Annotated in this window: 52 protein-coding genes, 4 tRNA genes, 1 rRNA gene, 1 pseudogene and 1 other annotated feature (1 of these 59 only partly in view); of the genes and pseudogenes, 46 read left to right on the top strand and 12 right to left on the bottom strand. The window is 55.0% G+C overall.

Annotated elements, in window-relative coordinates; all coding sequences use genetic code 11:
• Positions 1 to 679, top strand: the 3' portion of a protein-coding gene (locus PAG01S_RS08770; protein ID WP_010248562.1) for a phosphoadenylyl-sulfate reductase. It extends 56 nt beyond the left edge of the window; 679 of the gene's 735 nt are visible here — the last part of the coding sequence; the start codon falls outside the window, past its left edge; its stop codon occupies positions 677 to 679.
• 60 nt (positions 680 to 739) lie between these two features.
• On the opposite strand, the gene PAG01S_RS08765 is transcribed toward PAG01S_RS08770, so the two are convergent.
• Entirely contained in the window at positions 740 to 1024 is a 285-nt protein-coding gene (locus tag PAG01S_RS08765) for a YciI family protein (RefSeq protein ID WP_010248560.1), read from the bottom strand.
• 9 nt (positions 1025 to 1033) lie between these two features.
• Positions 1034 to 2047: an aminopeptidase gene (locus PAG01S_RS08760; protein ID WP_010672132.1), complete on the bottom strand. Its 1014-nt coding sequence runs from the start codon at positions 2045 to 2047 to the stop codon at positions 1034 to 1036.
• Positions 2048 to 2410: 363 nt separating this feature from the next.
• Between PAG01S_RS08760 and cysG the strand changes: the two genes are divergently transcribed.
• From cysG to rpoS, 13 genes and pseudogenes are all read left to right on the top strand, one after another.
• Positions 2411 to 3826 (top strand): siroheme synthase CysG, encoded by a 1416-nt coding sequence (cysG, locus tag PAG01S_RS08755; protein ID WP_062758343.1) that lies wholly within the window; start codon positions 2411 to 2413, stop codon positions 3824 to 3826.
• 9 nt (positions 3827 to 3835) lie between these two features.
• Positions 3836 to 4744 (top strand): sulfate adenylyltransferase subunit CysD, encoded by a 909-nt coding sequence (cysD, locus tag PAG01S_RS08750; protein ID WP_010248554.1) that lies wholly within the window; start codon positions 3836 to 3838, stop codon positions 4742 to 4744.
• An 11-nt stretch (positions 4745 to 4755) separates the two neighbouring features.
• A complete protein-coding gene (gene cysN, locus PAG01S_RS08745) occupies positions 4756 to 6183 on the top strand; it encodes a sulfate adenylyltransferase subunit CysN (RefSeq protein WP_010248552.1) in 1428 nt (475 codons plus the stop codon).
• Positions 6183 to 6788 (top strand): adenylyl-sulfate kinase, encoded by a 606-nt coding sequence (gene cysC / locus PAG01S_RS08740; RefSeq protein ID WP_010672130.1) that lies wholly within the window; start codon positions 6183 to 6185, stop codon positions 6786 to 6788. Before cysN ends, cysC begins: the two co-directional genes overlap by 1 nt.
• Before the next feature lie 54 nt (positions 6789 to 6842).
• Positions 6843 to 7163: a DUF3561 family protein gene (locus tag PAG01S_RS08735; RefSeq protein WP_010248547.1), complete on the top strand. Its 321-nt coding sequence runs from the start codon at positions 6843 to 6845 to the stop codon at positions 7161 to 7163.
• A 177-nt stretch (positions 7164 to 7340) separates the two neighbouring features.
• Positions 7341 to 7658 carry a cell division protein FtsB gene (gene ftsB, locus PAG01S_RS08730; RefSeq protein ID WP_010248545.1) on the top strand — a complete coding sequence of 106 codons (318 nt, stop codon included), beginning with the start codon at positions 7341 to 7343 and terminating at the stop codon, positions 7656 to 7658.
• Between the two features lie 3 nt (positions 7659 to 7661).
• Positions 7662 to 8378 carry a 2-C-methyl-D-erythritol 4-phosphate cytidylyltransferase gene (gene ispD, locus PAG01S_RS08725; protein WP_010248543.1) on the top strand — a complete coding sequence of 239 codons (717 nt, stop codon included), beginning with the start codon at positions 7662 to 7664 and terminating at the stop codon, positions 8376 to 8378.
• The gene (gene ispF / locus PAG01S_RS08720) at positions 8378 to 8860 is read left to right on the top strand and encodes a 2-C-methyl-D-erythritol 2,4-cyclodiphosphate synthase (protein ID WP_010248541.1); all 483 of its coding nucleotides are present in this window, start codon (positions 8378 to 8380) and stop codon (positions 8858 to 8860) included. Before ispD ends, ispF begins: the two co-directional genes overlap by 1 nt.
• Positions 8857 to 9918, top strand: a complete 1062-nt coding sequence (gene truD / locus PAG01S_RS08715; RefSeq protein WP_062758341.1) for a tRNA pseudouridine(13) synthase TruD — start codon at positions 8857 to 8859, stop codon at positions 9916 to 9918. The genes ispF and truD overlap by 4 nt, the downstream gene beginning before the upstream one ends.
• Positions 9919 to 10109: 191 nt before the next feature.
• Positions 10110 to 10871 carry a 5'/3'-nucleotidase SurE gene (surE, locus tag PAG01S_RS08710; RefSeq protein WP_003849099.1) on the top strand — a complete coding sequence of 254 codons (762 nt, stop codon included), beginning with the start codon at positions 10110 to 10112 and terminating at the stop codon, positions 10869 to 10871.
• On the top strand, positions 10865 to 11491 hold the full coding sequence (locus PAG01S_RS08705) for a protein-L-isoaspartate(D-aspartate) O-methyltransferase (protein ID WP_010248537.1): 627 nt from the start codon (positions 10865 to 10867) through the stop codon (positions 11489 to 11491). Before surE ends, PAG01S_RS08705 begins: the two co-directional genes overlap by 7 nt.
• A gap of 162 nt (positions 11492 to 11653) precedes the next feature.
• Entirely contained in the window at positions 11654 to 12754 is a 1101-nt protein-coding gene (gene nlpD, locus PAG01S_RS22345) for a murein hydrolase activator NlpD (protein WP_010248535.1), read from the top strand.
• Between the two features lie 57 nt (positions 12755 to 12811).
• A pseudogene (gene rpoS / locus PAG01S_RS22340) lies at positions 12812 to 13804 on the top strand (RNA polymerase sigma factor RpoS).
• A 139-nt stretch (positions 13805 to 13943) separates the two neighbouring features.
• Here the strand turns inward: rpoS and mutS are convergent.
• Together mutS and narL are read right to left on the bottom strand one after the other, a co-directional pair.
• Positions 13944 to 16505: a DNA mismatch repair protein MutS gene (gene mutS / locus PAG01S_RS08690; protein WP_062758337.1), complete on the bottom strand. Its 2562-nt coding sequence runs from the start codon at positions 16503 to 16505 to the stop codon at positions 13944 to 13946.
• 306 nt (positions 16506 to 16811) lie between these two features.
• Positions 16812 to 17459, bottom strand: coding sequence for a two-component system response regulator NarL (narL, locus tag PAG01S_RS08685; protein WP_010248531.1), 648 nt, complete (start codon positions 17457 to 17459; stop codon positions 16812 to 16814).
• A gap of 316 nt (positions 17460 to 17775) precedes the next feature.
• Between narL and PAG01S_RS08680 the strand changes: the two genes are divergently transcribed.
• The 7 genes from PAG01S_RS08680 to PAG01S_RS08650 all read left to right on the top strand — a co-directional run bounded on the left by PAG01S_RS08680 (position 17776) and on the right by PAG01S_RS08650 (position 27618).
• On the top strand, positions 17776 to 19167 hold the full coding sequence (locus PAG01S_RS08680) for a NarK family nitrate/nitrite MFS transporter (RefSeq protein WP_010672126.1): 1392 nt from the start codon (positions 17776 to 17778) through the stop codon (positions 19165 to 19167).
• 101 nt (positions 19168 to 19268) lie between these two features.
• On the top strand, positions 19269 to 23030 hold the full coding sequence (locus PAG01S_RS08675) for a nitrate reductase subunit alpha (protein ID WP_010248527.1): 3762 nt from the start codon (positions 19269 to 19271) through the stop codon (positions 23028 to 23030).
• A complete protein-coding gene (gene narH, locus PAG01S_RS08670; protein ID WP_060680820.1) occupies positions 23027 to 24571 on the top strand; it encodes a nitrate reductase subunit beta in 1545 nt (514 codons plus the stop codon). The genes PAG01S_RS08675 and narH overlap by 4 nt, the downstream gene beginning before the upstream one ends.
• Positions 24568 to 25296, top strand: a complete 729-nt coding sequence (gene narJ, locus PAG01S_RS08665) for a nitrate reductase molybdenum cofactor assembly chaperone (RefSeq protein WP_010672124.1) — start codon at positions 24568 to 24570, stop codon at positions 25294 to 25296. The genes narH and narJ overlap by 4 nt, the downstream gene beginning before the upstream one ends.
• Positions 25293 to 25970 carry a respiratory nitrate reductase subunit gamma gene (narI, locus tag PAG01S_RS08660; protein ID WP_022623789.1) on the top strand — a complete coding sequence of 226 codons (678 nt, stop codon included), beginning with the start codon at positions 25293 to 25295 and terminating at the stop codon, positions 25968 to 25970. The genes narJ and narI overlap by 4 nt, the downstream gene beginning before the upstream one ends.
• A gap of 149 nt (positions 25971 to 26119) precedes the next feature.
• Complete coding sequence (gene mltB / locus PAG01S_RS08655) at positions 26120 to 27202, top strand: lytic murein transglycosylase B (RefSeq protein ID WP_010248519.1); 1083 nt, start codon at positions 26120 to 26122, stop codon at positions 27200 to 27202.
• A gap of 80 nt (positions 27203 to 27282) precedes the next feature.
• Positions 27283 to 27618 (top strand): zinc ribbon domain-containing protein YjdM, encoded by a 336-nt coding sequence (locus PAG01S_RS08650; protein ID WP_010248517.1) that lies wholly within the window; start codon positions 27283 to 27285, stop codon positions 27616 to 27618.
• Positions 27619 to 27652: 34 nt separating this feature from the next.
• On the opposite strand, the gene PAG01S_RS08645 is transcribed toward PAG01S_RS08650, so the two are convergent.
• Complete coding sequence (locus tag PAG01S_RS08645; protein WP_062758335.1) at positions 27653 to 28540, bottom strand: dihydrodipicolinate synthase family protein; 888 nt, start codon at positions 28538 to 28540, stop codon at positions 27653 to 27655.
• A gap of 167 nt (positions 28541 to 28707) precedes the next feature.
• On the opposite strand from PAG01S_RS08645, the gene tam reads away from it, so the two are divergent.
• From tam to luxS, 14 genes are all read left to right on the top strand, one after another.
• Positions 28708 to 29484, top strand: coding sequence for a trans-aconitate 2-methyltransferase (gene tam / locus PAG01S_RS08640; protein ID WP_062758333.1), 777 nt, complete (start codon positions 28708 to 28710; stop codon positions 29482 to 29484).
• 105 nt (positions 29485 to 29589) lie between these two features.
• Entirely contained in the window at positions 29590 to 30084 is a 495-nt protein-coding gene (gene pncC, locus PAG01S_RS08635) for a nicotinamide-nucleotide amidase (RefSeq protein WP_062758331.1), read from the top strand.
• Positions 30085 to 30179: 95 nt separating this feature from the next.
• Positions 30180 to 31247, top strand: a complete 1068-nt coding sequence (gene recA / locus PAG01S_RS08630) for a recombinase RecA (protein WP_010248510.1) — start codon at positions 30180 to 30182, stop codon at positions 31245 to 31247.
• A 123-nt stretch (positions 31248 to 31370) separates the two neighbouring features.
• The gene (locus tag PAG01S_RS08625; RefSeq protein ID WP_010248508.1) at positions 31371 to 31889 is read left to right on the top strand and encodes a regulatory protein RecX; all 519 of its coding nucleotides are present in this window, start codon (positions 31371 to 31373) and stop codon (positions 31887 to 31889) included.
• 133 nt (positions 31890 to 32022) lie between these two features.
• Positions 32023 to 34650 (top strand): alanine--tRNA ligase, encoded by a 2628-nt coding sequence (gene alaS / locus PAG01S_RS08620; protein ID WP_062758329.1) that lies wholly within the window; start codon positions 32023 to 32025, stop codon positions 34648 to 34650.
• Between the two features lie 250 nt (positions 34651 to 34900).
• Positions 34901 to 35086, top strand: coding sequence for a carbon storage regulator CsrA (gene csrA / locus PAG01S_RS08615; RefSeq protein WP_008927091.1), 186 nt, complete (start codon positions 34901 to 34903; stop codon positions 35084 to 35086).
• Between the two features lie 283 nt (positions 35087 to 35369).
• Positions 35370 to 35462: transfer RNA gene (locus PAG01S_RS08610), tRNA-Ser, on the top strand.
• 8 nt (positions 35463 to 35470) lie between these two features.
• A tRNA-Arg gene (locus tag PAG01S_RS08605) sits at positions 35471 to 35547 on the top strand.
• A 209-nt stretch (positions 35548 to 35756) separates the two neighbouring features.
• A tRNA-Arg gene (locus tag PAG01S_RS08600) sits at positions 35757 to 35833 on the top strand.
• 222 nt (positions 35834 to 36055) lie between these two features.
• Positions 36056 to 36132: transfer RNA gene (locus PAG01S_RS08595), tRNA-Arg, on the top strand.
• Positions 36133 to 36728: 596 nt separating this feature from the next.
• Positions 36729 to 37295, top strand: coding sequence for a fructose-1-phosphate/6-phosphogluconate phosphatase (yqaB, locus tag PAG01S_RS08590; RefSeq protein WP_022623783.1), 567 nt, complete (start codon positions 36729 to 36731; stop codon positions 37293 to 37295).
• Entirely contained in the window at positions 37292 to 37720 is a 429-nt protein-coding gene (locus PAG01S_RS08585) for a YqaA family protein (RefSeq protein WP_010248498.1), read from the top strand. The genes yqaB and PAG01S_RS08585 overlap by 4 nt, the downstream gene beginning before the upstream one ends.
• 31 nt (positions 37721 to 37751) lie before the next feature.
• Positions 37752 to 39359, top strand: a complete 1608-nt coding sequence (gshA, locus tag PAG01S_RS08580; protein ID WP_022623781.1) for a glutamate--cysteine ligase — start codon at positions 37752 to 37754, stop codon at positions 39357 to 39359.
• A 150-nt stretch (positions 39360 to 39509) separates the two neighbouring features.
• Complete coding sequence (luxS, locus tag PAG01S_RS08575; RefSeq protein WP_009086888.1) at positions 39510 to 40025, top strand: S-ribosylhomocysteine lyase; 516 nt, start codon at positions 39510 to 39512, stop codon at positions 40023 to 40025.
• A gap of 61 nt (positions 40026 to 40086) precedes the next feature.
• On the opposite strand, the gene PAG01S_RS08570 is transcribed toward luxS, so the two are convergent.
• On the bottom strand, positions 40087 to 41373 hold the full coding sequence (locus PAG01S_RS08570) for an HlyC/CorC family transporter (protein WP_022623780.1): 1287 nt from the start codon (positions 41371 to 41373) through the stop codon (positions 40087 to 40089).
• Positions 41374 to 41388: 15 nt separating this feature from the next.
• Complete coding sequence (locus PAG01S_RS08565) at positions 41389 to 42189, bottom strand: cytochrome C assembly family protein (RefSeq protein ID WP_010248489.1); 801 nt, start codon at positions 42187 to 42189, stop codon at positions 41389 to 41391.
• Between the two features lie 166 nt (positions 42190 to 42355).
• On the opposite strand from PAG01S_RS08565, the gene ffh reads away from it, so the two are divergent.
• From ffh to rplS, 5 genes are all read left to right on the top strand, one after another.
• A complete protein-coding gene (gene ffh / locus PAG01S_RS08560; RefSeq protein WP_010248486.1) occupies positions 42356 to 43717 on the top strand; it encodes a signal recognition particle protein in 1362 nt (453 codons plus the stop codon).
• A 142-nt stretch (positions 43718 to 43859) separates the two neighbouring features.
• Positions 43860 to 44108, top strand: a complete 249-nt coding sequence (gene rpsP, locus PAG01S_RS08555; RefSeq protein WP_003849041.1) for a 30S ribosomal protein S16 — start codon at positions 43860 to 43862, stop codon at positions 44106 to 44108.
• Between the two features lie 18 nt (positions 44109 to 44126).
• Positions 44127 to 44675 (top strand): ribosome maturation factor RimM, encoded by a 549-nt coding sequence (rimM, locus tag PAG01S_RS08550; RefSeq protein ID WP_010248480.1) that lies wholly within the window; start codon positions 44127 to 44129, stop codon positions 44673 to 44675.
• A 35-nt stretch (positions 44676 to 44710) separates the two neighbouring features.
• Complete coding sequence (trmD, locus tag PAG01S_RS08545; protein ID WP_062758327.1) at positions 44711 to 45475, top strand: tRNA (guanosine(37)-N1)-methyltransferase TrmD; 765 nt, start codon at positions 44711 to 44713, stop codon at positions 45473 to 45475.
• Positions 45476 to 45519: 44 nt separating this feature from the next.
• Positions 45520 to 45867 (top strand): 50S ribosomal protein L19, encoded by a 348-nt coding sequence (rplS, locus tag PAG01S_RS08540; protein WP_003849035.1) that lies wholly within the window; start codon positions 45520 to 45522, stop codon positions 45865 to 45867.
• 96 nt (positions 45868 to 45963) lie between these two features.
• Here the strand turns inward: rplS and PAG01S_RS08535 are convergent, their stop codons facing one another.
• Positions 45964 to 46500: a GNAT family N-acetyltransferase gene (locus PAG01S_RS08535; protein ID WP_010248470.1), complete on the bottom strand. Its 537-nt coding sequence runs from the start codon at positions 46498 to 46500 to the stop codon at positions 45964 to 45966.
• A gap of 288 nt (positions 46501 to 46788) precedes the next feature.
• Between PAG01S_RS08535 and PAG01S_RS08530 the strand changes: the two genes are divergently transcribed.
• Both PAG01S_RS08530 and tyrA read left to right on the top strand, forming a co-directional pair.
• On the top strand, positions 46789 to 47868 hold the full coding sequence (locus PAG01S_RS08530; RefSeq protein WP_010248468.1) for a 3-deoxy-7-phosphoheptulonate synthase: 1080 nt from the start codon (positions 46789 to 46791) through the stop codon (positions 47866 to 47868).
• A 5-nt stretch (positions 47869 to 47873) separates the two neighbouring features.
• Complete coding sequence (gene tyrA / locus PAG01S_RS08525) at positions 47874 to 48995, top strand: bifunctional chorismate mutase/prephenate dehydrogenase (protein ID WP_010248465.1); 1122 nt, start codon at positions 47874 to 47876, stop codon at positions 48993 to 48995.
• Positions 48996 to 49051: 56 nt separating this feature from the next.
• Here tyrA and pheA read toward each other — a convergent pair whose 3' ends face one another.
• The 4 genes from pheA to bamD all read right to left on the bottom strand — a co-directional run bounded on the left by pheA (position 49052) and on the right by bamD (position 51812).
• Entirely contained in the window at positions 49052 to 50215 is a 1164-nt protein-coding gene (gene pheA / locus PAG01S_RS08520) for a bifunctional chorismate mutase/prephenate dehydratase (protein WP_010248448.1), read from the bottom strand.
• A gap of 22 nt (positions 50216 to 50237) precedes the next feature.
• Positions 50238 to 50362 (bottom strand) — a sequence feature (Phe leader region).
• Positions 50314 to 50361, bottom strand: coding sequence for a pheA operon leader peptide PheL (gene pheL / locus PAG01S_RS22505; protein WP_193555295.1), 48 nt, complete (start codon positions 50359 to 50361; stop codon positions 50314 to 50316). Its footprint overlaps the feature before it by 48 nt.
• Before the next feature lie 101 nt (positions 50363 to 50463).
• Complete coding sequence (gene raiA / locus PAG01S_RS08515; RefSeq protein WP_003849030.1) at positions 50464 to 50799, bottom strand: ribosome-associated translation inhibitor RaiA; 336 nt, start codon at positions 50797 to 50799, stop codon at positions 50464 to 50466.
• Positions 50800 to 51080: 281 nt separating this feature from the next.
• Positions 51081 to 51812: an outer membrane protein assembly factor BamD gene (gene bamD / locus PAG01S_RS08510; RefSeq protein ID WP_010248444.1), complete on the bottom strand. Its 732-nt coding sequence runs from the start codon at positions 51810 to 51812 to the stop codon at positions 51081 to 51083.
• 129 nt (positions 51813 to 51941) lie between these two features.
• Here bamD and rluD point away from each other — a divergent pair, with 129 nt between their 5' ends.
• From rluD to PAG01S_RS08490, 4 genes are all read left to right on the top strand, one after another.
• Positions 51942 to 52919, top strand: coding sequence for a 23S rRNA pseudouridine(1911/1915/1917) synthase RluD (rluD, locus tag PAG01S_RS08505; RefSeq protein ID WP_010248442.1), 978 nt, complete (start codon positions 51942 to 51944; stop codon positions 52917 to 52919).
• Positions 52919 to 53647: a purine nucleoside phosphorylase YfiH gene (gene yfiH, locus PAG01S_RS08500; RefSeq protein ID WP_062758325.1), complete on the top strand. Its 729-nt coding sequence runs from the start codon at positions 52919 to 52921 to the stop codon at positions 53645 to 53647. Before rluD ends, yfiH begins: the two co-directional genes overlap by 1 nt.
• 113 nt (positions 53648 to 53760) lie before the next feature.
• The gene (gene clpB, locus PAG01S_RS08495) at positions 53761 to 56346 is read left to right on the top strand and encodes an ATP-dependent chaperone ClpB (protein WP_029519628.1); all 2586 of its coding nucleotides are present in this window, start codon (positions 53761 to 53763) and stop codon (positions 56344 to 56346) included.
• Positions 56347 to 56817: 471 nt separating this feature from the next.
• Positions 56818 to 57288, top strand: a 16S ribosomal RNA gene (locus tag PAG01S_RS08490); the annotation flags it as partial.

Raw genomic sequence — 57288 nt, 5'->3', positions numbered from 1 at the left:
GGCGCTGGCCGCGACCAATGCGCAGCTGGAGAAGTCATCTGCGGAAGAGCGGGTCAGCTGGGCACTGGAGAATCTGCCGGGTGCCTACGTGCTCTCCTCCAGTTTCGGTATTCAGGCCGCGGTGTCGCTGCATCTGGTGACGCGTCAGCAGCCCGATATTCCGGTGATCCTGACCGACACCGGCTATCTGTTCCCGGAGACCTATCGTTTTATTGATGAGCTGGCGGACCAGCTCAATCTCAACCTTAAAGTGTTCCGCGCCGAAACCTCACCGGCCTGGCAGGAAGCGCGCTACGGCAAACTGTGGGAGCAGGGCGTCGAGGGGATTGAGAAATATAACGAGATCAACAAAGTTGAGCCGATGAATCGCGCCATTGAAACCCTGGGCGCGCAGACCTGGTTTGCCGGATTGCGCCGCGACCAGTCGGGCAGTCGGGCGAATCTGCCGGTGCTGGGCGTCCAGCGTGGCGTCTTTAAGCTGCTGCCGATTATCGACTGGGATAACCGCCAGATTCATCAGTATCTGGAGCAGCATAAGCTGAAGTACCATCCGCTGTGGGATGAAGGCTATCTCTCGGTGGGCGATACCCATACCACCCGCAAGTGGGAGCCGGGTATGGCAGAAGAAGAGACGCGCTTCTTCGGCCTCAAGCGCGAGTGTGGTCTGCACGAAGGCTGACGCAGGACTTCTCTCCCCGCACACAGGGAGAGAAGTTTTTGGCTGCAGTCAGGCGGAAAGCTAAGCGCCTTTTAATCCGGCAAACGCCTCTGCTGCACGGGTCACATTCACTTTCGTCACCTCATACTCTGCCACCGTGACAAACGGATCTTCCGCTAAAATTGCATCCAGCTCTTCTCGTTCCATCTCCCTGACCAGTAACATGCCGCCCGTGCGCGGATCTTTACGTCCCGCTGCAATAAAAAAGCCCGCGTCAAAATAGCGATCCAGCCATTCGATATGGGCTGCCAGCAGCGCTTCAACTTCTTCTACCGGACGAACGTAATTCAGAAAGACCACGTACATGTCAGATCCTTACACTTTGGGGTTGGTCAGTTCACTGAGCAGCGGCAGTAGCACGCGAACGCTGTCGCGGGTTCGCAAGGTTATCTGCCCCGGCAGCCAGCGGTCGAGATAGCTCAGATTATCCAGGTCAGTCTGATGGCGGGTAACGCCATCAGGAAAGTGGGGACTACGATGACGCTGCAGCGCACCATCTTTATTACCCAGCGTCCAGTTGCTGGCGGTCACATCCAGCAGCGGAAAGCCCGCCTTGTCGAAGGCATTAAGAGCGTCAAAATCTTTACGGTTCAGCTGATGACTGGCGGCGGGAATGCCCTGCTGGCGTGCCAGTAACAGGGCTCGTTCGCTGGTCTGCTTGCGCACCGCCCGGGGCGTATTCATGCCGCTGTTAAAATAGAGATGATCGCCGGTGATCAGGCTATTCAGATCGATGACCAGCAGGGTATTCTTCTTCTCACGCGTGCTCATCCGCTCAACATAATCATCCATGCCGTGCAGATCTGCCTCTCCGGCGCTCAGCGCCACAAAGCGTATGCCGTAGTGCAGCGGTTTGCGGCTCAGCTGCTGCGCCAGCTCCAGCATCACGCCAAGACCCGATGCATTATCATCGACGCCCTGCAGGCGTAAGCCGCCCAGGTTGTGCTGGGCCTGGCTGCTATTTTGCGGCGTCCAGGTATCCAGATGTGCCACGATCAGAATCTCCTGCGGCACGCTGCCTGCACGCGCGGCAATCACCGAGGTTGCCGTGAGCTTATGCCAGCGCTGCGTGCCGTCCTCTTCCTGCCACTTATAGCCGGTCCTGAACTGGCGGGTATTGGTCTTATACCCCAGCGCGGTAAATTGCTGTTGCAGGTAGTCGGCTGCCATCAGCTCAGCCGGGCTGCCGCTCATCCGGCCAGGAAACAAGGTGGCGATGTGCCGGACCTGCTGTTCGGCAAACTGGCCAGGCGGAGTGGCCAGAGCCAGCGGGGAAATGAGTGCGCCAAATAAAATTGTCGCTACCCTCAAGCGGAGGGAATAAAACATAGTGCATCCTTTTTCATTATTCGGGAGCCGTTCCGCATGGGGACCAGGGCCAGCCATGCCGCGCGCATTATATCCTTTTTGTCCCGTGACTTTGTTAGTGGAATCGGGCGCTGTCACTACCGAAAGGCGTAACGGACCATTATCGCTGGCACTTATCTGCTTTTGCTGCCGCAGGTGTGGCTTTCAATATGTGAGCCTGTTCACGAAAAAGCCATTAAATTTCATCTGTTAAGACCAAATTGTTCTGTGCTTTGCGGTGTCGTTATTCCATTCGGTAACTACTCATTCCAATTCGTAATTTCATCTGGATAAACCCAGCGACGTATAGTCGCGTTAATACAAAGTTAAAACATCAGGGTTAACGTGGACTATTTGCCTCTTTTTGCCGATCTTTCTGGCCGCCCGGTTCTGGTTGTCGGCGGGGGAGATATTGCGGCGCGAAAAATTGAACTGCTGCGCCGTGCACGCGCGCGCGTTCTGATCGCATCTCGTGAACTCTGCCCTGAACTGCAGGCACTGCTGGATAAGCAGGAACTGGAGTGGCTGGCGACCGAATTTGACCCGGCCCAGATGGATGGCGTTTTCCTGGTGATTGCCGCCACCGACGACAACCATCTCAACACCCAGGTGTTTGAAGCCGCCAATGCGCGGCATAAGCTGGTTAACGTGGTGGATGACCAGCCAAAATGCACCTTTATCTTCCCCTCGATTGTTGACCGCTCACCGCTGGTGGTGGCGATCTCCTCCAGCGGCACCGCACCGGTGCTGGCACGCATGCTGCGCGAAAAAATCGAAACGCTGCTGCCTGCCAGTCTGGGTCAGATGGCTGAAGTGGCCGGACTCTGGCGCGATAAAGTCAAACAGCGCTTCAGCCGCATGTCTGACCGTCGGCGCTTCTGGGAACGCGCTTTCGACGGCCGGTTCGCCAGTGAGATGTCTGCCGGTAACGTCGAAGAGGCGAAACGCACGCTGGACCGCGAACTGCAGGAAGAGCCGACCCGTCAGGGCGAGATCTTTCTGGTGGGCGCCGGGCCGGGCGACAGCGGTCTGCTGACGCTGCGTGGCCTGCAGGTGATGCAGTTAGCCGATGTGGTGCTCTACGACCATCTGGTCAGCGAAGAGGTGCTGGATCTGGTGCGCCGCGATGCCGATCGCATCTGCGTCGGCAAACGGGCCAGCGCCCACACGTTGCCGCAGGAAGAGATCAATCAGATGCTGGTTTCACTGGCGCTGAAAGGCAAGCGCGTCGTGCGCCTCAAGGGCGGCGATCCCTTTATCTTTGGCCGCGGCGGCGAAGAGCTGCAGGCGGCTCAGCAGGCGGGTGTGCCGTTCCAGGTGGTGCCGGGCGTCACCGCGGCAGCCGGTGCGACGGCCTATGCCGGTATTCCGCTGACCCACCGCGACTACGCGCAGAGCGTGATGTTTATTACCGGTCACTGCCGTCCCGATGGGGATGACATTGACTGGCCATCGCTGGCGCGTGCGCGTCAGACGCTGGCGATCTACATGGGAACCGTTAAAGCCGCTGCCATCAGCGAGGCGCTGATTCAGCACGGTCGCGCGCCATCAACGCCGGTGGCGGTGATCAGTCGCGGTACCCGTCAGGATCAACAGGTGCTGACCGGCACCTTAGAACAACTTGAGGCGCTTGCCGCCTCGGCACCCACTCCGGCGCTGCTGGTGATCGGAGAGGTGGTTAATCTGCACGGGCAACTCGCCTGGTTTAAACATTCAGCACAGCAGGGGGCTCGCGAGTCCGCCGTTGTCAATCTGGCTTGAGGGAAAATCATGGACCAAAAACGACTCACTCATCTGCGTCAGCTGGAGGCGGAGAGTATCCACATCATTCGCGAAGTGGCGGCGGAGTTTAGCAATCCGGTGATGATGTACTCCATCGGCAAAGACTCCTCGGTCATGCTCCATCTGGCGCGTAAAGCCTTCTACCCAGGCACGTTGCCGTTCCCGTTGCTGCATGTGGATACCGGCTGGAAATTCCGTGAAATGTACGAATTTCGCGATCGCACCGTGAAAGCGATGGGCGCAGAGTTGCTGGTTCACCGCAACCCGGAAGGCGTAGCGATGGGCATCAACCCCTTTGTTCACGGCAGTGCCAAACACACTGACATCATGAAAACCGAAGGGCTGAAGCAGGCGCTGAACAAATATGGTTTTGATGCGGCCTTTGGCGGCGCACGTCGTGATGAAGAGAAGTCACGCGCCAAAGAGCGTATCTACTCATTCCGTGACCGCTTCCATCGCTGGGATCCGAAAAACCAGCGCCCTGAGCTGTGGCACAACTACAACGGTCAGATCAACAAGGGTGAAAGCATCCGCGTCTTCCCGCTGTCGAACTGGACCGAACTGGATATCTGGCAATACATCTTCCTGGAAAACATCGAGATCGTGCCGCTCTATCTCGCCGCACCGCGTCCGGTGCTGGAGCGTGATGGCATGCTGATGATGATCGATGACGATCGCATCAACCTGCAGCCGGGTGAAGAGATCACCGAACGGATGGTCCGTTTCCGTACGCTCGGCTGCTGGCCGCTGACCGGCGCGGTAGAGTCTGAAGCGCAGACGCTGCCGGAGATCATCGAAGAGATGCTGGTTTCCACCACCAGCGAGCGTCAGGGCCGCATGATCGATCGCGATCAGTCCGGTTCGATGGAACTGAAAAAACGTCAGGGTTATTTCTAAGGAGACGCCAGATGAATACCGTAATTGCACAACAGATTGCCGACCAGGGCGGCGTTGAAGCCTGGCTGACCACGCAACAACACAAGAGCCTGCTGCGTTTTCTGACCTGCGGCAGCGTTGACGACGGAAAAAGTACCCTGATTGGACGTCTGCTACACGACACCCGTCAGATCTATGAAGATCAGCTCTCGTCGCTGCACAACGACAGCAAACGTCACGGCACCCAGGGCGAGAAGCTCGATCTGGCGCTGCTGGTGGATGGTCTGCAGGCTGAGCGTGAGCAGGGCATTACCATTGATGTGGCCTACCGCTACTTCTCGACCGAAAAGCGTAAATTTATTATCGCCGACACGCCGGGACATGAGCAGTACACCCGTAACATGGCGACCGGCGCGTCAACCTGCGATCTGGCGATCCTGCTGATCGATGCGCGTAAAGGCGTACTGGATCAGACCCGCCGCCACAGCTTTATCTCGACGCTGCTGGGGATCAAACACCTGGTGGTGGCGATCAATAAGATGGATCTGGTGGAGTACAACCAGGAGCGCTTCGAGCAGATAAAACAGGATTACCTCGACTTTGCTGCGCAGCTGCCGGAAGACCTCGATATCCGCTTTGTGCCGATGTCGGCGCTGGAAGGGGATAACGTCGCTTCTGCCAGTCAGACCATGCCGTGGTATAGCGGCCCGACGCTGCTGGATGTGCTGGAGACTGTGGAGCTGAAGCGCGTCGTCGATCATCAGCCGATGCGCTTCCCGGTGCAGTATGTCAACCGTCCGAACCTCGATTTTCGTGGCTATGCCGGCACCCTGGCGTCGGGCAGCGTGCAGGTAGGCCAGCGCGTTAAAGTGCTGCCTTCTGGCGTGGAGTCGACCATTGCCCGCATTGTGACCTTCGATGGCGATCTGCAGGAAGCGGGTGCAGGCGAAGCGATTACCCTGGTGCTGCAGGATGAGATTGATATCAGCCGTGGCGATCTGCTGGTGGATGCCAGTGAAGAGCTGGCAGCGGTTCAGTCTGCCAGCGTTGACGTGGTCTGGATGGCAGAACAGCCGCTGCAGGCCGGTCAGAGCTATGACCTGAAAATCGCCGGTAAGAAAACCCGTGGCCGGGTAGAGAAGGTGCTGCATCAGGTCGAGATCAACTCGCTGGAGACGCGTCAGGTCGATACGCTGCCGCTGAACGGTATCGGTCGCATTGAGATCACTTTTGATGAACCGATGGTGCTCGACAGCTATCAGCAGAACCCGGTAACCGGCGGCATGATCTTTATCGATCGCCTGAGCAACGTCACCGTGGGTGCCGGCATGATCCATCAGCCAAACCATGATGCCCCGGTTAATACCGGTGAGTTCAGCGCGTTTGAGCTGGAACTGAATGCGCTGGTGCGCCGCCACTTCCCACACTGGAATGCGCGCGACCTGCTGGGCGGTCAGTAATGGCGCAGCACGACGATAACGTGGTGTGGCATGATCATCCGGTGACACGCGCCTCACGCGAACAGCAGCATGGCCATCAGGGCGTGGTGCTGTGGTTCACCGGGCTTTCGGGCTCGGGGAAATCCACCGTTGCCGGTGCGCTGGAGCAGGCGCTGCACCGCATCGGCGTCAGCACCTATCTGCTGGATGGTGATAATGTGCGTCACGGCCTCTGTCGTGACCTCGGTTTCAGCGATGATGACCGTAAAGAGAATATCCGTCGCGTCGGTGAGGTGGCGAAACTGATGGTGGATGCCGGACTCGTGGTGCTCACTGCCTTTATTTCGCCGCATCGCGCCGAGCGTCAGATGGTGCGCGATCTGCTGGAGCCGGGACAGTTTATCGAGGTATTTGTCGATACGCCGTTAGCCGTGTGTGAAGCGCGTGATCCGAAAGGGTTGTATCGCAAAGCGCGCGCCGGTGAACTGCGTAATTTCACCGGCATCGACAGCGTCTATGAGGCGCCCGATAGCCCGGAAATCCAGCTGGATGGCGAACAATTGGTTACAAAACTCGCCGCCCAATTGTTAGACCTGCTGCGTGACCGCGATATCATCAAATCCTGAAGAGACAGCGGCAAATCGTTTCTGATTTGCCGCCCTCGCGCCAACAGGATGCCTATGCAGAACATTACCCCAATGCTCGCTCGAAAAGATGACTCCTCCCCGGATGAGCCGCGCTCATTGCTGCCGGGCGGCGTTATCGGCTTTCTCGCTTACTGGTGCGCGCTGGCGATTCCTTTCCTGCTGTTCGGCTCTAACACGCTGTTCTTCTTTCTTTATACCTGGCCATTCTTTCTGGCGCTGCTGCCGGTTGCGGTGGTCACGGGTATCGCGCTGAATACGCTGCTGAGTGGACAGTGGCTGTGGGCCGCGCTCGCCACGGTGATCATGGTGGTCACGCTCTTCTGGTTAATGTTCTCTTTTCTCTCTGGCTGGTAAGCCCTCAGTGCGCCCGCGCTGATGTGCAAACGCATCGGCAGGTTACAAATCTTTTCCCGTCTGAATCGGTACTGATTCATATTTTGCGCAGACGCGCAGCAAAGCGCGCCATTTTCTCCGCTGGTGTGGAGTCCTGTGCAAAGTTATGGGATGATTGGGCCGTTTTTAGGGGGCGGGATGGGAAAACTGACGTTACTGTTATTGGTGCTGCTTGGCTGGCTGCAATATTCGTTGTGGCTGGGGAAAAATGGCATCCATGACTATACGCGCGTCAATGATGATGTCGCGGTGCAACAGGCAAACAATGCCAAACTGAAATCGCGAAACGATCAGCTGTTTGCCGAAATTGACGATCTCAATGGCGGCTCGGAAGCGATCGAGGAGCGTGCACGCAATGAACTGGGCATGATTAAGCCCGGTGAGACTTTCTATCGTCTGGTGCCTGACCAGAACAAACGCAACGCGCAACAAGCAGCGCTTAACCAACAACGATAAAACATGAACACTCTGGCCTCCCTTGCGGATGTGATTGCCGTGGTGCCCGCTGCCGGGATCGGCAGCCGCATGCAGGCAACCTGTCCGAAGCAGTATCTGACGATTGGTCAGCACACCCTTCTGGAACACAGCATTGCGCGTCTGTTTTCCCATCCCGCTATCAAACAGGTGATTGTCGCCCTCAGTCCTGATGACCAGCACTTCGCTTCACTGCCGCTGGCACGCGATCCGCGCGTGCTCAGGGTGACAGGCGGAGAGACCCGCGCCGAATCGGTGCTGGCCGGATTGCAGGCTGCACAGGGTTCAGCCTGGGTGCTGGTCCATGACGCCGCGCGTCCCTGTCTGCATCCCGACGATCTCCAGCAACTGCTCAACGTGCGTGAACAGAGCCACGTTGGCGGGATTCTGGCCGCGCCAGTGCGTGACACCATGAAACGGGGCGAGCCGGGCAAAGCCGCGGTGGCGCATACCGTAGAGCGCGACGATCTCTGGCACGCCTTAACGCCGCAATTTTTCCCTCATGCGCTGCTCACCGCCTGCCTGACGCGGGCGCTGGCAGAAGGCGCGACCATCACCGATGAAGCCTCGGCGCTGGAGTATTGCGGCTACCACCCGCTGTTAGTCAGCGGACGCAGTGATAACATCAAAGTCACCCGGCCAGAAGATCTGGCGCTGGCGGCTTTTTATCTGAGTCAGATTCAATTAAAGGAGAGCGCATGATGCGTATCGGTCACGGTTTTGACGTTCACGCCTTTGGCGGAGAGGGTCCGTTAGTGATTGGCGGTGTGCGGATCCCGTTTGAGCAGGGTTTTATCGCCCATTCGGATGGCGATGTGGCACTGCATGCGCTGACTGACGCGCTGCTGGGCGCAGTGGCGATGGGCGATATCGGCAAGCTGTTTCCTGACACCGATCCGGCCTTTAAAGGGGCGGACAGCCGCGGCCTGCTGCGTGAGGCCTGGCGCCGTATCGAAGCCAAAGGCTATCGCATCGGTAATGTCGACGTCACGATTATTGCTCAGGCACCGAAAATGCTGCCGCACGTGCCACAGATGCGGATCAATATTGCAGAAGATCTGGGCTGCCATATGGATGCGGTCAACGTCAAAGCGACCACCACCGAAAAGCTGGGCTTTACCGGGCGCGGCGAAGGCATCGCCTGTGAAGCGGTGGCGTTAGTCCTGAAAGCTGACAGCCAATGATGCTGAATTACCTGCACGGCACACCCGTGGCCTCCGGCGTGATCAAAGCCAATCCGGAAGATTTCGTGGTGGTTGAAGATCTCGGTTATGGCGCGGATGGTGAAGGTGAGCACCTGCTGGTGCGCATCCGTAAAGTGGGGGCCAATACCCGCTTTGTGGCTGAGGCACTGGCGAAGTATCTCGGTATTCATCAGCGCGACATGAGTTATGCCGGAATGAAAGATCGCCATGCGGTGACGGAACAGACTCTCTGTTTTCGCCTGCCGGGTAATGTGATGCCCGATCTGCGCGGTTTTGAGCTGGAAGGGGTCGAGATTCTGCAGGCGGTGCGCCACAAACGTAAGCTGCGCATCGGCGCACTGGCGGGGAACGCGTTCCGGCTGATCATCCGCCAGATCAGTGACCGTGATGCAGTTGAAACGCGTCTGGCGCAGATTCGCGATGCGGGCGTGCCGAACTATTTTGGTGAACAGCGTTTTGGTCGCGGCGGCAATAACCTGGTGATGGCAGAAAAGTGGGCGCGCAATGAGATCATTATTCGCGACCGCAACAAGCGCAGCCTGATGCTCTCTGCCGCGCGCAGTGCGCTGTTTAATCAGGTGACCAGTGCGCGTCTGCAACAGCAGGGTAGGCTGACTCAGGTGCTCAACGGCGACGCGTTGCAGCTGACCGGACGAGGCAGCTGGTTTGTCGCGCAGCCTGATGAACTGGCAGAGTCACAGCGCCGGGTTGAGCAGCATGAGCTGCGCATCACCGCGCCGCTGCCGGGACGGGGCGAGCCTGGCCCGCAGGCTGACGCGCTGGCCTTTGAACAGCAAGCGCTGGCCTTTGAACAGCAAGCGCTGGCTGATGAGACGCTGCTGCTGGGACTGATTGAACGTGAGAAGGTTGATGCTGCACGCCGTGCCATGCTGGTGGTGCCGCGCGATATGCAGTGGAGCTGGTGGGATGATGTTACGCTGGAACTGGCATTCTGGCTGCCAGCGGGCAGCTTTGCCACCAGCGTGGTCCGGGAGCTGCTGACCCACGCGGACTCGCCCGATCAGATTGATGAGTAATCTTCGCCGCAACCTGACCCGCAGTGTGGGTAATGTTGCGGCAAACCCCCACCGTCGTGTGATTTACGCCTACCACTTCCTTGCGCGCCTCGCTAGAATGCAAAAATCGCCGTCTATTCCTCACCTGTTGCCATGCCGTTAAAACAGGTTCCGTCACGGCGACCAGTCGAATAAAAAAAGGTCAGAACGAAATGCGGATATTGCTCAGTAACGATGACGGCATTCATGCGCCAGGCATTCAGACTCTGGCGAAAGCCCTGCGGCAGATTGCTGACGTGCAGGTTGTTGCCCCTGATCGTAACCGAAGCGGTGCCTCGAACTCATTAACGCTGGAAACGCCTCTGCGCACCTTCACCCATGAAAACGGCGATATCGCCGTCCAGATGGGGACGCCGACCGACTGCGTCTATCTGGGGGTGAATGCGCTGATGCAGCCGCGTCCCGACATTGTGGTGTCGGGCATCAATGCCGGCCCCAATCTGGGCGATGATGTGATCTACTCCGGCACGGTGGCGGCAGCGATGGAAGGGCGACATCTTGGCTTGCCGGCTATCGCGGTTTCGCTCAACGGCCATCAGCACTACGCCACCGCAGCGGCCGTGACCTGCGCTCTGCTCAGGGCGCTGACGCATGAACCGCTGCGCACCGGCCGCATTCTCAACATCAACGTTCCCGATCTGCCGTTGTCAGAACTCAAAGGCATCCGCGTGACGCGCTGTGGCAGTCGCCATCCGGCGGATCAGGTGATTGCGCAGCAGGATCCGCGTGGCAATACACTCTACTGGATTGGTCCGCCAGGGGAAAAACTGGATGCGGGCCCGGATACGGACTTCGCCGCCGTGGATCAGGGCTACGTCTCTGTCACGGCACTCCATGTCGATTTAACGGCGCACAGCGCGCAGAACGTGCTCAGTGACTGGCTGGCTAAAGCTGAGGTGAACCTGGCATGGTGAATCGGCGTATTGAGACGTTGCTGTCACAACTGCGTCAGCAGGGCATCGATGATGAAAACCTGCTGAAAGCCATCAGCGAGGTGCCGCGCGAACGTTTTATCGACGAAGCGTTCGAGCATAAAGCCTGGGACAATGTTGCCTTGCCCATCGGCTCCGGTCAGACGATATCACAGCCCTACATGGTCGCGCGGATGACCGCGCTGCTCGGGCTTAATCCGCATTCGCGTGTGCTGGAGATTGGTACGGGTTCAGGTTATCAGACGGCGATTCTTGCCCACCTGGTGGACCATGTTTATTCAGTGGAACGCATCAAAGGGCTGCAGTGGCAGGCCAAGCGCCGTCTGAAACAGCTGGATCTGCATAATGTCTCAACCCGTCATGGTGATGGCTGGCAGGGCTGGCCTTCACGTGGCCCCTTCGATGCCATCATCGTCACGGCTGCACCGCCTGAAATTCCGATTGCGCTGATAGCACAACTGGCAGAAGGCGGCATCATGGTGCTGCCGGTTGGTGAAGATCAGCAGGTACTGAAGCGCCTGCGTCGTCAGGGCGAAGAGGTGATGGAAGAGACCATTGAACCAGTGCGTTTTGTCCCGCTGGTGCAGGGCGATCTGGCCTGACCCTCTTCGTATTTCTTCACAACTGTTTCATAGCACCACGTACCTGATGTTGTTACTATCCAGTTTATTCATCGAAAACGCAGATTTTATCGCGCCGCGCAGAGTATCCTGCTGGCAGATACAGTGAAACAGATAGATCAGAGTTGCCATCACGGGGGATTAATGAGCACGGGAAGCACACTTTTTCAGTTACGCCGTCTGGCGGCGCTTTCACTGGTAGGTTTTTGGCTGGCAGGCTGTAGCTCCAGCGACAACTCACAGGCACCCATCAGTCGCGTTGGCGACAATGGTGGCATGAACACTAACCAGTCTGGAGCAGACATGAGTTCAGGCGGCGTTCCTGCCACGCCAGCCCAGGGACAAATGTTAAGCAAAAATTCAGCATCTGCCCCCGCTAGTGGTGGAATGATTAGTACCAACAGCAATGTTGAGACGCAGAATGGCCGGATTGTTTACAATCGCAGTTATCAGAACATTCCTAAGGGTAGCTACTCCGGTGAAACTTATACCGTTAAGCGTGGCGACACACTGTTTTACATCGCCTGGATTACCGGCAACGATTTCCGTGATTTAGCCCAGCGCAACAATGTTCCGGCGCCATATGGCCTGAATGTCGGACAAACTTTGCAGATTGGCAATGGGTCGGGTCAGCCGATTACTGGCGGCAATCCCATTACCGTTGCTGATGCAACGCAGGGCGGCGTTCCGGCGGCGCCACAAATTAAATCGCCTGCTGTTGCACAGCAACCTGTTATTACGTATTCTGATGATTCAGGTAATTCGGGTGGCAGCAAAATGTTGCCTTCGAATGGAGCAAATGTTGCAACGACAACAGCTCCAGTCGTTACCGCACCCCCAACGGTTAGCAGTACAACCAACAGTTCAACGCCGGTCGGAAGCTGGCGCTGGCCGACTGACGGGAAGATCATCGATAACTTCTCTGCCGCCGAAGGTGGCAATAAAGGTATCGATATCGCCGGGACGCGCGGACAATCTGTGGTCGCCACTGCTTCAGGACGAGTGGTTTACGCAGGTAACGCACTCCGGGGTTACGGTAATTTAATCATCATTAAACACAACGATGATTACCTGAGCGCCTACGCCCACAACGATACAATGCTGGTCCGGGAACAACAGGAAGTTAAGGCGGGGCAAAAGATCGCTACCATGGGTAGCACCGGAACCAGTTCAGTCAGATTACACTTTGAAATTCGTTACAAGGGGAAATCCGTAAACCCGTTGCGTTATTTACCGCAGCGATAATCCGGCAGAACAAAACAGGTTTATGTTCTGCCCTGGAATCACGGGTAGGAGCCGCTTATGAGCCAGAATACGCTGAAAGTAAACGAGTTACATGAGAACGCGGAATTCGATGAGAACGGAGCTGAAATTTTTGACGAGAAGGCACTCGTTGAAAATGAAGCCAGTGATAGCGACGTAGCGGAAGAATAGTTGCTATCACAGGGTGCGACGCAACGTGTGTTAGATGCGACGCAGCTCTATCTCGGGGAGATTGGCTATTCTCCGTTGTTAACGGCAGAGGAAGAAGTCTTCTTCGCTCGCCGTGCATTGCGGGGTGATATCCCTTCCCGTCGCCGTATGATCGAAAGTAACTTACGCCTGGTGGTGAAAATCGCTCGTCGTTACAGCAATCGTGGTTTAGCTCTGCTGGACCTGATTGAAGAAGGTAACCTCGGCCTGATTCGCGCCGTAGAGAAATTTGACCCGGAGCGCGGGTTCCGTTTCTCAACGTACGCCACCTGGTGGATTCGTCAGACCATTGAACGGGCGATCATGAATCAAACCCGTACCATCCGTCTGCCGATTCACATTGTGAAAGAACTGAATGTTTATCTGCGTACTGCGCGTGAACTTTCCCACAAGCTCGACCATGAGCCGAGTGCGGAAGAGATCGCAGAGCAGCTTGATAAACCGGTTGATGACGTAAGCCGCATGTTACGTCTCAACGAACGCATTACCTCGGTTGATACGCCATTAGGCGGTGATTCTGAAAAAGCGCTGCTGGATATTCTGGCCGATGAGAAAGACAACGGCCCGGAAGACACCACGCAGGACGATGATATGAAACAAAGCATCGTTAAATGGCTGTTCGAACTGAACGCCAAGCAGCGTGAAGTGCTGGCACGTCGTTTCGGCCTGTTGGGCTATGAAGCGGCAACACTTGAGGATGTGGGTCGTGAAATCGGCTTAACCCGCGAGCGTGTACGCCAGATTCAGGTTGAAGGTTTACGCCGTCTGCGTGAAATCCTGCAGGCGCAGGGCCTCAGCATTGAAGCACTGTTTCGTGAATAATCGTTAACAGTAAATCTGAGTTTGAATGCGAAAAGCGATGGTGAAAACCATCGCTTTTTTTATGTCTGCAGAAAAGTGATTTGCGGGCAAGCAAGCATCGCACCGCGCATTAACGCGGTGCGATGTACGGGATGTAATATCAGACCAGCGATTTAAGACGATAAATCCAGTCGAGTGCCTGACGCGGTGTCAGCGTATCGGGATCCAGCGCCTCAAGCGCCTCCACGGCGGGTGAGGTCTCTTCAACCAGCAGCGGCAGCTGAGAGCCATCGACCGTCGATGACGCGGAGTGGTTTGAAACGGTCTCAAGTTCCTTCAGCTTATTGCGCGCCCGCTTAATCACCTCTTTGGGTACGCCGGCCAGCGCCGCCACCGCCAGACCATAGCTCTTACTTGCCGCACCCTCCTGGACGCTGTGCATAAAGGCGATCGTGTCGCCATGCTCAACGGCATCCAGATGGACGTTGACCACGCCTTCCATTTTTTCCGGCAGTGTTGTCAGCTCGAAATAATGGGTGGCAAACAGCGTCATCGCCTTGATGCGGTTCGCCAGGTTTTCGGCGCAGGCCCAGGCGAGCGATAAACCGTCGTAGGTGGATGTTCCGCGTCCAATCTCATCCATCAGCACCAGGCTGTTTTCGGTGGCGTTGTGCAGGATGTTAGCGGTTTCGGTCATCTCAACCATAAAGGTCGAGCGCCCGGAGGCGAGATCGTCAGCGGCACCGACACGGGTAAAGATGCGATCCAGCGGGCCGATCAGCGTCTCATCGGCAGGAACAAAACTGCCAATCCATGCCATCAGCGCAATCAGCGCCGCCTGGCGCATATAGGTACTTTTACCGCCCATATTGGGGCCGGTAATAATCAGCATTCTGCGCTGGGGTGCCAGTGACAGTGGGTTGGCAATAAACGGCTCTTTCAGAACCTGTTCCACCACCGGATGGCGTCCGCCGCTGATTTTAATCCCGGCTTTATCCTGCAATACCGGGCGGCAATAGTTCAGGGACCAGGCGCGTTCTGCCAGGTTGCTTAACACATCCAGCTCTGCCAGCGCGGCGGCACTCAGCTGCAGCGCTTCAAGATGCGGCAGCAACTGATCGAACAGCGCCTCATACAGGCTTTTTTCCAGCGACAGCGCTTTACCCTTGGAGGTGAGTACTTTGTCTTCGTACTCTTTCAGCTCCGGAATGATATAGCGTTCAGCATTTTTCAGGGTCTGACGACGCACATAGTGCATCGGTACCTGATGGCTCTGTCCGCGGCTTACCTGGATGTAATAACCATGCACGCCGTTAAAGCCGACCTTCAGGGTATCCAGTCCCAGCTTCTCGCGTTCGCGGATCTCCAGCCGGTCAAGATAGTCGGTTGCGCCATCTGCCAGTGCACGCCACTCATCCAGCTCCGCGTTGTAGCCGGGCGCAATCACTCCGCCGTCACGGATCAGCACAGGCGGTGACTCAATCACCGCCTGTTCCAGCAGCTCACGTAACGCAGTGAACTCGCCCATCTGCGTGCGCAGCTTCTGCAACTGGGGCGCCTCAACGTCGGCCAGCAGCTGGTTAAGTTCCGGCAGTTGCTGAAACGCATGACGCATGCGAGCCAGATCGCGCGGACGTGCGGTGCGCAGGGCCAGGCGAGCCAGGATTCGCTCCAGATCGCCGACCTGACGCAGCACCGGTTGCAGCACGTCGCTGAGATTTTGCAGTTCAGCAATCGACTCCTGACGCTGGTTAATGATGCGCGCATCGCGCAGCGGCATATGCAGCCAGCGTTTCAGCATCCGGCTACCCATCGGGGTGACCGTTTTATCCAGCACCGCCGCTAAGGTGTTGTCGGTGCCGCCTGCCAGGTTCTGGGTGATCTCCAGATTACGGCGGGTGGCCGCATCCATGATGATGCTGTCCTGCTGCCGCTCCATGCTCAGCGAGCGGATGTGGGGCAGCGTGGTGCGCTGGGTATCTTTAACATACTGCAGCAGGCAGCCCGCCGCGCTCAGTCCGAGGTGCGCATTCTCCACGCCGAAGCCATTGAGATCGCGGGTGCCGAACTGCAGGTTCAGCTGCTGGCGTGCGGTGTCGATCTCAAACTCCCACAAAGGACGGCGTCGCAGGCCGCGTCGCTGATCGATCAGCGACATCGCCTGGAAATCTTCGGGGTAGAGCAGCTCCGCCGGATTGGTGCGCTGCAGTTCTGCCGCCATGGTTTCAGCATCGGCAGGTTCGCTGAGGCGAAAACGGCCTGAGCTGATATCCAGCGTGGCGTAGCCAAAACCGCGCGGGCTTTGCACAATCGCCGCCAGCAGATTGTCTTGCCGCTCCTGCAACAGCGCCTCATCACTGATGGTACCTGGGGTAACGATGCGCACCACTTTGCGTTCAACCGGGCCTTTGCTCAGCGCCGGATCGCCTATCTGCTCGCAGATGGCAACGGATTCGCCCAGCTGCACCAGTTTAGCCAGGTAACCTTCAACCGCATGATAGGGCACACCCGCCATCGGGATCGGTTCGCCCGCTGACGCACCGCGCTTGGTGAGTGAAATCTCCAGCAGCTGCGAGGCACGTTTTGCGTCGTCATAAAACAGCTCGTAGAAGTCACCCATACGGTAAAACAGCAGAATGTCAGGATGCTCCGCCTTGAGACGCAGGTACTGCTGCATCATCGGCGTGTGGGAAGGAAAGTCCTTTTCGGTTGGCTCTTGCATAAGGTTTTAGCTCATTTTTAATGCGGTAAATTTCTGGCGGTCAACGCCCATGAAACCGAAAGGGATTCCAGGCGCGCAGGATAATCAGATGATAACGAATAGGGCAGGGCATATGCCAGCATGATGCACAGCCGCGATCCTGACCGGGTGTAACCTGACAGGCATCCTGGCAAATGTGGCGGCGGCTGGCGACAAAAAAGTGCCTGTTCTCATGACGCTGATGCGGGGCTGCGAGGCGGCTCGCGATTTCTGCGGCAGTTTATGGCCGGCAGGACGGCACTGCGCCGCATCGGGAAGGGGGAAAAGTCAGTGCAGCCCGTTCTGCAGCGCCCAGACGGCGGCTTCAAGTCGGGATTTAAGGTTCATCTTCTTCAGCAGATATTTAACGTGAACCTTAACCGTGCTTTCACTGATGGCCAGCTTGCGGGCAATCGCTTTATTGGTCATCCCGTCGCTGATCAGTTGCAGAATATCGCGTTCGCGCCGGGTCAGCTGATTAATGTCGCGCGTCTGAGCAGGCTGCGCTTCACGCAACCGGGCGACCAGAATCGGAGTTAACGCCTCGCTCAGCACGATCTGACCGGCAGCAGCCTGATGCAGCGCTTTCAGTAAGGCTTCCGGTTCCATATCTTTCAGCAGATAACCATCAGCGCCGCGCTTCAGCGCGCTGACCACATCCTCTTCATTATCTGAAACGCTGAACACCACTACCCGGCCAGAAAGGGCTATCTCACGCAGCTGGGTCAGGGTATCCAGTCCGTTCAGACCTGGCATATTAAGATCAAGCAGGATCAGGTCGGGATCATGCTGCTGTGCCAGCGCCAGGCCATCAATGCCATTACCCGCTTCGGCAACCACCTGCAGTCTTTCATCCAGCGCAATCAGCTGCTTCAGGCCATTGCGCAGCATGGGATGGTCGTCGATCAATAAAAGCGTAAATTTCTCTGCCGTCACAATGGCTCCTGTTCCTGTCACATACGCCAGCCCTGAGCGGGCGGAGAGCCTATCTTACCGGTGAAGCGGGGTCGCTATATACCCCCAATGGACTACTCCTTTATTTCCAGTCGGACACCCTTTTACAGAAGGCATGGGCGGCCGTGTTTAAACCCTATGATTTATAAGGGTTATCTGAATTCAGTCAACTACTTAACCGGGGTGAAGAGAGGGCGCTGCACCTCTGTAACCTGCATTGCCGTTGATTTGTATCAAGCCCGACACCACGGCGGATGCGCAGGATACGCACAATTATTATTCTGCTGATGAGAGATTTATGACCCAATCTACCTCTTTGCAAACCCCGACGCGCGGCGCGTTAATTCAGGACTGGCAACCGGAAAACGATGCGTTCTGGCAGGCGCGTGGTAAACGTATCGCCAGCCGTAACCTGTGGATTTCTGTCTTCTGTCTGCTGCTGGGCTTCTGCGTCTGGATGCTGTTCAGCACCGTTGCGGTTAACCTGAATAAAGTTGGCTTTACCTTCAGCACTGAGCAGCTCTTTTTACTGACCGCACTGCCGTCGGTTTCTGGCGCGTTGCTGCGTGTGCCTTACTCTTTTGTTATTCCCATCTTTGGGGGACGTCGCTGGACCGCCTTCAGCACCGGCATCCTGATCATTCCCTGCCTGTGGCTCGGCTTTGCCGTACAGGACAGCCAGACCTCATTCACCACTTTTATGGTGATTTCCCTGCTGTGCGGTTTTGGTGGCGCTAACTTCGCGTCGAGCATGGGCAATATCAGCTTCTTCTTTCCCAAAGCCCGTCAGGGCGGCGCGCTGGGTATCAACGGCGGCCTCGGTAATCTTGGCGTCAGCGTAATGCAGTTTGTCGCCCCGCTGGCGATCTCCTGTGCCATTTTTGGTTTTGCCGATGTGGGTCAGACCACCGTCACCGGCGACAGCATCTGGCTGGAGAATGCCGCCTGGATCTGGGTGCCGTTCCTGGCGATCGGCACGCTGGCGGCCTGGTTCGGCATGAACGACCTGGCGGCGGCGAAATCCTCGCTGCGTGAGCAGTTGCCGGTGCTGAAACGTCCACACCTGTGGGTTATGGCGCTGCTCTATCTGGCCACATTTGGCTCATTTATCGGTTTCTCTGCCGGTTTTGCCATGCTGACGAAGACGCAATTTCCTGATGTCGTGATCATGCATTACGCCTTTTTCGGCCCCTTTATTGGCGCGCTGGCCCGTTCAGCAGGCGGCATCATTTCTGACCGCTTCGGCGGTACCCGCGTCACGCTTGTCAACTACGTGCTGATGGCGCTGTTTGCTGCGCTGCTGTTCCTTACCCTGCCGGGTGCCGGACATGATGGCTCGTTCGTGGCCTTCTTCGCCGTGTTTATGGGCCTGTTCCTGACGTCCGGGCTGGGCAGCGGCTCCACCTACCAGATGATTGCGGTGATCTTCCGTAAGCTGACGCTGGAACGTATCAAAGCTGAGGGCGGCGACGATGCGCTGGCACAGCGCGAAGCGGCAACAGAAACCTCTGCTGCGCTCGGCTTTATCTCCGCCATTGGCGCGCTGGGCGGTTTCTTTATTCCGCAGACTTTTGGCCTGTCGCTCGCCATGACCGGTTCACCCGCCGGCGCGATGAAAATCTTCCTGGTCTTTTATCTCTGCTGCATTGCGGTGACCTGGCTGGTTTACGGCCGAAAATCACGCGCCTGATAACGACAAAGCCGGTGTGGCGCACCGGCACAATTTCACTTTCTGTGTCGGGACAGATGCAGAGTCAGCAATGTCACATTAAGCCTTCAGGAGTATTCCGGATGAGCAAGTTTCTTGATCGGTTTCGCTATTTCAAACAGCTGGCCGAACCCTTTTCCGGCCAGCATGGCCAGACGTTAAACAGTAACCGCGACTGGGAAGATGGCTATCGCAGTCGCTGGCAGCACGATAAAATCGTGCGCTCCACGCACGGCGTTAACTGTACCGGCTCATGCAGCTGGAAAATCTACGTTAAAAATGGACTGGTCACCTGGGAGACCCAGCAGACCGACTATCCGCGTACCCGTCCCGATCTGCCAAACCATGAGCCGCGTGGCTGCCCACGCGGTGCCAGCTACTCGTGGTATCTCTACAGCGCTAACCGCCTGAAATATCCGTTAATGCGCAAGAAGCTGATTCAGCTCTGGCGCGACGCGAAAGCGCAGCACAGCGACCCGGTGGACGCCTGGGCATCAATCATCAGTAATCCTGAAAAGGCCAGAAGCTACAAACAGGCGCGTGGACGCGGCGGCTTTGTCCGCTCCAGCTGGCAGGAAGTCAACGAGATGATCGCCGCCGCGAACATCTGCACCGCGAAGACCTACGGCCCTGACCGCATTATGGGATTCTCACCGATTCCGGCGATGTCGATGGTCTCTTACGCTGCGGGCGCACGTTACCTGTCACTGATTGGCGGAACCTGTCTGAGCTTCTACGACTGGTACTGCGATCTGCCGCCGGCCTCACCGATGACCTGGGGCGAGCAGACCGACGTGCCGGAATCGGCTGACTGGTACAACTCCTCCTACATTATTGCCTGGGGCTCTAACGTGCCGCAGACCCGTACCCCGGATGCGCACTTCTTTACGGAAGTCCGCTATAAAGGGACGAAAACCGTGGCAATCACGCCGGACTATGCTGAGGTCGCGAAGCTGTGTGACCAGTGGCTGAGTCCGAAGCAGGGCACCGACAGCGCGATGGCGCTGGCGATGGGCCACGTGATGCTGAAAGAGTTTCATCTTGATCGCGAAGTTGGCTATTTCCGCGACTATGTGCGCCGTTACACCGATATGCCGATGCTGGTGCTGCTGGAACCCCGTGAGGGCGGTTTTTACGCCGCCGGCCGTCAGTTGCGCGCCAGCGATCTGGTGGATGGGCTCGGTCAGGAGAATAACCCGGAGTGGAAAACCGTCGCGATCAACGAGGCGACCGGGGAACTGACCGCGCCGCAGGGATCTATCGGCTTCCGCTGGGGCGAAAAAGGCAAATGGAACCTTGAGCAGCGTGATGGGGCGTCACATCAGGAAGTTGAACTGCAGCTCAGCCTGCTCGGCAGCCACGATGAGGTGGTCGAGGTTGGTTTCCCTTACTTCGGTGGCATTACCAGCGAGCATTTCAACAGCGTTGCGCTGGACGAAATCCTGCTGCATAAGCTGCCGGTGAAACGCCTGCAACTGGCGGATGGCAGTGAAGCACTGGTCACCAGCGTCTACGATCTGACGCTGGCGAATTATGGTCTGGATCGCGGTCTGGATGATGCCAACTGCGCGCAAACCTACGACGACATCAAAGCGTATAGCCCGGCCTGGGCGGAGCAGATTACGGGTGTCTCCCGTCAGAACATCATTCGCATTGCCCGTGAATTTGCCGAAAACGCCGAGAAAACCCGCGGTCGTTCGATGATCATCGTCGGTGCCGGTATGAACCACTGGTATCACATGGACATGAACTATCGTGGCCTGATGAACATGCTGATTTTCTGCGGCTGCGTCGGTCAGAGCGGCGGTGGCTGGGCGCACTATGTCGGCCAGGAGAAACTCCGTCCGCAGACCGGCTGGACCCCGCTGGCCTTTGGCCTGGACTGGCAGCGTCCGCCACGCCAGATGAACAGCACCTCCTTCTTCTACAACCACTCCAGTCAGTGGCGCTATGAAACCCTGGCCACCAGCGAATTGCTCTCCCCGCTGGCGGATAAAAGTCGCTACAGCGGCAGCCTGATCGACCTTAACGTCCGTTCCGAACGTATGGGCTGGCTGCCTTCAGCGCCGCAGCTTAACGTCAACCCGCTGCACATCGCGGCGCAGGCGAAAGCCGCCGGTCAGTCGCCGCTGGATTACACCGTGGAAAGCCTGAAGCAGGGCACCATGCGGTTTGCCGCTGAACAGCCGGACGATCCGCAGAACTTCCCGCGTAACCTGTTTGTCTGGCGCTCCAATCTGCTCGGCTCATCCGGTAAAGGGCATGAGTACATGCTGAAGTATCTGCTGGGCACGGAAAACGGCATTCAGGGCAAAGATTTAGGCCAGCAGGGCCGCGTGAAGCCGGAAGAGGTGGAGTGGCTGGATCAGGGTGCCGAAGGCAAACTGGATCTGGTGGTCACACTCGACTTCCGCATGTCGAGCACCTGTCTCTACTCCGATGTCGTGCTGCCAACGGCGACCTGGTATGAAAAAGACGATATGAATACCTCGGATATGCATCCGTTTATTCATCCGCTTTCGGCGGCCGTCGATCCTGCCTGGGACTCAAAAAGTGACTGGGAGATCTACAAAGGTATCGCCAAAGCCTTCTCCGATCTCTGCCCGGGTCATTTAGGCGTTGAAACGGACGTCGTTACTCTGCCGGTGTTGCATGACTCACCCGCGGAACTGGCGCAGCCTTTTGAGGCGAAAGACTGGAAAAAAGGCGAATGCGATCTGATTCCGGGTAAAACCGCGCCACACATTATGGTGGTGGAGCGCGACTATCCGGCGACCTGGGAGCGCTTTACCTCGCTGGGACCGTTGCTGGAGACCCTGGGTAACGGCGGCAAAGGTATCAGCTGGAACACCAGCAAAGAGGTCGATTTCCTCAAGCAACTGAACTACGTCAAAGCGGATGGCCCGGCAGCGGGGCGGCCGAATATCGACACGGCGATCGATGCGGCAGAAGTGATCCTGGCGCTGGCACCGGAAACCAATGGTCAGGTGGCGGTGAAAGCCTGGCAGGCACTGGGCGTGATTACCGGTCGTGACCACACCCACCTGGCGCTCAATAAAGAAGATGAAAAGATTCGCTTCCGCGATATCCAGGCGCAGCCGCGCAAAATTATCTCTAGTCCGACCTGGTCAGGTCTGGAAGATGAACATGTCTCTTACAACGCCTGCTACACCAACGTTCATGAGCTGATCCCGTGGCGAACCCTGAGCGGCCGTCAGCAGCTCTATCAGGATCATGAGTGGATGCGCGCCTTTGGCGAGAGCCTGATGGTCTATCGTCCGCCAATCGATACCCGCGCGGCGAAGCCGTTGCTGAACAGCAAACCCAACGGTAACCCGGAGAAGGCGTTGAACTTCCTGACGCCACACCAGAAGTGGGGCATTCACTCCACCTACAGCGACAACCTGCTGATGCTGACACTGTCGCGCGGCGGACCGATTGTCTGGATGAGTGAAGATGACGCTCGTGAGCTGGGTATCGTGGATAACGACTGGATCGAGGCGTTCAATGCCAACGGTGCGCTGACCGCACGTGCAGTAGTGAGTCAGCGCATCCCGGCGGGTATGACCATGATGTACCACGCGCAGGAACGTATCGTGAATATCCCTGGCTCGGAGATCACCAGCCAGCGCGGCGGGATCCATAACTCGGTGACGCGGACCTGCCCGAAACCGACCCATATGATCGGCGGTTATGCGCAGCTCTCCTGGGGCTTTAACTACTACGGCACCGTCGGCTCGAACCGCGATGAGTTCGTGGTAGTGAGAAAAATGAACAACGTTAACTGGTTAGATGGGGAAGGCAACGATGCCTGCCAGGGCAGCCAGCAGGAGGTAAAACCATGAAAATTCGTTCACAGGTCGGCATGGTGCTGAACCTCGACAAATGTATCGGCTGCCACACCTGCTCGGTGACCTGTAAAAACGTCTGGACCAGCCGCGAGGGCATGGAGTACGCCTGGTTTAACAACGTCGAAAGCAAGCCCGGTGTCGGCTATCCGCACGCCTGGGAAGATCAGCAGAAGTGGAAGGGCGGCTGGATCCGTAAGATCAACGGTAAGCTGGAGCCGCGCATGGGCAGTCGCATTGGCCTGCTGTCGAAGATCTTCGCCAACCCAGATGTGCCGGCGCTGGATGATTACTACGAACCGTTCGATTTTGATTATCAGCATCTGCACAATGCGCCCGCCGGTAAGCATCAGCCGATTGCGCGTCCGCGCTCGCTGATCACCGGCCAGCGGATGAAAAAGATCGAAAACGGCCCGAACTGGGAAGAGATCCTTGGCGGCGAGTTTGCCAAACGTTCGCAGGATAAGAACTTCGATAACATCCAGAAGGAGATTTACGGTCAGTTTGAGCACACCTTCATGATGTACCTGCCGCGCCTGTGTGAGCACTGCCTCAACCCGGCGTGTGTGGCGACCTGCCCAAGCGGCGCGATCTACAAACGCGGCGAAGATGGCATCGTACTGATCGACCAGGATAAATGTCGCGGCTGGCGGATGTGCCTCACCGGCTGTCCGTACAAGAAGATCTACTTCAACTGGAAAAGCGGCAAATCAGAAAAATGCATTTTCTGTTATCCGCGCATTGAAGCGGGCCAGCCCACCGTCTGTTCAGAAACCTGTGTCGGCCGTATCCGCTATCTCGGCGTGTTGCTCTATGACGCTGACCGCATTGAACAGGCGGCCGCAGCGGAAAACGAGAAAGATCTCTATCAGAGCCAGCTGGATATCTTCCTTGATCCCAACGATCCGGCGGTGATTGCGCAGGCGCTGAAAGATGGCGTTGCGCAGAGTGTAATCGACGCAGCACAGCGTTCACCGGTCTATAAAATGGCGATGGAGTGGAAGCTGGCGCTGCCACTTCACCCTGAATACCGCACGCTGCCGATGGTCTGGTATGTGCCACCACTGTCACCGATTCAGTCGGCGGTGGATGGCGGGGCGCTGGCGCACACCGGCGTGCTGCCGGATGTGGAAAGCCTGCGCATTCCGGTTGAGTATCTGGCGAACCTGCTGACCGCAGGCGACACCGCACCGGTGCTGCTGGCACTGAAGCGGATGCTGGCTATGCGTCATTACAAACGCGCAGAAAGCGTGGACGGTGAGCATGATATCCGGGCGCTGGAGCAGGTCGGCCTGACCGAAGCGCAGGCGCAGGAGATGTACCGCTATCTGGCGATCGCGAACTATGAAGATCGCTTTGTGGTGCCCTCCAGCCATCGCGAACTGGCGCGTGAAGCCTTCCCGGAAAGCAAAGGCTGCGGCTTTAGCTTTGGCGATGGCTGTCACGGCAGCGACAGCAAATTCAACCTGTTCAACAGCCGCCGTATTGATGCCATCGACATCAGTAAGAAAACCATCCGTCCGGAGGATGCCTCATGATGACGTTACGGATTCTTTCGCGGCTGCTGGACTACCCGGACGAGGCGCTGTTTACCCACTCTTCCGACCTGATCGCGGCGCTGGATGACGCCTCTGAACTCAACCTGCAGCAGAGCGCACGGCTGGTGCGTTTTATCAATCAGCTCTGTGCCCGGCCACTGCTCGACGTACAGGCTGACTACTGCGAACTGTTTGATCGTGGCCGCGCCACCTCGCTGCTGCTGTTTGAACACGTGCACGGTGAGTCACGCGATCGCGGTCAGGCGATGGTTGATCTGCTGGAACAGTATCGTGCCGATGGTCTGGAGCTGGACAGCAAAGAGCTGCCCGATTTCCTGCCGCTCTACCTGGAGTATCTCGCCTGTAAAAGCGATGAGGCCGCGCGTCAGGGACTGGACGACATCGTGCCTATCCTGGCCTTACTGGCGGCGCGGCTTGAAGAGCGTCAGAGCCCCTACGCCGATCTCTTCACAGTGTTACTGACGCTGTCCGGTAGCGCAGTTGATCCTGCGGCCCTCAAGCCACAGGTGGCGCAGGAAGCGCGCGACGATACGCCGGCAGCACTGGATGCTGTCTGGGAAGAGGAGCAGATTAAATTTCTCGGCGAACAGGGCTGCGCCTCGGCGCAGCAGGCGATGCATCAGCGTCGCTTCGCCGATGCGGTCGCGCCGCAGTATCTGGACATCGCCGCGGCGACGGCGCGTACCACAGGAGAATCAGCATGAATTTTATTAACACTTTCTTCTTCGATATTTACCCCTACCTCGCCGGAACGGTCTTCCTGGTGGGAAGCTGGCTGCGCTATGACTACGGGCAGTACAGCTGGCGTGCCGGTTCCAGTCAGATGCTGGACAAAAAAGGGATGCGTCTCGCCTCCAACCTGTTTCACATCGGCATCATCGGTATTTTCTTCGGTCATATCGTCGGGATGCTGACGCCGCACTGGATGTATGAATCCTTCCTGCCGATCGACGTAAAGCAGAAACTGGCGATGATTGCCGGTGGCCTGTTCGGGGCGATGACACTGGTGGGCGGTGGACTGCTGCTGAAGCGCCGTCTGACCAATCCACGGGTGCGGGCGACCAGTAGCGTCGGTGATATTCTGATCATGACCCTGCTGGTGGCTCAGGCGACGCTGGGCCTGCTGACCATTCCCTTCTCCGCCCAGCATATGGACGGCAGTGAAATGATGAAGCTGGTGGGCTGGGCGCAGGCGGTGGTGACCTTCCACGGTGGCGCTTCGCAGCATCTCGACGGCGTGGCGTTTATCTACCGCGTGCATATGGTGCTGGGAATGACGCTGTTCCTGCTGTTCCCGTTCTGCCGGCTGGTGCATATCTGGAGCGCGCCGGTTGAGTATCTGACCCGTCGTTATCAGCTGGTGAGAAACCGCCGCTAAGCGCATGATGGTTGCGGGGCAGAGAGAGCCCCGCAGCCATTTTAGCCCACGGCTGCCTTGACGTTTTTTTAAGATTTTGCCCTGTATGTCATTGCGCTGAACGTCTACTATTACCGCATCTGAAATTACCCCTCGTTTATGGATAACCGATGCGCCTCAAGTTAGCCTTCCTTGCGTTCATCCCGCTTCTGGCCTCCTGCAGCAGCAAACCTGAAGTCCCGTCCCAGCAGAAGATGCTGGCTGCGCCACAGGGCGGTTTTTTACTGCAGCCGTCGCACAGCGGACAGGCGATGTTTGGCGACTTTGCCGGTAACCCGGCAGCAGAGCAATTTATCGATAAGATGGTAGAGAAGCATGACTTTGACCGTCAGCAACTGCACAACATCATCGGTCAGGCCAAACGACTGGATTATGTGCTGCGACTGATGGACCGTCAGGCACCAAGCTATACGCCAGCGCCAGGGCCTAATGGCGCCTGGATCCGCTATCGCAACAAGTTCATTACGCCCGATAACGTGCAAAATGGGGTGGCGTTCTGGAATCAGTATCAGGATGCCCTGCAACGCGCACAGCAGGTTTATGGCGTGCCACCGGAAATTATCGTGGGCATCATTGGCGTGGAAACCCGCTGGGGTCGTGTGATGGGGAAAACGCGGATTCTGGATGCGCTTGCGACCTTATCCTTTAACTATCCGCGCCGCGCAGAGTACTTCAGCAGCGAGCTGGAAACCTTTCTGTTGATGTCGCGCAAAGAGCAGGATGACCCGCTGGCGCTGAAAGGCTCCTTTGCCGGGGCGATGGGCTATGGTCAGTTTATGCCCTCCTCTTACAATGATTATGCGGTTGATTTCAACGGCGACGGTCATGCAAACCTGTGGGATCCGGTGGATGCTATCGGCAGCGTGGCGCACTATTTCCAGAAGCATGGCTGGCGCAGCGGCGAAAATGTGGCGGTACCGGCCAGCGGTCAGGCACCGATGCTGGAAGATGGCTTCAAAACCCGTTACAGCGTGAGCATGCTGGCGGCGTCAGGATTGTCACCACAGGGCTCGCTGAACGGTAACGATCAGGTCAGTCTGCTACGCCTGGATTTGGGCACCAGCTACCAGTACTGGTACGGCTTACCCAATTTCTATGTCATTACCCGCTACAACCACAGTACCCATTATGCGATGGCGGTGTGGCAGCTGGGTGAGGCGGTGAGCAAGGCACGCCAGGGCGGCCTGTTATAAAGGCTATCCTTGTTAACTGTAAGGTTATATGATGACGCCCTTTTTCAGGCCACACAGCCACTGATATTTCTGGAGTCACTATGTCTTTACCTGCCTGCCCGGCTTGTCACGCCGATTACACCTGGCAAGATGGCGATAACCTTAACTGCCCCTCCTGCGGTCACATCTGGACCGAGGGAGAAGGTGACAGCAGCAACGCAACACTTGAAGTGCGTGATGCCAACGGCAATCTGCTGGCAGATGGCGACAGCGTCACGGTGATCAAAGATCTCAAGGTGAAGGGCAGTTCTTCATCGCTGAAGATCGGTACCAAAGTGAAAAGTATTCGTCTGGTTGAAGGGGACCACAACATCGATTGTAAAATCGACGGTTTTGGCCCGATGAAATTAAAATCTGAGTTTGTGAAAAAGAACTGAGATCAGGGGCGCAGGGATGCGCCCGCTTTCCTGCTTAGCTGAACAGCTTATCAATTGCGGCACACTGTTCCGCATTCAGCGTGCCACCGTAGTTTCGTGAGCCGCTGCTCATCGAGTCATAGCGCCGTGCCACGGCCGTTTTAATTGTCGTTACGAAATCATCTCCAATACTGTAAATCGCCATCAGACGGCCGATCTGCTGCTGCAGGCGCGTCAGCTCCGGCAGATTGCCACTTCGCCATGCCGTCATCATCTGCGCAAAGTACTCCGGCACAATATTATTCAGTCCTGAAATGACACCGGCACCGCCCGCCAGCAGGTTCGGGAGCAGGTACTCGTCATACCCCGACAGTACGGCGAAATCGCTACGCACCTTGCGGGTCTCTTCAATCATCATCCGGTTATGCGACAGGCAATCCACCGTATCTTTAATGCCGGCGAAGTTGGGCAGCTTTGCCGCCAGGGCGGCAATCAGCGCGGGCGTCAGATCGCAGCCGGTGCGGGCCGGAAAATTGTAGGCAAACCATTTACCACCCAGTTGGGCGTCCAGTGCTTCGAAGTAGTGCATCAGCTGGTTTTGCGTCTGGCCATAATAGTAGGGCGGCAGCACCATCACCGCGTCAAAGTCATTTTTCCAGGCGGCTTCAGCCAGCTCCAGCATGTCAGGGATGCAGGTTGCCGAGACGTTCGCGACCATCTTCAGCGATGACAAGGGTCTGGCTTCCTGAATCAGTTGTAAGCGTTCCTGCTGCGTCAGTGAGGCGAACTCGCCAATGCTGCCCATCACCAGTAAGGTATCAATACCGGAGTCATTGAGGCGGGAGAAATGTCGCCCGAGCGCATCAATATCGACCGCACCCTGCGCATTAAACGGGGTGACTGAAGGGCACCAGACACCGGCAAAGGGCGATTTTTTACTCATAAATGACTCCTGAATCGGATGTTAAAAAAATGAAACAGCGTTTTAACTTAATGACTCCGGCCGGTCTCTGCCAGCGCATGATTCAAAAATGAGCAACGGGTCGCACTTTTTCCTCTTTCATCCGTCTCAGTAAGCGGATGCATCTGATAACTGAGCGAGAGGTCATGATGAAAGAGTGGGATCCTGTGCTGTACCGTAAGTTTGAAGCAGAACGAACCCGTCCAGCCCGCGAACTTCTGGCGCGCCTCAGCCTGGAACAGGTTGAGCAGGTGACCGATCTGGGATGCGGGCCCGGTAACAGCACCGAGCTGCTCGCTGATGCCTGGCCACTGGCGCAGATTACCGGGCTGGACAGTTCCGCCACGATGTTAACTCAGGCCGCTGAACGCCTGCCGCACTGTCGTTTTATCCAGGCGGACATCCGCAACTGGCAGGCCGATGTGCCGCAGCAGGTGGTCTACGCCAACGCGTCTCTGCAATGGCTGGATAATCACGCAACGCTGTTTCCCCATCTGGTCAGCCAGCTGGCGCCCGGTGGCGTGTTAGCGATCCAGATGCCTGATAACCTGAATGAGCCGTCGCACCGGCTGATGCGCGAGGTGGCGGCAACGGATCGCTGGCGTTCACGCATCAATGCCGATGCCGCTGAACGTACACAGCTGCTTTCCACGGGCGAGTATTACGATCTGCTGACGCAGGCAGGCTGTGAGGTGGATATCTGGCGTACCACCTATTATCACGTGATGGCCGATTCACAGGCGATTATCAGCTGGCTGCAGGCGACCGGTTTACGGCCTTTCCTGGCAACGCTGGATGAGACCGAACAGACGGCGTTTCTGACCGATTATCATCAACGTCTGCTCGCGGCTTATCCGGCTCAGGCCGATGGTCAGGTGTTGCTCGCCTTCCCGCGTCTTTTTATGGTTGCGGTGAAAAACCGGTAAGCGCAGTGGAAAGCTGGCCGCAAAAACAGCGTAATAATGGTGACTGACCTTGAAAAAGCAGTTTTTCTGCACCACCTTCAACCCACAGCCAAAGGGAGAGTCGCAATGGATGATCAGCAATTGCAGGCGCTTAGTGCGCAGATAGGTGAGAAGCTGAAGCAGCGCAATGCCACCGTAACCTGTGCGGAATCCTGCACGGGGGGATGGATTGCCAAAGTCTTTACCGATATCAGCGGCAGCTCCGCCTGGTTCGAGCGGGGTTTTGTGACCTACAGTAACCAGGCCAAACAGCAGATGGTCAGTGTTCAGGCTGCTTCGCTGTTGCAGTATGGTGCGGTAAGTGATGTGGTGGTGCGGGAGATGGCGCTGGGTGCCCGCAGGGCGGCCCATGCTGACTACGCGGTCTCCGTCAGCGGTATTGCCGGTCCGGATGGCGGCAGTGAAGAAAAACCGGTGGGCACGGTGTGGTTTGGCTTTGCCGGGCCGCAGGATAACGTATTGACTTTTCAGCAGCATTTTAATGGCGATCGTGATGCCGTACGCCGCCAGTCGGTGGCATGGGCCCTGCAGAAACTGTATGGCGAATTTCTGACAAATTAAACTTGATACTGTATGACTATACAGTATAATTGTCGGCAACAGAAAGAGTACAGGCACCCTGAGTGCGTGTTTACCCGGCTTGATTAGGAGTTGAAATGGCGATTGATGAAAACAAACAGAAGGCTTTAGCTGCCGCGCTTGGCCAGATTGAGAAGCAATTTGGTAAAGGCTCCATCATGCGCTTGGGTGAAGACCGCTCAATGGATGTGGAAACTATCTCTACCGGCTCGCTGTCGCTGGATATCGCATTAGGCGCAGGCGGTCTGCCAATGGGCCGTATCGTTGAGATCTACGGACCTGAGTCTTCAGGTAAAACCACGCTGACTCTGCAGGTTATCGCATCTGCACAGCGTAAAGGTAAAACCTGTGCCTTTATCGATGCCGAGCATGCGCTTGATCCGGTTTACGCCAAGAAACTCGGCGTAGACATTGATAACCTGCTCTGCTCTCAGCCAGATACTGGTGAGCAGGCGCTGGAAATCTGTGATGCGCTGGCGCGCTCTGGTGCCGTTGACGTGATCATCGTCGACTCCGTCGCGGCGCTGACGCCTAAAGCGGAAATCGAAGGTGAAATCGGTGACTCACACATGGGCCTCGCGGCACGTATGATGAGCCAGGCGATGCGTAAACTGGCCGGTAACCTGAAGCAGTCCAATACCCTGCTGATTTTCATCAACCAGATCCGTATGAAAATTGGTGTGATGTTTGGTAACCCGGAAACCACCACTGGTGGTAACGCGCTGAAGTTCTACGCCTCTGTCCGTCTTGATATCCGCCGTATCGGTGCAATCAAAGAGGGCGATAACGTGGTCGGCAGTGAGACCCGCGTTAAAGTGGTGAAAAACAAAATCGCCGCGCCATTCAAACAGGCTGAGTTCCAGATCATGTACGGCGAAGGTATCAATACCTTTGGTGAGCTGGTCGACCTGGGCGTGAAGCACAAGCTGATTGAAAAAGCGGGTGCATGGTATAGCTACAATGGCGACAAGATTGGTCAGGGTAAATCGAATGCCGGCAACTTCCTGAAAGAGAATGCTGCTGTGGCAAACGAGATTGATCTGAAGTTACGTGAGATGTTGCTCAACGGCGCGGATGAAAAACTCGCAGCAGCCGACAAGGCTGCTGAGAAAGAAGACGCGGCTGAAGCGAACGAAGACTTCTAATCTCTGATGCGGGAGGGGCGAAAGCCTCTCCCGTAGTTTTTATCCCCCTCTATTGCCTTTCTTGCCTTCCCTCTGTCCTGTTCTGTCGCCATAATCTCCCTCTGTTTGTACAAGGTGCGCAGTATGACTGAACCCTCTCAGCCCCAACCTAATGTCGTCTCTTACTCTCGTCTGCTTGACCGTGCGATGCGTATTCTGGGTCAGCGCGATCACAGCCGTGCAGAGTTAGCGCGTAAACTGCAACAATCAGCGCAGCGTGCTGCGTGGGCGCAGAAAAAAGAGCCCGAAATTGTTACCGAAGCGTTGCTGGAACAGGTTCTTAACTGGTGTCAGGAAAGCGGCTGGTTAAACGACGAGCGTTTCACCGAACGATTTATTCAGAGCCGGAGCCGTAAAGGCTTTGGATCGCAGCGCGTGCGCCTTGAACTGGGCCAGAAAGGCATTGACCGTGAAGCCATTGATCTTGCAATGGAAGAGACAGAGGTAGACTGGGCGGCGTGTGCGGCTCAGCTGGCTGAACGAAAATTCGGACACCCGCTGCCCACAGAGTGGAAAGAGAAAGCGAAAGTACTACGCTATCTGCAGTCAAAGGGTTTTATGAGCGAAGATATCCAGTCCATTTTCAGAAATTTTGATGACTAAAAGCCGATGTAATTTTACTTCCCACTGAAGAAAATTTATCTTATTCCCACTTTTTGTTCCGCTAATCAGGCACCACCAGAATGTGGTCGCGCCGATCAGAGGGAACGTTCGTTAGCGTGATTCCAGGATATATATGAGCAAGAGCACTGCTGAGATCCGTCAAGCGTTTCTCGACTTTTTTCATAGCAAGGGACATGAGGTTGTAACCAGCAGCTCCCTCGTACCGAATAACGATCCAACGTTGTTGTTTACTAACGCCGGGATGAACCAGTTTAAAGATGTGTTCCTCGGTCAGGACAAACGTGACTACACACGTGCGACCACGTCACAGCGCTGCGTACGCGCAGGCGGCAAACACAACGATCTTGAAAACGTCGGTTACACCGCACGTCACCACACCTTCTTTGAAATGCTGGGTAACTTCAGCTTTGGTGACTATTTCAAGAGAGAGGCGATTGGTTTTGCCTGGGAACTGCTGACGAGCGAGCAGTGGTTCAGCCTGCCAAAAGAGCGTCTGTGGGTGACGATCTATGAAACCGACGATGAAGCCTTTGATATCTGGGCGAACGAAATCGGTGTGCCACGTGAACGCATTATTCGCATTGGCGACAACAAGGGCAGCGCGTATGCGTCAGATAACTTCTGGCAGATGGGCGATACCGGTCCTTGTGGTCCGTGCAGCGAGATTTTCTACGATCATGGCGATCACATCTGGGGTGGCCCGCCGGGCAGCCCGGAAGAAGATGGTGACCGTTACATTGAGATCTGGAACATCGTCTTTATGCAGTTCAACCGTCAGGCTGATGGCACCATGCTGCCGCTGCCAAAACCGTCGGTTGATACCGGAATGGGCCTTGAGCGTATTTCTGCCGTTCTGCAACACGTCAACTCCAACTATGAAATCGACCTGTTCCAGAAACTGATTCAGGCCGTGGCACAGGTTACCGGTGCCACTGACCTCAGTAACAAATCGCTGCGTGTCATTGCCGACCACATTCGCTCCTGTGCATTCCTGATTGCCGATGGCGTCATCCCGTCTAATGAGAACCGTGGCTACGTGCTGCGTCGTATCATTCGTCGTGCCGTGCGTCATGGCAACATCCTGGGCGCTAAAGAGGCCTTCTTCTATAAGCTGGTTGCGCCACTGGTTGAGGTCATGGGTGCCGCAGGCGAAGAGTTACAGCGCCAGCAGGCTCAGGTTGAGCAGGTGCTGAAAAGCGAAGAAGATCAGTTTGCCAGAACCCTGGAGCGCGGACTGGCGCTGCTGGACGAAGAGCTGGAAAAACTGCAGGGCGACACGCTGGATGGCGAAATCGTCTTCCGTCTCTACGATACCTTTGGTTTCCCGGCTGATTTAACGGCTGACGTCTGTCGCGAACGCAATCTGAAGATCGACGAAGCCGGCTTTGAGCGGGCGATGGAGCAGCAGCGTCAGCGCGCACGTGAAGCGAGTGGCTTCGGCGCTGACTACAGCAACGTTATTCGTATTGATGCCGCCTCATCCTTCAAAGGCTACGACCAGCTCGATTTAGCTGCCACGGTGAAAGCGCTCTATGTTGCAGGCGAGGCGGTTGATGAAGTGACCGCGGGTCAGGATGCTGTGGTCGTGCTGGATGAAACGCCATTCTATGGCGAATCGGGTGGCCAGGTAGGCGATACTGGTCTGCTGAAAGGGAAGAATGCTGAATTTAGCGTCCAGGATACACAAAAATATGGTCAGGCAATCGGTCATGTCGGTAAGCTGACCGCAGGGCAGTTGCGTATCGGTGATCGCCTTGAGGCACAGGTTGATGCGGCACGCCGTGCGCGCATCCGTCTTAACCACTCTGCTACTCACTTACTGCATGCCGCCTTGCGTCAGGTTTTAGGTGAGCATGTGGCGCAGAAAGGCTCGCTGGTTAACGACAAGTACCTGCGTTTCGATTTCTCGCATTTCGAAGCGATGAAACCTCAGGAGATTCGTCAGGTCGAAGATATCGTCAATGCGCAAATTCGTCGCAACCTGCCGGTTGAAACCGAAGTGATGGATCTGGATGCGGCGAAGTCTAAAGGGGCAATGGCACTGTTTGGCGAGAAATATGATCAGCGCGTGCGTGTTCTGACCATGGGTGATTTCTCTGTTGAGCTGTGTGGTGGTACCCATGCTGCGCGCACGGGTGACATCGGGCTGTTCCGTATTCAGGCGGAGTCAGGTACTGCAGCCGGTATTCGTCGTATCGAAGCGATTACGGGTGAAGGCGCGCTGGCGCAGGTCAATGCGCAGAGCAGCCAGCTGCAGGATCTTGCGCAGCTGGTAAAAGCGAACAGCAGCAACCTGAATGAGAAAGTGCGTGGTCTGGTCGATCATGTACGGGCTCTGGAGAAAGAGTTGCAGCAACTGCGCGATCAGCAAGCCGCGCAGGAGAGCGCTTCACTGAGCAGCAATGCTATCGACATTAAGGGAGTGAAACTGTTAGTCAGTGAGCTCAACAATGTTGAACCTAAAATGTTGCGTACCATGGTTGATGATCTTAAGAATCAGCTGGGGTCGGCGATTATTGTGCTGGCAACGGTTACTGAAGGTAAGGTGTCGCTGATTGCGGGTGTGACCAAAGATCTGACTGACCGTGTTAAAGCGGGTGAGTTGATTGCCGGTCTGGCTCAGCAGGTTGGCGGGAAGGGCGGTGGCCGTCCTGATATGGCACAAGCTGGTGGTAACGATGCGGGTGCTCTGAAAGGCGCATTAGCAGGGGTTGAGGACTGGGTCAGCAGCCGTCTGTAAGTGAATTAAAACAAGGCATCGTAAAAAGCGTCAGAACGGTTGTTCCGGCGCTTTTTAATACGATGCTAAAGCAGCAAATGACAAAGTCAGGTTGATGTAGTGTATTTCGGCTAAACTAACTATCAGCAGAATGTATTGGCGCATCGATGTGCATTGGTGTATTTCTCATACACATTGTGCAGCGTTAAATGATGGATAATGCCGGGAGCCTGTACAAGCCCGACTCTTTTAATCTTTCAAGGAGCAAAGAATGCTTATTCTAACTCGTCGAGTTGGTGAAACCCTCATGATCGGTGATGAGGTAACTGTAACGGTGCTGGGTGTTAAGGGTAACCAGGTTCGTATCGGTGTTAACGCGCCGAAAGAAGTGTCTGTGCATCGCGAAGAGATCTATCAACGCATCCAGGCTGAAAAAACGCAACAAACCAGCGTTTAACGGATTCAGCGTCTCGCACCTGTGCGAGGCGCTACCGCTTTCTGTAAAAATCCTGCCTTTTCTTTCTACCTGTTCCTCCTCTGTTTTGTTAACGCCATCATCTTTCATTGTTGATAATTCACTCTTTTTGTCGCCATTTTGTCCCAATTGTGTGTGATTTGCTCAATCAAACAAAGTTTCGGAAAAATTGTTTGACTTAAAAGTCCGGGAAAGTAATATGTGCGCCACGCAGTGCCGATGAGCAGAAACAACGTTCAGACGCACAGTTCGAAAGAAAGCGTAAGGTGAGGTGGCCGAGAGGCTGAAGGCGCTCCCCTGCTAAGGGAGTATACGGTCAAAAGCTGTATCGAGGGTTCGAATCCCTCCCTCACCGCCATTTTCGATGCATCCATAGCTCAGCTGGATAGAGTACTCGGCTACGAACCGAGCGGTCGGAGGTTCGAATCCTCCTGGATGCACCATATTTTCGAATATGGAGAAGTGCCTCGGTGTGACATGACGCATTAGCGTACAGGCCGCACTAAGGAGGATAACGTTGCATCAGCAACGGCCCGCAGGGCGAAGCGCAAGCTGAGTAATCCTCCTGGATGCACCATCGAAACAAAGCGAATTAGCAATTCCTTTCATGGTGAGTAGTTAGCACCCTGCGTTGTACAAGAATTTGTTTTATGCATCCATAGCTCAGCTGGATAGAGTACTCGGCTACGAACCGAGCGGTCGGAGGTTCGAATCCTCCTGGATGCACCATATTCTTCCCGAATATGGACAGTGCCTCAGTGTGTCATGACGTGATTATCGTTCAGGCCGCACTAAGGAGGATAACGTTGCATCAGCAACGGCCCATAGGGCGAAGCGCAAGCTGAGTAATCCTCCTGGATGCACCATTCTTTGTAACATCCTCAGGTTGGTTTCTGTAAGTCCATAAAAAGTTGTACCTCAAAAGATAGACCCCAAAAGATAGACCCCAATGCATCCATAGCTCAGCTGGATAGAGTACTCGGCTACGAACCGAGCGGTCGGAGGTTCGAATCCTCCTGGATGCACCATCTTCTCGAATGTTGGCAGTTCCTCAGTGTGACATGACGCAATAAGCGTTCCGGCCGCACGAAGGGGGATAACGTTGCATCAGCAACGGCCCGCAGGGCGAAGCGCAAGCTGAGTCATCCTCCTGGATGCACCATCTTCTTCTTTAGCCTCAAAATCCCTCAAAGTATCATGGCGCGATGATCGCTAAGACCTCACTAAACACGATAGCGTTACTTCCGTAACCGTCCGTACAGCAAACGCTGAGTGAGTATCCTGAAAAACCTCTGCAGTTTCCCTCTGGCTTCACACGCACTCTTTTCCTGTTTAATCTGCCCCATTGATTCATCATCCTGACTTAAGCGATCCGAAACGCCTGTTTCCCGCATCAACGCCTTCTGTTTTGCTGCCCATGCCCGTCCGCCGCCGCTTGTCTGCCAGAAGAATGTTAAAAAAACGCTGGAATTTCGTACGTTTATCGCTGGCCGTGCACGATCACCTTTATCTGAAAACAAAAATTGTTAATGCTTTCAAAGCATTTGCTGTTCATCCCCCCTGGCGACAACCTGTCCACATTAGGCTAAAGTAATGTCTCATTTGATGAATGTCCGGAGTGACAATGTACGATCAATATGACGCCCTGATTTTCGATATGGACGGCACGATTCTTGATACTGAGCCGACACATCGAAAAGCGTGGCGTCAGGTGCTCCAGCGTTATGGATTAACGCTGGATGAAGCACGTATTATCGACTTCAATGGCGCACCAACCTGGCGGCTGTCGCAGTTCATCATTGAATCCAATCAGTCGTCACTCGACCCTCATCTTCTTGCCGCAGAAAAAACCGCTGCCGTGAAAGCGATGCTGCTGGAAAACGTGAAGCCACTGCCTTTAATGGAGGTGGTGAAAGCGTATCACGGGCGTCGTCCGATGGCGGTCGGTACCGGAAGCGAACACAGCATGGCAGAGGCGTTACTGACGCAGCTGGGCGTACGTGAGCTCTTTTCGGCCGTCGTCGGTGCTGACGACGTACAGCGTCATAAACCTGAGCCAGAAACCTTCTTACGCTGCGCTGAGCTGATGGGTGTGACGCCGGCACGTTGTGTGGTGTTTGAGGATGCGGACTTTGGTATTCAGGCAGCGAAGGCGGCAGGTATGGCTGTGGTGGATGTCCGCTTACTGTGAGTGACGTTCTTACCTATGCCTCGATGTTCGGCAGCAGCTTTTTAAGTGCAACGCTCCTGCCGGGAAGTTCTGAAGCACTGCTGATAGCACTATTGATAGCAAAAAAGACATCAGTTTACGGGTTGCTTTTGGCCGCATCACTGGGAAACACCTTGGGCGGCTTAACCAACATTCTTATTGGTCGCTTGCTGCCGTTAAAACGTCAGGGGCGATGGCATGACACAGCAATGACGTGGTTGCACCGACTGGGACCTGCAGCACTGTTATTCAGCTGGCTGCCAGTGATAGGTGATCTGCTCTGCGTTCTGGCAGGCTGGTTACGTTTCGCCTGGCTACCCGCGATGCTGTTTCTCGCTGTCGGCAAAACACTGCGTTATATCGTTATCGCGACTGCCACATTACAGGGTATGCAATGGTGGCATTGATTCGCACAGATTCGAGGCTACGGTTAACATTATGCTGAACAAAAATAAATTATTATCACAGCGGGGGGGTAATGTGATCCCGGACGTATCTAAAGCGCTCTCCTGGCTGGAAGCGCATCCCAATGCTCTTAAAGGTATTGGCCGTGGCATCGAGCGTGAAACGCTGCGTGTACAGGCAAATGGCGAGCTGGCAAAAAGCGGTCACCCGGAATCTCTGGGGTCGGCGCTGAAACATGACTGGATCACCACTGACTTTGCCGAAACGTTGCTGGAATTTATTACGCCAGTGGATCACAGCATTGATCATATGCTGGCATTCCTGCGCGATATCCATCGTCACGTTGCCCGTGAACTGGGTGATGAACGCATGTGGCCATTTAGTATGCCGTGCGTGATTGACGATGCGGACAATATTGAGCTGGCGCAATATGGCACGTCCAATATTGGTCAGATGAAGACGCTCTACCGCGAAGGGCTGAAAAACCGCTACGGCGCGTTGATGCAGACCATCTCCGGCATTCACTATAACTTCTCACTGCCACTCTCATTCTGGCAGGAGTGGGCTGACGTGAAAGATAAGGAAAGCGGAAAAGAGACCATCTCGGCGGGCTATCTGCGGCTGATCCGCAACTATTATCGCTTCGGCTGGGTGATCCCCTATCTGTTTGGCGCATCGCCTGCTATCAGCTCCAGCTTCCTGCAGGGCCGTGAGAGCGCGCTGCCGTTTGAAACCAACGACAAAGATACGATGTGGCTGCCGTACGCCACCTCACTGCGTCTGAGCGATTTAGGCTATACCAATAAATCGCAGAGCTCTCTGGGCATCACGTTTAACTCACTGGAAGGCTATGTCACCGCGCTGAAGAAAGCGATTAAGACGCCGTCAGAAGAGTATGCAGCGATGGGCACTAAAGATGCCGACGGTAACTGGCTGCAGCTCAACACCAACGTGCTGCAGATTGAAAACGAGCTCTATGCGCCAATCCGGCCTAAGCGTGTGACACGCTCGGGTGAAGCGCCTTCTGATGCGCTGCTGCGTGGTGGTATTGAGTACATTGAAGTGCGTTCGCTGGATATCAACCCGTTCTCTGCGATCGGCGTAGATGAGAATCAGGTTCGCTTCCTCGACCTGTTCCTGATCTGGTGTACCCTGGCCGATGCGCCGGAAATGAGTGCAGATGAGTTGCAATGCACCCGTATAAACTGGAACCGGGTTGTGCTGGAAGGGCGTAAACCGGACCAGAAAATTGCCGTAGGCTGCGGAGAAGAGGAACATTCGCTGGTTGAAGTGGGCAAAACCCTGTTTGCCGATCTGCGTCGGGTTGCTGAAGTGTTAGACAGTCATAATCAGGACAGCACGGAATATCAGCAGGTTTGCGATCAACTGGTAGCATCGTTCGACGATCCTGAGCTAACCTACTCGGCGCGCATCCTTCAGGCAATGAAGGACAATGGTGTAACCGGAACCGGCGTGGCGCTGGCTGAACAGTATCGCCATCTGCTCTGCGAAGAGCCGCTGGAAGTGCTGACAGAAGAAGATTTCACGCGTCAGGCGCAGGCGTCTGTTGCTGCACAGCAGCAGCTGGAAGCGAATGATAAGCTGGATTTTGAAGCGTATCTGGCGAGCCGGGAAGGGTAGAAAAGAAAAAGGCCACATCAATGTGGCCAAATTAACATCTCTGTTGTCAGGGATGATGATAACAAATGCGCGTCTTTCATATATTCAGACGTTGGGCGAACAGAAAAGTTTCATCGTTTTAAAAAAAATTCTCAGAACAGGAGGTGACGTATGCCACTACTGGACAGTTTTACCGTTGATCACACCATCATGGGCGCACCGGCAGTTCGCGTGGCGAAAACCATGAAGACTCCGCATGGCGATACGATTACCGTTTTTGACCTGCGTTTTTGCCGCCCGAACATTGATATTCTCACTGAGCGTGGCATTCATACGCTGGAGCATCTCTTTGCCGGCTTCATGCGTGATCACCTGAATGGTGATGGTGTGGAAATCGTCGATATCTCGCCAATGGGTTGCCGCACCGGCTTCTACATGAGCCTGATTGGTACACCAGACGAGCAGCGCGTTGCCAAAGCGTGGAAAGGGGCGATGGAAGATGTTCTGAAAGTGAAAGATCAGAACCAGATCCCTGAGCTGAATGAATACCAGTGCGGCAGCTACAAGCTGCACTCACTGGATGAAGCGCAGCAGATCGCCCGCAATGTGCTGGCGCATGAGATCGGCGTTAACCGCAACGAAGATCTGAAACTGCCTGCTGAAAAGCTGAAAGAACTGCACATCTAGTCAGGGCTTTGCTGCTAAAAAAAACGCCGCATCATGTCGATTGCGGCGTTTTTTTATCGCTTCAGGACCCTACCGATTTTTTCAGTGGTGTCTTCGGCGTGATGCGCACCTGTTTAATCATGTTGTCCTGCACGTCCAGAATATCGACGTTGTAGTGGCCGATCTGAACACGGGTGGCGATGGCAGGGATCTCTTCCAGCGCTTCCAGCAGCATGCCGTTGATGGTGCGCGCTTCCTGCTCTGGTAGTTGCCAGTTAAACGCCTTGTTAATTTCACGCACACTGGCGCTGCCTTCAATCAGCACGGACCCATCATTCTGCGGCATCACTTCTTCTGCCAATGACGGTGACATGGAGGTGGTGAAGTCACCCACGATCTCCTCCAGAATGTCCTCTATCGTCACCAGCCCTTTGATGTCGCCATACTCATCCACCACCACGCCCGCTTTCTCTTTGTTGCGCTGGAACTTCACCAGTTGGGTGTTCAGCGGTGTCCCTTCCGGGATGTAGTAGATCTCATCGGCGGCGCGCAGCAGCGTCTCTTTGGTGAACTCTTTTTTCTCCGTCATCATGCGCCAGGCTTCGCGCACCCGCAGCATGCCGACGCAGTCATCCAGTGAGTCCCGGAACAGCACAATGCGGCCGTGTGGCGAGTGGCTCAACTGGCGCACCACCGACTTCCAGTCATCGTTGATATTAATGCCGACGATCTCGTTACGCGGAACCATGATGTCATCAACGCTGACTTTCTCCAGGTCGAGCACGGAGAGCAGCATGTCCTGATTACGGCGTGACATCAGGCTACGTGACTCATAGACGATGGTACGCAACTCCTCTTTGCTCAGCGCGGAGTTAATGGCACCGTCAGCGCGGATACCCGCCATCCTCATCAGCAGACGGGTAATGGTGTTGAGTAGCCAGACCAGCGGCAGCATGATGTATTGCAGCGGGACCAGCAGCAGGCTGCTGGGAAAGGCGACGCGTTCGGGATAGAGGGCCGCCACTGTTTTCGGCAGCACTTCAGCAAATACCAGCACCACAAAGGTCAGGATACCGGTTGCGATCGCGACCCCTTCGTCACCGTGAATACGCATGCCAACAATGGTGGCAAGTGCGGAAGCCAGAATATTTACCAGGTTATTGCCGATTAATACCAGGCTCAGCAACCGGTCAGGGCGACGCAGTAACTTCTCCACCCGGCGTGCGGGGCGGCTGCCGTTTTTAGCCTGATGGCGCAGCTTATAGCGGTTAAGCGTCATCATTCCGGTTTCCGACCCGGCAAACCAGGCGGAAACCAGTACCATGACGCAGAGAATAATAATCAGCGTGGTGGTTGAAACATTCTCCAACGCAGAACTTCCTTTTTAACGAGAGGTGGGGACAAGCAGATGCTGCAGGATGCGACTGCCGAAGTAAGCCATGGTTAACAGCACCGCACCGCTGCAGTTAAACCAGACGACGCGGCGACCACGCCAGCCTTCATGATAGTGCCCCCAGAGCAAAACGATATAAACAAACCACGCGATGATGGAAAGCACGGCTTTATCGACGTTTTCTGCGCTGAAGAGATCCTGCATATAGAACAGACCGGTGCAGAGCACCAGCGTCAACAGCACGACGCCCACCTGGGTGATGTGAAACATCTTACGTTCAATGGTCAGCAGCGGCGGCATATCCTGTGTGAACGCCAGACGCTTGTTTTTTAACTGGTAATCGATCCACGCCAGCTGCAGTGCATAGAGTGCGGCAATAATCAGCGTCGCGTAGGCGAACAGCGACAGGCCGATATGGATCATCATGCCTGGCGTGGTTTCCAGATGGGTGATAAACGCATTGGGCACAAAGGTGGCGAAGGCCAGATTGATTAGCGCGAAGCTGTAGACAATCGGCAGTAGCAGCCAGCCACGGTTACGTGACGCCACAATGGTCATGATGGCGCAAATCAACAGGCTGACCAGCGAGCCTATGTTGAGCAGGCTTAAATTCTGTCCGCTATCAACAGCAAATATGCGTTGCTGCAAGGCCACCGCGTGTGTCACCAGCGCCACACAGGCAGAGAGCATCGCCATTCGCCGCCAGCCGCCGTTACGTTTCAACAGGCTGGGAATGATCAGGGCAAGACTTAAGGAGTAGGCGAATAGCGCCACTATCGCGAAAACGAACATAGATCCTTTCAGGTTCAGTCAGATAAGGAAAAAGGCAGTATAGCGCCAGCCGAAGCAGGCTCCAAACGATCTGAGGGGCAATTGCAGAGATCGCTGAGGCTTCGTGTTATAATCCGCCGCATTCTGCCGATCAGGCGCCTCGCGATCTTTTTTTTAGTGAGAGACCATGTTTGATAATTTAACCGATCGTTTGTCGCAAACCCTGCGAAACATCAGCGGCCGCGGAAGGCTGACTGAAGAGAACATCAAAGAGACCCTGCGTGAAGTGCGCATGGCACTGCTTGAGGCTGACGTTGCGCTGCCGGTAGTGCGTGACTTCATCAACCGTGTGAAAGAGAGCGCGGTCGGCCATGATGTGAATAAAAGTCTGACTCCAGGTCAGGAGTTTATCAAAATCGTTCGTAACGAGCTGGTTACGGCGATGGGTGCAGAGAACAATGCACTCGACCTGGCTGCTCAGCCGCCAGCCGTGGTGCTGATGGCGGGTCTGCAGGGTGCCGGTAAAACGACCAGCGTCGCTAAGCTGGGTAAGTTCCTGCGTGAGAAGCACAAAAAGAAAGTCTTAGTGGTTTCTGCTGACGTCTATCGTCCGGCGGCAATCAAACAGCTGGAAACGCTGGCACAGCAGGTGGGCGTGGATTTCTGCCCATCCGATCTCAGTCAGAAGCCGGTCGATATCGTTAACAATGCGCTGCGTGAAGCTCGCCTGAAGTTCTACGATGTACTGCTGGTGGATACCGCCGGTCGTCTGCACGTTGACGAAGCGATGATGGACGAAATCAAACAGGTTCATGCCGCGATCAATCCGGTAGAAACGCTGTTTGTGGTCGATGCCATGACCGGTCAGGATGCGGCAAACACGGCTAAAGCTTTTAATGAAGCGCTACCGCTGACCGGTGTTATCCTGACCAAAGTCGATGGTGATGCACGAGGCGGTGCGGCGCTGTCGATTCGTCATATCACCGGTAAGCCGATTAAATTTATGGGTGTCGGTGAAAAAACCGATGCACTTGAGCCGTTCTATCCGGAGCGTATTGCTTCGCGTATCCTCGGCATGGGTGACGTGCTGTCACTGATCGAAGATATCGAAAGCAAGGTTGACCGCGATCAGGCTGAGAAACTGGCTAAGAAGCTGAAAACCGGCGACGGTTTTGATCTCAACGATTTCCTTGAGCAGCTGAAGCAGATGCGCAACATGGGCGGCATGGCCAGCCTGATGGGCAAACTGCCCGGTATGGGACAGTTGCCTGACAATGTGAAGTCACAGATGGATGACAAAGTGCTGGTGCGCATGGAAGCTATCATCAACTCGATGACACGCAAAGAGCGTGAAAAACCAGAGATCATCAAAGGCTCACGCAAGCGCCGCATTGCGACCGGCTCCGGTATGCAGGTGCAGGACGTTAACCGCTTATTGAAGCAGTTTGACGACATGCAGCGTATGATGAAGAAAATGAAGAAGGGCGGTATGGCGAAAATGATGCGCGGCATGAAGGGTATGATGCCGCCAGGTTTTCCTGGCCGCTAAAGCGTTCCACAAAAAAGCCCGAAATGGCACGGTTTAGGTTGCTTTTTTCGCCAAAATGAGTAAAATTTTCGGGCTTTTTATACAGCACCCGGACCCCGTTCCTCGATGGGGGCCGGGTGTTTTATTAACTGAAGAGGATGTTATGGTAACAATTCGTTTGGCACGTCACGGCGCTAAAAAGCGTCCGTTCTATCAGGTCGTCGTCACTGACAGCCGCAATGCACGCAACGGTCGTTTTATCGAGCGCGTTGGTTTCTTCAACCCGATCGCATCTGGTCAGGCTGAAGGTCTGCGTCTTGATCTGGATCGTATCGAGCACTGGGTTGGCCAGGGCGCAACGCTTTCTGATCGCGTTAACGCGCTGGTCAAAGAAGCTAAGAAAGCAGCTTAATCTGTCACGGTGGTGAGCATGAGCAGACAAATTGCCGCACAGCCTCCTGTTAACCCGATTGTATTGGGTAAGATGGGAGCCGCCTACGGTATTCGCGGCTGGCTCAAAGTGTTTTCCTCCACTGAAGACGCTGAAAGCATCTTCAACTACCAACCCTGGTTCATCCAGCGCGCCGGTAAATGGCAGCAGGTCGAACTGGACGGTTGGAAGCACCACAATCAGGACCTGATCATCAAAGTCAAAGGCATTGAAGATCGGGATGCGGCGGCTCAGTTAACCAATTGCGAAATTCAGGTTGACTCGACGCAGTTGCCATCGCTGGAAGAGGGCGACTACTACTGGAAAGACCTTATGGGCTGCCAGGTGGTTAACCTTGAAGGCTACGAGATGGGTAAAGTCATCGATATGATGGAAACCGGCTCGAACGACGTTCTCGTCGTTAAGGCAAACCTGAAGGATGCATTCGGTGCTCAGGAGCGGTTAATTCCGTTTCTTGATGAACAGGTTATCAGGAAAGTCGATCTCTCTACTGGCATCATTGAGGTAGATTGGGATCCTGGTTTTTGATCTCCGAATCGAACGGTAACGTAACGGCGAATACAATGTGGATTGGTGTTATTAGCCTGTTTCCAGAAATGTTTCGCGCTATTACCGATTACGGGGTAACTGGCCGGGCTGTAAAAAACGGTCTGCTCAGCATTCAGAGCTGGAGTCCTCGTGACTTCACGCACGACCGGCACCGTACCGTGGATGATCGTCCTTACGGCGGCGGACCGGGAATGCTGATGATGGTACAACCCTTACGGGATGCCATCTCCGCAGCGAAAGCAGCGGCAGGTGATGGGGCCAGGGTGATATATCTTTCACCTCAGGGTCGCAAACTGGACCAACAGGGCGTTTGCGAACTGGCGGCACGGGACAAGTTAATTCTGGTCTGTGGCCGTTATGAAGGGATTGATGAGCGCGTAATCCAGACCGAAATTGATGAAGAATGGTCAATCGGTGATTACGTTCTCAGCGGCGGGGAACTGCCAGCGATGACGATGATTGACGCAGTCGCCCGGTTTATTCCTGGCGTGCTCGGCAAGCAGGCGTCAGCCGATGAGGATTCGTTCTCGGAAGGTTTGCTGGATTGTCCGCACTATACCCGACCTGAAGTGTTAGACGGCGTGGAGGTCCCGGCAGTATTACTGTCAGGCAACCATGCTGATATCCGCCGCTGGCGTCTGAAGCAGTCGCTAGGCCGTACCTGGCTGAGAAGACCTGAACTTCTGGAAAACCTGGCTCTGACTGAAGAGCAAGCAAGGTTGCTGATTGAGTTCCAGCGGGAATCTCAGCAGCAACAAAACGATGATGTGGAAGAGTAAGCTCTTCCCCGACTATCAGTTTACCCAGGATATGAGATTTAATTATGAGCAACATTATCAAGCAAATTGAACAAGAGCAGATGAAACAGGACGTACCTTCCTTCCGCCCGGGTGATTCCGTGGAAGTGAAAGTATGGGTCGTTGAAGGTTCTAAAAAACGTCTGCAGGCATTCGAGGGCGTGGTTATCGCTATCCGTAACCGCGGTCTGCACTCTGCATTCACTGTTCGCAAAATTTCTAACGGCGAAGGCGTTGAGCGTGTATTCCAGACTCATTCACCTGTAATTGACAGCATCGCTGTTAAACGTCGTGGCGCTGTGCGTAAAGCCAAACTGTACTACCTGCGTGAGCGTACTGGTAAGTCTGCTCGTATTAAAGAGCGTCTTAACTAAGGTATCGCTAACGCGACATCTAAAAGTTAATAGCAAACAAGGGGTTGGCATCTGCCAGCCCCTTTTTTATGTCACAGTCAACCTTACTGCCTGCAGTTAACCGTCGTCCGGCCGCTGAAAATGATAAATCGCGGTATTAACCGGCCCTTCCTCTAATACGATCAGGCCATAGCGACAGCCAATGAACTGACCACCGCACTTCTCAGCCACGCCCCGACTGGCCAGGTTATCCTCTGCTGCCAGAATCTCAATCACCCGGGTCTCTGGGCGTGAAAACCCCAGCGGCAGCAACGCGGCCACCGCGCGGCTGGCGATTCCCTGACGCTGGGCATCACTGCGAACCCAGTAGCCAATTGCGCTGGTGTCACCCGGATGACGGGCAAAGCGTATTCCTGCGCCCCCCAGCAGCTGGTCATGCTGATCAACGATGGCAAACTCTTCCGCTTCCTCTTTCATCCGTTGCCAGTGGGTAAAGCGGATCCAGCTTTCTGCTTCATGAGGCTGATAATCGTGATGCGCCCAGACCATCCATGGGATAAGGCTATCCAGCGAGGCATTAACCGCAGTGGTAAACGCAGATACGTCGCTGAGCTCAAAAGGTCGCAGATAAATATTTTGTGGTGATGGGTACATAACTCTCTCAGCGCGAACAGAATGATTCTTTTATTCTGCCTGTGGGTAGCAGAAAGGCAATAACCTCAACTGTAAACTTATTTGTACAATTGCGTTTGGTTTTTTGTGGTTGAGCTTTTTATTATATGCATGATTTTATTGTTTATTTTAAGTATATTTCGCACCCTTCTTGATCCGTGGTAATAAAAGTGTACATATAATATTGCGCTATGTATTGTCTGTGATACAGTATTTGCATTCCTCAGTGAGGAGTCCATGACTGCCAATACGAGCCAAAGGATCGCCATCATGCAAAAAGACGCGCTGAACAATGTGCATATCGCCGGTGAACAGGTATTAATCACGCCTGAAGAGCTGAAAGCGAAGTTTCCACTGACCACTGAACAGCAGGATCAGGTCGCGGCGTCGCGCCAGACCATCTCTGACATTATTGCCGGCCGCGATCCGCGTCTGCTGGTAGTGTGCGGACCCTGCTCAATTCACGATACCGAAGTGGCACTGGACTATGCTCGTCGTCTGCAAACCCTTTCCGAAGAGCTGAAAGATCAGCTCTTTATCGTGATGCGCGTCTATTTTGAAAAACCTCGTACCACCGTCGGCTGGAAAGGGCTAATCAACGATCCTTTCATGGATAACTCGTTTGATATGGAAGCGGGTCTGCACATTGCGCGCCAGCTGCTGGTGAACCTGGTTGAAATGGGTTTGCCTCTGGCCACTGAAGCGCTGGATCCCAATAGTCCGCAATATCTGGGCGACCTGTTCAGCTGGTCTGCCATTGGCGCCCGTACCACTGAATCGCAGACGCACCGTGAAATGGCCTCGGGCCTGTCGATGCCGGTAGGCTTTAAAAATGGCACCGATGGCAGTCTGGGAACGGCAATCAACGCCATGCGTGCAGCCGCAATGCCACACCGTTTTGTCGGGATTAATCAGGCCGGTCAGGTCTGCCTGCTGCAGACTCAGGGCAATCCGGATGGTCACGTGATCCTGCGTGGCGGCAAAGCGCCGAACTACGGTCCTGAAGATGTCGCGCAGTGTGAAAAAGAGATGCTCAAGGCGGGACTGCGTCCAGCCTTAATGATAGATTGCAGCCATGGTAATTCGAACAAAGACTACAGCCGTCAGCCTGGCGTAGCGGAATCCGCTATTGCGCAGATCAAAGACGGGAACCGTTCAATCATTGGTTTGATGCTGGAAAGCCATATCAATGAAGGTAACCAGTCTTCTGAGCAGCCACGCAGCGAAATGAAGTATGGCGTTTCCGTAACCGATGCATGCATCAACTGGGAAGTGACCGAAACGTTGCTGCGTGAAATGCATCAGGATCTGCAGGGAGTGCTGTCGGCGCGTCTGTCACAAGAGGTGTAAGAGCAATGGTGGCTGAACTGACCGCGTTACGCGATCAAATTGACAGTGTTGATAAAGCGCTGCTGGATCTGCTGGCTAAGCGACTGGAACTGGTGGCCGAAGTAGGTGAAGTGAAGAGCCGTTACGGCCTGCCTATCTATGTGCCTGAGCGTGAAGCGTCGATGCTGGCTTCGCGTCGCAAAGAGGCCGAAGCGCTCGGCGTACCACCGGATCTGATTGAGGATGTGCTGCGTCGCGTAATGCGGGAATCCTATACCAGCGAGAATGACAAAGGCTTTAAAACCCTCTGTCCTGAACTGCGCCCGGTGGTGATTGTCGGTGGTAAGGGCCAGATGGGCCGGCTGTTTGAAAAAATGCTCGGGCTATCAGGCTACACGGTTAAAACGCTGGATAAAGAGGACTGGCCTCAGGCTGAGACTCTGCTCAGCGATGCCGGAATGGTGATCATTAGCGTGCCGATTCACCTGACCGAGCAGGTGATTGCCCAACTGCCACCACTGCCGGAAGATTGTATTCTGGTCGATCTGGCGTCGGTCAAAAACCGGCCTCTGCAGGCAATGCTGGCTGCCCATAACGGGCCTGTGCTGGGTCTGCATCCGATGTTTGGCCCGGACAGCGGCAGCCTGGCAAAACAGGTGGTGGTCTGGTGTGATGGAAGACAACCGGAAGCGTATCAGTGGTTCCTGGAGCAGATTCAGGTCTGGGGTGCGCGTCTGCATCGTATCAGCGCTGTTGAGCATGACCAGAACATGGCATTCATTCAGGCGCTGCGTCACTTTGCTACCTTCGCTTATGGTCTGCATTTAGCCGAAGAGAACGTCAATCTGGATCAGCTGCTGGCGCTCTCGTCGCCCATTTACCGGCTTGAACTGGCGATGGTGGGGCGGTTGTTCGCTCAGGATCCGCAACTCTATGCGGATATCATCATGTCTTCAGAGAGTAATCTGGCGCTGATAAAACGCTATTACCAGCGGTTTGGTGAAGCGATTGCGCTGCTGGAGCAGGGCGACAAGCAGGCGTTTATCGCCAGCTTTAACCGGGTTGAACAGTGGTTTGGCGATCACGCAAAACGCTTCCTGGTCGAAAGCCGAAGCCTGTTGCGATCGGCCAATGACAGCCGCCCATAAATGACAGCCATCCATCAATGAAAAAGGCATCCAGTTGGATGCCTTTTTTCTTCTTTTTATTCGCCAGGTTCAGCGGGCACCACATTTTCGCTGGGGTAACAGCCCAGTACCTTCAGAGAGCGGGTCATGGTCTGTAATTCCTGCAGCGCCTGCTGCATCCGCTCTGATTGCAGGTTGCCCTGCACATCAATGTAAAACATCTCTTCCCACGGATTACCATTAATCGGGCGGGACTCCAGCTTGCTCATAATCAGGTTGTGCTGACGCAGTACCAGCAGCGCGTCGACCAGCGCACCCGCCTGCTGGCCGGTTGCCATAATCAGCGTGGTTTTCGCTGGCACCTGGTCAGAAACCTCGATTGCTTTGCGGGCCAGCACGATAAAGCGGGTGTGGTTCTGCTGCTGATTCGCCAGATTACGTTCCAGCACCTGCAACTGATAGAGTTCGCCGCCGGCCTCACTGCCCAGCGCCGCCACCTTAGGTGAGTTGAGCGCAGCCACTTTCTCCATCGCTGCCGCAGTACTCTCGGTATATTCGATTTTCCAGTGCGGGAAACGATTAATAAACTGGCTGCACTGCTGGAACGGTTGAGGATGGCTGTAAACCGTCTCAATCTGCTGAAGATCGGTGGGGCCATTCACCAATACGCAATGGTCGATAGGCAATGTCAGCTCGCCCACGATTGAGAGGCTGGTCTGTTGCAGCAGATCGTAGACATCGTTGATCGAGCCTGAACTGGTATTCTCAATCGGCATCACGGCGTAATCAGCTACGCCATTTTCGACTTGTTTGATGATGTCGTGAAACTTCAGGCAGCCACACTCCACCATGCTATCGAAATGGCGCGACGCGTAGTTGCGTGCTGCAAGATGCGAATAAGAGCCTTTCGGGCCCAGGAAGGCGATACGGGCGGCATGCGCATGGGGATGGTTGAGGTTTTTTTGCAGCAGCGCTTGCTGAGTCAGCACGGAATCTTCAATTACCAGCTGGAACAGACGGGTGATGTAGTGCGCATCCAGGTTGTGTGCCTTTCCCAGCACGATGAGATTCTCCAGTAGCGCGCGTTCGCGCTCCACATCCCGAATCGGGCGATGCGTCGCCAGTTTCGCTTGTGCAACTTCCACTGCCAGCAAACGACGCTCGGCCAGCAGCGTCAGAAGTTTTTTATCCACGGCGCTGATTTTGTCGCGTAGCGCCAGCAATGGATTATCGGGATTCATAGGGCTCACCTGTATGCTATCCAAAAAAAAAGCCTCCCGGTTGGGAGGCTTCGGTGTTCGTCTTCGCTTTCATTTTCACACGACGAATGGCCTCCCGTTCAGGGGAAGGTAAAAAAGAAAGCGAAGAAAAACAGATCAGGTTTCATTGTCATGTCCGAAAAGAGAGTGACCTGAGAGTAACCGTACTGCTTAAAAGCTGTCAATAAAAAACGCGCCCGCAGGCGCGTTAAGAAACAACGTTAAGAAAATCAGGACTCTTCGTCGGCGGGAATGATGTCTTTCACGCTGGCACTGGCGCGGCGTGCTTCAGACTTGTGCTGAACTTTATTCAGCTGACGCTCGAGCTTGGCAATCAAATCGTTGATAGCGGTATACATATCATCGTGCTTGGCGCTGGCCACCAGAGTCCCGTTAGGTGTGTTAATAGTGGCGTCAGCCACGAATTCTTTGGGCTCTTTGGAAAGGACAATATGCGGATTAATCAGGTCGGTTTGCCATTTTTCGAGCTTGGCGAGACGGTCTTCAACATGGCTTCGGATTGCCGGAGTGATGTCCATTTGTTTACTGGTAATGTTCAGAATCATCGTTCTTACCTCTCTGTCATTTCCGTCTTGGTCTTCTCAGCATAGCGCGAAAAAGCGTTCAATGTGGGATTTCGATCACGAAAAAATGTCACTTTTTGTCAGTCACAACATTCTGTGAGAAAGGCAGAGAAACTGGCCGAAATGGCTTGAAGCGAAACGATTAACACGGCATGCTTGATGAGTTAGCTCGCTGAGATCAGATCCAAATCTGACTGTTCTGTGAGCAAAAAAAAGCAGCCCTGAGAGGCTGCTTTTTTTATGGCTGGAAATCTGTCTGACTATCAGCTTTTGTTAGCTGCAATGATTTTCGCCACTTTATCGGCTTCAGCGTTCAGCTGCAGATTGCGGTAAGCATTCTCCATCAGCGGCAGGGCATCGTGTGTTGCCTGCGTATCCGGATAATCGCGCATCATACCTTCGACACGGTTAACAACCGCGACATAAGCCTCACGCTTAGTATAGAATTGCGCCACTGACAGCTCATATTTAGCCAGACGGTCTTTCAGATAGACCAGGCGTTTCTGAGCATCAGCCGCATACTGGCTGTTCGGGTAACTCCGCAGCAGCTGAGAGAAGTCGCGGAAAGCATCACGAGCGTGCGTCGGATCGCGGTCAGAACGATCAATACCAAAGAAGCCCTGCAGCGCGGAGTCATCCAGCGCCATGTCCGTCAGACCTTTCATATAGATGACATAGTCAATGTTCGGATGCGTGGGGTTCAGACGCATAAAGCGAGCAATGGCAGCCTGCGCCAGGGGCAGATCGGCATTTTTATAGTACGCGTAGATTAAATCCAGCTGCACCTGCTGCGAATAAGGACCGAACGGATAACGATTATCCAGCGCTTCCAGTTGCTTAATCGCAGCTTTAAAGTTACCGTCCTGCAGCTTTTGCTGCGCTGTAGCATAGATTTCAGAAGGCGGGCTGTCCGGTACCGCGTCATTTGAGCCGGAACAACCAACAAGTGCCAGGCTCAGTGTGGCAGCAGCCACCAGATGTTTCATACGCGTCATGACGAAGTGATTATCCTCAAATGTTATGGCGGAAGCTGTCCGTATAGCTCCCGGTAATGACCAGGTACGATAGCACATTATATTAAACGGCATCGCCGTGAAAACCCAACGTTAACGAAGAAGCTGTATATGGCACAACAAGTTCAACTCACCGCAACGGTATCCGAATCACAACTCGGACAACGCTTAGATCAGACTTTGGCGGAATTGTTCCCTGATTATTCACGTTCTCGCATAAAAGAGTGGATCCTCGATCGTCGCGTTACTGTAAACGGCGTCATGGTCGATACACCCAAAGAAAAAGTGCTGGGCGGCGAGCTGGTCGCGATTGACGCTGAGATCGAGGAGGCGCAGCGCTGGGAACCGCAGAATCTGCCACTCGACATCGTTTATGAAGATGAAGACATTATTGTCATCAACAAACCACGCGACTTCGTGGTTCACCCTGGCGCCGGTAATCCGGATGGCACGGTGTTAAACGCCTTACTTCATCACTATCCGGCGATTATGGATGTGCCGCGCGCGGGCATCGTACACCGGCTGGATAAAGACACCACCGGCTTAATGGTGGTCGCGAAAACCGTTCCGGCTCAGACGCATCTGGTGGACTCGCTGCAGCGTCGCGAAATCACCCGCGAATATGAAGCGGTTGCGATTGGCAACATGACTGCGGGCGGCACCGTTGAGCAGCCTATCAGCCGTCACTCAACCAAACGCACCCACATGGCGGTACACCCAATGGGTAAACCGGCGGTCACGCATTACCGCATCATGGAGCACTTCCGGGCCCATACCCGTCTGCGCCTGCGTCTGGAAACCGGTCGTACTCACCAGATCCGTGTGCATATGTCTCACATCAGCCATCCGCTGGTGGGCGATCCGCTTTACGGTGGCCGTCCGCGTCCGCCAAAAGGCGCGTCTGAAGCATTTATTACTACGCTGCGCGGTTTCGATCGTCAGGCACTGCACGCCACGATGTTGCGCCTCTATCACCCCATCAGCGGTATTGAAATGGAATTCCATGCTGCGCTTCCGCAGGACATGGTTGATTTAATCGCGGCGTTAAAAGCAGACACTGAAGAATTTAAAGACCAGTTGAATTGGTGATGAATCTGATGACTCCTCAATGGCCCGCTCCGTCACGCGTTCGGGCCTGCTCGACGCAGCGACAGGGCGGCATCAGCACATCGCCCTGGGATGCACTGAATCTCGGCGGGCATGTGGGAGATAATCCGGATGCGGTGGCGCGTAACCGGCAGTTGCTGTTGGAAGAGGCGGGTTTACCTGCCATGCCGCAGTGGCTGGATCAGGTTCATGGCACTGAGGTTGTGCGTCTGACTGCAGGGGGAAGTACGCCATTACGTGCTGATGCCTGTATTACCGATCAGCCCGGTGTTGTCTGCGCCATCATGACCGCTGACTGTCTTCCGGTCCTGTTCTGTTCGCAGGATGGCACGGAAGTGGCGGCGGCACATGCAGGCTGGCGCGGACTTTGTGCGGGTGTACTGGAAAATACGCTGGCGCAGTTTCGTTCGCCACCTGATCAGATTCATGCCTGGCTTGGACCGGCAATCGGACCTGATGCGTTTGAGGTCGGCGCCGAAGTCCGTCAGGCCTTTATGGCTCAGGATCACAGGGCTGTGCAGGCTTTCCGTCCATCAGGTGACCGCTTTTACGCCGACATCGGCCTGCTGGCGCAGATGCGACTACAGGCAGCGGGCGTGAATTCAGTCAGCGCCAGCAGCCGTTGTACCTTTACGCAGCGCGACGATTTCTTCTCTTTCCGCCGCGATGGGATCACCGGGCGTATGGCAACTTTGATCTGGCTGTTATAACCTTACGCCATAAGACGGTCCAGTTAGCGTATTTTTTACTCAAATCTCAGGTCATTAACCTTGAAATTTTGAGGGATGACCTCATTTAATCTCCAGTAGCATTTTGACCTGTAATGGGAGGAATTATGCGTCTGGATCGTCTTACTAATAAATTTCAGCTGGCTCTCGCCGACGCGCAGTCCCTCGCTCTGGGACACGACAATCAATTCATCGAACCTCTGCATCTGATGAGCGCATTGCTCAAACAGGAAGGCGGATCGGTTTCACCTTTACTGACTTCGGCCGGTGTCGACGTTACGCCATTTCGCGCTCAGGTTGAGCAGGCTATTGATCGCCTGCCACAAGTTGAAGGCAGCGAAGGCGATGTACAACCCTCATCTGACCTCGTCCGGGTATTAAACCTGTGCGACAAGCTGGCGCAGAAGCGCAACGATAACTTTATTTCATCCGAATTATTTGTTCTGGCCGCGCTGGAATCGCGGGGCTCACTGGCCGATCTGCTCAAAGCAGCGGGCGCAACGCGCGAAAAAATCACCAGTGCGATTGAACAGATGCGGGGAGGAGACAACGTGAACGATCAGGGGGCTGAAGATCAGCGCCAGGCTTTAAAAAAATACACTATCGACCTGACCGAGCGGGCAGAGAAGGGCAAACTCGACCCGGTCATCGGTCGTGACGAAGAGATTCGCCGCACCATCCAGGTTCTGCAGCGCCGTACCAAAAACAATCCGGTACTGATTGGTGAACCTGGCGTGGGTAAAACCGCGATTGTCGAAGGGCTGGCGCAGCGCATCATCAATGGTGAAGTGCCTGAGGGTCTGAAAGGACGTCGGGTACTGGCACTGGATATGGGTGCGCTGGTGGCCGGGGCGAAATATCGCGGTGAATTCGAAGAGCGTCTGAAAGGCGTACTGAGTGACCTGTCGAAACAGGAAGGCAACGTCATTCTGTTTATCGACGAGCTGCACACCATGGTGGGAGCCGGTAAAGCGGACGGTGCGATGGACGCCGGCAATATGCTTAAACCTGCGCTGGCGCGTGGTGAACTGCACTGTGTGGGTGCCACTACGCTTGACGAATATCGCCAGTACATTGAAAAAGATGCCGCGCTGGAGCGTCGTTTCCAGAAAGTCTTTGTGGCTGAGCCGAGTGTGGAAGATACCATCGCCATTCTGCGTGGTCTGAAAGAACGTTATGAACTGCATCACCATGTGCAGATCACTGACCCGGCGATTGTTGCGGCGGCGACCCTGTCTCATCGTTATATTGCTGATCGGCAGCTGCCGGATAAAGCGATTGACCTGATCGATGAAGCAGCTTCCAGCATTCGTATGCAGATGGACTCGAAGCCGGAGTCATTGGATCGCCTTGAGCGCCGTATCATTCAGCTGAAGCTGGAGCAGCAGGCGCTGAAGAAAGAGGCGGACGATGCCAGCATCAAGCGTCTTGAGATGCTGGAAACCGAGCTCAACCAGAAAGAGCGCGAATACGCCGAGCTGGAAGATGAGTGGAAGACAGAGAAAGCCTCGCTGTCCGGCACGCAGAACATTAAAGCGGAACTTGAGCAGGCGCGTCTGAATTTAGAGCAGGCACGTCGCCAGGGTGACCTCGCTCAGATGTCAGAGCTGCAGTACGGTAAAATTCCGGCACTGGAAAAACAGTTAGCCGCAGCGACTCAGGCCGAAGGCAAGACCATGAAGTTACTGCGTAACCGGGTAACCGATGTGGAGATTGCCGATGTGCTGGCACGCTGGACCGGTATTCCGGTCGCACGAATGATGGAAGGTGAGCGCGATAAGTTACTGCGCATGGAGCAGGACTTACATGGCCGGGTTATCGGACAGGATGAAGCGGTTGAGGCGGTATCGAATGCTATTCGCCGTAGTCGCGCAGGCCTTTCTGATCCAAACCGGCCTATCGGTTCCTTCCTGTTCCTGGGGCCAACCGGGGTCGGTAAGACGGAGTTGTGTAAAGCGCTGGCTAACTTCCTGTTCGACAGTGACGATGCGATGGTTCGTATCGACATGTCTGAATTTATGGAAAAACACTCAGTATCACGGCTGGTGGGTGCACCTCCGGGTTATGTCGGCTATGAAGAGGGCGGTTATCTGACCGAAGCTGTGCGCCGTCGGCCTTATTCGGTCATCCTGCTGGATGAAGTAGAGAAAGCGCATCCTGATGTCTTTAACATTCTGCTGCAGGTGCTGGATGATGGGCGTCTGACGGATGGGCAGGGCCGCACGGTCGATTTCCGTAACAGCGTGGTGATTATGACCTCTAACCTGGGATCAGATTTAATCCAGGAGCGGTTCGGCAATCTCAGCTACCCGGAAATGAAAGATATCGTGATGGGTGTGGTCGGACAGCATTTCCGTCCTGAGTTCGTCAACCGTATTGATGAGGTGGTGGTGTTCCATCCGCTGGCTGAGAAACATATTGCGTCCATTGCGCAGATTCAGCTGCAGCGGCTGTACAAACGTCTGGATGAACGGGGTTATCAGCTGCACATCTCTGATGATGCGATCAAACTGCTGGCGGAGAACGGATATGATCCGGTCTACGGTGCACGTCCGCTGAAACGTGCGATACAGCAGCAGATCGAGAACCCGCTGGCTCAGCAGATCCTTGCCGGTTCGCTGGTGCCAGGCAAAACCATCGAAATGGATGTGGAGAACAACATCATTACTGCACATCAGTAAGGGTGTGGAATGAAAAACGGGCCTCTGGCCCGTTTTTTTTGCCCTTTTGAGGGGTTTTTGCTTATTTAATACTCCTTTTGAGTGCAAAGTGAACGGTCAGTAAAAAAGTCTCAATTTGCACTTGCGCTATCTGAGCCGTTCCCTATAATGCGCCTCCACTGACACGGCAAACCGGAAACGGAAAACGGGTCAGGAGGCACAGGAGACTGCGCCGCCGGAGAAAAACTTCTGAAATAGAGGTTGACTCTGCAGGAGGAAAGCGTAATATACGCCACCTCGCGACAGGACGCTAACGCACTGTTCGCACTGCTCTTTAACAATTTATCAGACAATCTGTGTGGGCACTCGCAGGATTGATATCAGCGTCTCCGGACGTAAAAAATATCAAGCCTCACGAGTGAACACATAATGAAATTCATTATGACGTTTTACAGATGAGCACCGCTTAACTTGTTTAAGCAAATCAAACTTAAATTGAAGAGTTTGATCATGGCTCAGATTGAACGCTGGCGGCAGGCCTAACACATGCAAGTCGGACGGTAGCACAGAGAGCTTGCTCTTGGGTGACGAGTGGCGGACGGGTGAGTAATGTCTGGGGATCTGCCCGATAGAGGGGGATAACCACTGGAAACGGTGGCTAATACCGCATAACGTCGCAAGACCAAAGAGGGGGACCTTCGGGCCTCTCACTATCGGATGAACCCAGATGGGATTAGCTAGTAGGCGGGGTAATGGCCCACCTAGGCGACGATCCCTAGCTGGTCTGAGAGGATGACCAGCCACACTGGAACTGAGACACGGTCCAGACTCCTACGGGAGGCAGCAGTGGGGAATATTGCACAATGGGCGCAAGCCTGATGCAGCCATGCCGCGTGTATGAAGAAGGCCTTCGGGTTGTAAAGTACTTTCAGCGGGGAGGAAGGCGATGCGGTTAATAACCGC

The sequence above is a fragment of the Pantoea agglomerans NBRC 102470 genome (genome assembly GCF_001598475.1).
Taxonomy (GTDB): domain Bacteria; phylum Pseudomonadota; class Gammaproteobacteria; order Enterobacterales; family Enterobacteriaceae; genus Pantoea; species Pantoea agglomerans.
Note: the sequence above shows the minus strand (reverse complement) of the source record. Positions and strands in the feature narration are given on the sequence as shown.

Excerpts from the sequence above, each read along its gene's own strand:
- pncC (WP_062758331.1), top strand. The coding sequence starts at position 29,590 with ATGGATGATCAGCAATTGCAGGCGCTTAGTGCGCAGATAGGTGAGAAG.
- PAG01S_RS08565 (WP_010248489.1), bottom strand. The coding sequence starts at position 42,189 with ATGTTCGTTTTCGCGATAGTGGCGCTATTCGCCTACTCCTTAAGTCTT.
- ftsB (WP_010248545.1), top strand. The coding sequence starts at position 7,341 with ATGGGAAAACTGACGTTACTGTTATTGGTGCTGCTTGGCTGGCTGCAA.
- PAG01S_RS08650 (WP_010248517.1), top strand. The coding sequence starts at position 27,283 with ATGTCTTTACCTGCCTGCCCGGCTTGTCACGCCGATTACACCTGGCAA.
- rplS (WP_003849035.1), top strand. The coding sequence starts at position 45,520 with ATGAGCAACATTATCAAGCAAATTGAACAAGAGCAGATGAAACAGGAC.
- mltB (WP_010248519.1), top strand. The coding sequence starts at position 26,120 with ATGCGCCTCAAGTTAGCCTTCCTTGCGTTCATCCCGCTTCTGGCCTCC.
- tam (WP_062758333.1), top strand. The coding sequence starts at position 28,708 with ATGAAAGAGTGGGATCCTGTGCTGTACCGTAAGTTTGAAGCAGAACGA.
- PAG01S_RS08645 (WP_062758335.1), bottom strand. The coding sequence starts at position 28,540 with ATGAGTAAAAAATCGCCCTTTGCCGGTGTCTGGTGCCCTTCAGTCACC.
- rpsP (WP_003849041.1), top strand. The coding sequence starts at position 43,860 with ATGGTAACAATTCGTTTGGCACGTCACGGCGCTAAAAAGCGTCCGTTC.
- mutS (WP_062758337.1), bottom strand. The coding sequence starts at position 16,505 with ATGCAAGAGCCAACCGAAAAGGACTTTCCTTCCCACACGCCGATGATG.
- gshA (WP_022623781.1), top strand. The coding sequence starts at position 37,752 with ATGCTGAACAAAAATAAATTATTATCACAGCGGGGGGGTAATGTGATC.
- nlpD (WP_010248535.1), top strand. The coding sequence starts at position 11,654 with ATGAGCACGGGAAGCACACTTTTTCAGTTACGCCGTCTGGCGGCGCTT.
- tyrA (WP_010248465.1), top strand. The coding sequence starts at position 47,874 with ATGGTGGCTGAACTGACCGCGTTACGCGATCAAATTGACAGTGTTGAT.
- luxS (WP_009086888.1), top strand. The coding sequence starts at position 39,510 with ATGCCACTACTGGACAGTTTTACCGTTGATCACACCATCATGGGCGCA.
- narI (WP_022623789.1), top strand. The coding sequence starts at position 25,293 with ATGAATTTTATTAACACTTTCTTCTTCGATATTTACCCCTACCTCGCC.
- yfiH (WP_062758325.1), top strand. The coding sequence starts at position 52,919 with ATGAATCTGATGACTCCTCAATGGCCCGCTCCGTCACGCGTTCGGGCC.
- csrA (WP_008927091.1), top strand. The coding sequence starts at position 34,901 with ATGCTTATTCTAACTCGTCGAGTTGGTGAAACCCTCATGATCGGTGAT.
- PAG01S_RS08735 (WP_010248547.1), top strand. The coding sequence starts at position 6,843 with ATGCAGAACATTACCCCAATGCTCGCTCGAAAAGATGACTCCTCCCCG.
- PAG01S_RS08705 (WP_010248537.1), top strand. The coding sequence starts at position 10,865 with ATGGTGAATCGGCGTATTGAGACGTTGCTGTCACAACTGCGTCAGCAG.
- pheA (WP_010248448.1), bottom strand. The coding sequence starts at position 50,215 with ATGAATCCCGATAATCCATTGCTGGCGCTACGCGACAAAATCAGCGCC.
- truD (WP_062758341.1), top strand. The coding sequence starts at position 8,857 with ATGATGCTGAATTACCTGCACGGCACACCCGTGGCCTCCGGCGTGATC.
- PAG01S_RS08535 (WP_010248470.1), bottom strand. The coding sequence starts at position 46,500 with ATGTACCCATCACCACAAAATATTTATCTGCGACCTTTTGAGCTCAGC.
- narH (WP_060680820.1), top strand. The coding sequence starts at position 23,027 with ATGAAAATTCGTTCACAGGTCGGCATGGTGCTGAACCTCGACAAATGT.
- narJ (WP_010672124.1), top strand. The coding sequence starts at position 24,568 with ATGATGACGTTACGGATTCTTTCGCGGCTGCTGGACTACCCGGACGAG.
- trmD (WP_062758327.1), top strand. The coding sequence starts at position 44,711 with ATGTGGATTGGTGTTATTAGCCTGTTTCCAGAAATGTTTCGCGCTATT.
- PAG01S_RS08675 (WP_010248527.1), top strand. The coding sequence starts at position 19,269 with ATGAGCAAGTTTCTTGATCGGTTTCGCTATTTCAAACAGCTGGCCGAA.
- yqaB (WP_022623783.1), top strand. The coding sequence starts at position 36,729 with ATGTACGATCAATATGACGCCCTGATTTTCGATATGGACGGCACGATT.
- ispD (WP_010248543.1), top strand. The coding sequence starts at position 7,662 with ATGAACACTCTGGCCTCCCTTGCGGATGTGATTGCCGTGGTGCCCGCT.
- PAG01S_RS08625 (WP_010248508.1), top strand. The coding sequence starts at position 31,371 with ATGACTGAACCCTCTCAGCCCCAACCTAATGTCGTCTCTTACTCTCGT.
- alaS (WP_062758329.1), top strand. The coding sequence starts at position 32,023 with ATGAGCAAGAGCACTGCTGAGATCCGTCAAGCGTTTCTCGACTTTTTT.
- ffh (WP_010248486.1), top strand. The coding sequence starts at position 42,356 with ATGTTTGATAATTTAACCGATCGTTTGTCGCAAACCCTGCGAAACATC.
- cysC (WP_010672130.1), top strand. The coding sequence starts at position 6,183 with ATGGCGCAGCACGACGATAACGTGGTGTGGCATGATCATCCGGTGACA.
- recA (WP_010248510.1), top strand. The coding sequence starts at position 30,180 with ATGGCGATTGATGAAAACAAACAGAAGGCTTTAGCTGCCGCGCTTGGC.
- clpB (WP_029519628.1), top strand. The coding sequence starts at position 53,761 with ATGGGAGGAATTATGCGTCTGGATCGTCTTACTAATAAATTTCAGCTG.
- cysN (WP_010248552.1), top strand. The coding sequence starts at position 4,756 with ATGAATACCGTAATTGCACAACAGATTGCCGACCAGGGCGGCGTTGAA.
- surE (WP_003849099.1), top strand. The coding sequence starts at position 10,110 with ATGCGGATATTGCTCAGTAACGATGACGGCATTCATGCGCCAGGCATT.
- PAG01S_RS08680 (WP_010672126.1), top strand. The coding sequence starts at position 17,776 with ATGACCCAATCTACCTCTTTGCAAACCCCGACGCGCGGCGCGTTAATT.
- ispF (WP_010248541.1), top strand. The coding sequence starts at position 8,378 with ATGCGTATCGGTCACGGTTTTGACGTTCACGCCTTTGGCGGAGAGGGT.
- bamD (WP_010248444.1), bottom strand. The coding sequence starts at position 51,812 with ATGACGCGTATGAAACATCTGGTGGCTGCTGCCACACTGAGCCTGGCA.
- cysD (WP_010248554.1), top strand. The coding sequence starts at position 3,836 with ATGGACCAAAAACGACTCACTCATCTGCGTCAGCTGGAGGCGGAGAGT.
- PAG01S_RS08765 (WP_010248560.1), bottom strand. The coding sequence starts at position 1,024 with ATGTACGTGGTCTTTCTGAATTACGTTCGTCCGGTAGAAGAAGTTGAA.
- raiA (WP_003849030.1), bottom strand. The coding sequence starts at position 50,799 with ATGATTCTGAACATTACCAGTAAACAAATGGACATCACTCCGGCAATC.
- rimM (WP_010248480.1), top strand. The coding sequence starts at position 44,127 with ATGAGCAGACAAATTGCCGCACAGCCTCCTGTTAACCCGATTGTATTG.
- PAG01S_RS08530 (WP_010248468.1), top strand. The coding sequence starts at position 46,789 with ATGCAAAAAGACGCGCTGAACAATGTGCATATCGCCGGTGAACAGGTA.
- rluD (WP_010248442.1), top strand. The coding sequence starts at position 51,942 with ATGGCACAACAAGTTCAACTCACCGCAACGGTATCCGAATCACAACTC.
- PAG01S_RS08760 (WP_010672132.1), bottom strand. The coding sequence starts at position 2,047 with ATGTTTTATTCCCTCCGCTTGAGGGTAGCGACAATTTTATTTGGCGCA.